Source organism: Nocardia amamiensis NBRC 102102, assembly GCF_001612745.1.
GTDB lineage: Bacteria > Actinomycetota > Actinomycetes > Mycobacteriales > Mycobacteriaceae > Nocardia > Nocardia amamiensis.
In genome coordinates this window covers 1-46,491 of record NZ_BDBA01000058.1, presented here as the reverse complement: position 1 = coordinate 46,491, position 46,491 = coordinate 1, and the positions used below count along the sequence as shown (strand labels likewise).

Sequence of the window (46,491 nt, the reverse complement as noted above, 5' to 3'; positions counted from 1 at the left end):
GCAGCAGCCGCAGCAGCCGCAGCAGTTCCCGCCACCGCAACCACCACGGCAGCGGCCGCCCGCGCCGGTCCGGCACGAGCCCGCCGAGCCGGATCGCCCCCGGACCAGGGAGTGGTCGGCCGTCGCTACCGCGGAGCCGCCGAAGGACGAGGAATCGACGCAGAGTTCGAGTTCCCGCCTGCTCAGTGATTCGGGATCGATCGCGTTCGCGACGCTGATCAGCCGCATCACCGGGTTCGGCAAGCAGCTGCTGCTGCTGACCGTGCTCGGCCCTGCCATCGCCAGCGCGTTCACCGTCGCCAGCCAGATCCCGAACATGATCGCGGAGTTGGTGCTCGGCGCGGTCCTCACCGCCATCGTGGTGCCGACGCTGGTGCGCGCGGAACAGGAGGACCCCGATCGCGGGGCCGCTTTCGTCCGGCGCTTGGTGACCGCGGCTTTCGTAGTCCTGGCCACCGCCGCCCTGCTGGCTACGGCGGCGGCGCCGGTGCTGACCACGCACGTCTTCCTGTCCGACGACGGCCAGGTCAACACCGCCCTCACAACGGCGCTGGCCTTCCTCCTGCTGCCCGCGATCCTGTTCTACGGCATGTCGGCACTGCTCACGGCGATCTTGAACACCAGGCAGATGTTCAAGCCCGGTGCGTGGGCGCCCGTGCTGAACAATCTGGTCGTGCTGGCCGTACTCGGCCTGTACGTGTTGATGCCAGGGGAGATCACTCTGGATCCGGTCCAGATGAGCGATCCCAAGCTGCTCGTGCTCGGCGTCGGCGTGCTGAGCGGCGTCGTGGTGCAGGCGGTCAGCTTGATTCCGGCGATCCGCAGGGCTGGCATCGACCTGCGTCCGCTCTGGGGGATCGACGACCGGCTCAAGCAGTTCGGCGGCATGGGCGCCGCCATCGTCCTGTACGTCCTGATCAGCCAGGCGGGCTTCGTTTTCGCCACGCGGATCTCCTCGCATGCCGACGCGGCCGGCCCGGCGATCTACAACAACGCATGGCTGTTGCTGCAACTGCCCTACGGCGTGCTCGGTGTCACGGTGCTCACGGCGATCATGCCGCGGCTGAGCCGCAACGCCGCGGCCGACGACACGCCCGCGGTGGTGGACGATCTCTCCGCAGCAACCCGGCTGACCATGATCGCCCTGGTTCCGGTGGTCACCTTCCTCACGCTGGCCGGCCCGCAGGTCGGTCAGGCGCTGTACGGCTACGGCAACTTCGGCTCCGACGCCGAGCGCCTCGGCCTCGCGGTCAGCTGGTCGGCGTTCGCACTGATCCCGTATTCCCTCGTGCTCATCCACCTGCGCGTGTTCTACGCCAGAGAACAGGCCTGGATTCCGACCTGGATCATTCTCGGCATCACCGCCGCGAAGATCGTCTTCTCGGCGCTGGCCCCGATGGTCACCGACGCCGAGCACGTGGTGATCGCGCTCGGCGTCGCGAACGGCCTCGGCTTCGCGGTCGGCGCCGTGGTCGGCGGCTTCCTGCTGCACCGCAGCCTGGGCGATCTCCGGATGAGCAACGTCGGCCGCACGGTGACACGGGTGGTGCTGGCGTCACTGGCCGGCGGCGCGGTGACGTGGATTGTGGACCGGGTACTCGGGCTGGACCGGCTGACCGCGACCTTCGACGGTCCCGGCTCGCTGATCCGGGTGGCGATCACCGCGGTCGTCATGTTCGCGGTGGCCTTCGGCCTGATGCGGCTCGCAGGGATCCCGGAGATCGTCGCCATCACGGTGGCCATCTCGCGGCGCCTCGGCTGGACCCCGCCCGCACCGGAGCTCGATCTGGAAAGCCCGGTCGAAGATCCCTACGTCACGCAGGTGCTCCGTAGGCCGGACCCGTATCTTGCCTACCCGCGCTTCGACCCGTACATGGATGCTCAGACCATGGTGCTGCCCGTGATCAGACCGGAAGCTGTTGACCGCACCGGCGTGGGTGAGTTCCCGTACCCTGTTCGGCAGAGAAGCACAAGTGGCGAATTCGCCGGAACCTCGACATATCAGGGCGAAGGAGGACCGAGGGTGAGCGACGACGCGGTGGGCGGCGTCCCAGCCGCCGATTCTTCTGCGACCACGGCCGGCGGACTGTCCACCGATGTACCGCCGACCGCGGGGGAGCCGATGGATCCCGCGTACGCGAACAAGGAGCCGGGCTCGGCTGCGCCGGATCCGGGCGCGGCGAGACCGCAGGAGAATCAGCTGCCGCCGCGCGATCCGATGTACGACACCGGGATGATCCCCATCGGTTCGCCGGAGATGCCACCGATGGGTGGGGAGAACCTCGGCGTTCGGCGCATTCCGCGCGGTCCGAAGCTGATCCCGGGCGCGTCGGTGGCCGGTGGCCGCTACCGGCTGCTGGCGAGCCACGGCGGTGCGCGCGGCCTGAAGTTCTGGCAGGCGCTGGACATCAAGCTGGACCGCGAGGTCGCGTTGACCTTCGTCGATGCCGACCAGAAGGCGACCGACAACTCCGGCCACGACGGCCCGCAGGCGATCCTGTCCCGCACGCTGCGTCTCGGCCGGATCAATTCGCCCGGCCTCGCCCGTGTTCTGGACGTGGTGCGTGGCAGCTCCGGCGGCATTGTGGTCGCGGAGTGGACGCCGGGCCGCTCCCTGCGCGAGATGGCCGAGACGGTGCCCTCGCCGATCGGTGCGGCGCGCGCCATCCGTGCGCTCGCGTCGGCGGCCGAGTTGGCCCACCGCGGCGGTGGGTCGCTGTCCATCGATCATCCGGACCGGGTCCGCATCAGCGCGTCCGGTGACGCGGTACTCGCCTTCCCTGGCACGCTGTCCGATTCGGACGCGCAGTCCGACGTGCGCGGGCTCGGCGCGATGCTCTATGCGCTGATCACCGCTCGCTGGCCGATCCGCTCCGGCGGCGTCACCGGCGCCGCCGCCACGGTCGGCGGCTTGCGGCTGGCCGACTTCGGACCGGACGGCACCCCCATCGAGCCGCGACAGATCCGTCCCGAAGTGCCGTTCGAAATCTCCGCGGTCGCCGTGCGCTCACTGGAGTCGAACAAGGGCGTTCGCACCGCCGCCACGGTCCAACATGTGCTCGAGCAGGCGTCGGTGGTCGACCAGAAGACCGATTTCATCCCGGTACTCCGACTCGGTCAGCGCGCGCCCGCGAACATCGACGACTCGCTCGCCGATCCGGAACTGCTCGCGGCGGAACGGGAACGCTCGCAGCGCATGATGTGGATCATGGTCGGGCTCGGCATCCTCGCCGCGCTCGTGGTCGGCATCGTCATCTGGTGGATGGTCAGTGTGTTCGCACCTGGCGCCTCGGAGGCACCGCTGAACGAACAACGCAATATCGGGCTGACCACCAACAGCCAGCCTGCGCCGACTCCCGCGGCGGCCGGCCCCAACCTCACATCGACCGGCGTGCCGGTCCCCGTCACCGGTGTGACGGTGTTCTCTCCGGAGGGCACCCCCGACGGCGTCGCCAACGTCCAAGCGGTGCTGGACAACGACCCGGACACCCAGTGGCGCACAGATCAGTACTTCCAGCAGTTCCCGGCGCTCAAGAAGGGTGTCGGGCTGCTTGCGACGCTGCCCACGCCCGCCAAGCTCACGAACGTCTCGATCAATTCACCCAGCGCGGGCACGTCGGTGGAGATTCGCACGTCGCCCACCGGCTCGCCGACCCTCGATCAGACACAGCTGATCGGTACCGCCCGGCTGGATGACGGCGTCACCGACATCCCGGTGCGGGCCGACCAAGCCGCCCGCTATGTGCTCGTCTGGATCACCGGACTGGGGAACTCCGGCGGTCAGTTCCAAAGCGCGATCGCCGACATTCGTTTCGACGCAGCGCCTTAGCCCCGCATCCACGCGGACTTCCGCGGCACGTGCTCGCTGATGCGGCCATCCGCACGCGCACGCTGGAAACCTCACGCGTTCCACGATTTCCGCCGATCCTCTCGGTTGCTGCCAAATCGTGCCGGGCGATATGATCTTCGAGCGCTCTCAGCAGGGGAGCTTCCCGGGTTCTGGTGCTTTCGATCCCGGATGCTGCGAAATTCTCGGCGATGGTCAACCATGTCCGTTGCCGCCGTGAGCGCTGTCCAAGGGGTTGGCATTGTCGTCCGAATTGAACGAGGGGTTTGGCAGGGGGACGCCGCGTCCGGTGGCGTACCGCGAGCGCTCGTTCATCCCCGACGAGTACACCGATGTCGAACTGCTGCGGGCGCACGTCCGTGGCCAGCGGCACGCGTTCGCCGAGCTGCTGCGCAGGCATAACGATCATCTCTGGCAGACCGCGTTGCGCACCTCGTACACCCGCGAGGACGCGGCGGATTCGCTGCAGGACGCGTTGTTGTCGGCGCATCGCACCGCCGGGTCGTTCCGCGGTGAGGCCGAGGTCCGCAGCTGGTTGCACGCGATCGTGGTGAACGCGTGCCTGGATCGGATCCGGCGCAACAAGACCAGGCGCGCGTTCTCGTTCACAGCGGAGACCTTGCCCGAACCGAAGGACGATCGTGATGCGATGGCCGAGCTGGAGATGTCGATGGTGATCGATCGGGCCCTGTTCTCGCTGCCGCCGGAGCAGCGCACCGCGTTGGTGGCGGTGGACGTGGAGGGGTATAGCGTGGCTGAGGCGGCCGCGTTGCTGGGTGTGGCGGAGGGGACGATCAAGAGCCGTTGTGCCCGGGCTCGGCAGCGGTTGCAGCAGCGGTTGGAATTTCTGCGTGATCCGGGGAACCGGAGGTAGCCGGGATGCGTCATTAACAGTGACGAACCGCGAAGCGATGTAGGGGCAGCCCCCATCGGCGAGGGGATTGCCGCGATGGCAGAGGCGAACGACGGAGGTGTGATGGCGACCGGGGTGCCGCGGCCTGCATTCACGGCCGAGTTGCTCGCTGACCTGCACGCCGACAACGTGGCGCCGAAGCAGCGTGAGCAGTTGTTGCCCGCGGTCGCGCGCGACCCACAGGCGCTGCGCTACCTGCGGTCACTCGACGAGGTCAGCGCCGAGCTCTGTGCCCTGGGCCGGGACGAGCGCATCATCCACACCATGCCCGCCGACGTCGCCGCCCGGCTCACCCAGTTCGTCGACGAGTTGGACTCGCCCGAGGGCCCGACTGCGCGGGACGCCGAGATCCATTCGCTACGGTCTGTGCGGACAGATGAATCCGACGGGGAACCAACGGTTTCGGAATCCACACAACCGATGGCGCCGGCCGAGCACCGCCGCGGCCTGGTGCGCTGGTTGGCCGCGGCAGCCGCGGCGATCCTCGCCGTCGCCGGTGTGGGCGGCGTCGTCTCGACCCTGCGCGGCGGTGACGGCACTGCACCATCCACCGCTCAACCCAGCGCTGGAAACAACGACGTCGGCGAAGAACTCACAGCCGCCGTCGCACTCACCGCCCTCGGCCGCCACACCGTCACCGGCTCCCTCGCCAACCCGGCCGCCCTGGACCGCTGCGTCCGAGCCAACGGACTCGATCGAACCGTCCTCGGCTCCACCGACATCACTTTCCGGGGTCACAACGCGGTCCTCATCCTGCTCAGCGGTCTGCGTCCACCCACCATCACCGCCCTGGTCGTCGGGACCGGCTGCGGGACAGGCGATCCGCAACGCAGGGCAGTGCAGGACATCGGCTGACACAGCGAAATCGGGCACACGTACGGTGTGACCCGGACAACACGGGAACAACAGCCATTACCCTGTTGTTGACCGACACGTCCCTGTCGTCGACCGACACGTCCACTGAAACTCCCCGGAAGGGCCCCATGAGCGTTCGCGACCTGATCATCATCGGCTCCGGACCTGCCGGCTATACGGCCGCTGTGTACGCGGGCCGGGCCGAGCTCGAGCCGCTGCTGTTCGAGGGGACCCAGTTCGGCGGTGCGCTGATGACCACCACCGAGGTGGAGAACTTCCCCGGCTTCCGCGACGGCATCATGGGCCCGGATCTCATGGAGGAGATGCGCGAGCAGGCCAAGCGGTTCGGCGCGGAAATCCGCACCGAGGACGTCGACGCGCTGGACCTCACCGGTCCGATCAAGAAGGTCACCGTCGGCGAGGAGGTCTACGAGGCCTACGCTGTGATCCTCGCCATGGGTTCGGCCGCGCGGTATCTGAACGTCCCGGGTGAACAGCGGTTACTCGGACGCGGTGTCAGCGCCTGCGCCACCTGCGACGGCTTCTTCTTCAAGGGCCAGGACATCGTCGTGGTCGGCGGCGGCGACTCGGCGATGGAGGAGGCCACCTTCCTGACCAAGTTCGCCTCCAGCGTCACCATCGTGCACCGCCGCGAGGAGTTCCGCGCCTCCCGCATCATGCTGGAGCGTGCGAAGGCGAACGAAAAGATCAAGTTCGTGCTCAACGCCGAGGTGATCGAGGTGCACGGTGAGAACAGCGTCACCCACCTGACGCTGCGCGACACCCGCACCGGCGAGACCTCCGAACTGCAAGCTACCGGCCTGTTCGTCGCGATCGGCCACGACCCGCGCAGCGAGCTGATCAAGGGCCAGGTCGCGCTGGACGACGAGGGATACGTGCTGGTGCAGGACCCCACCACCGCCACCGACATCACGGGCGTCTTCGCCGCGGGCGATCTCGTCGATCACACCTACCGCCAGGCGATCACCGCCGCGGGCACCGGCTGCCGAGCGGCCATCGACGCCGAACGCTGGCTGGCCGAGCAGGGCGATATCACCGCGAACACCCTCGAGCACGCGGGCGAGTCGGTCACCGTCCCCGCCAACTGATCTTCCGTCTCGCCGTAATTTCAAGGAGAAATTCATGTCCAAGTCCGCCAACACGGTCACCGTCACCGACGCGTCCTTCGCCGACGACGTGCTGCTCAGTGAGAAGCCCGTCCTCGTCGATTTCTGGGCCGACTGGTGCGGGCCGTGCAAAATGGTCGCCCCCGTCCTGGAGGAGATCGCCGGCACACACGCGGACGCGCTGACCATCGCGAAGCTGGACGTGGACGCCAACCCGAACACCGCCCGCGATTATCAGATCCTCTCGCTGCCCACTATGATGCTGTTCCGCGGCGGTAAGCCGGTCAAGCAGATCGTCGGAGCGAAGGGCAAAGCGGCTCTTTTGCGCGAACTCGAAGACGTCATCTGACGACGCGAAACGATAACGCGCCGTAGGATGCCTGGACCCGGGAATGTCGCAACCCGGTCCGGGTCTGAGACAATCGACCGACGCTTCGGTCGTGCGAAGGTGTATCCCAACGCATGAGTGGGTACCCGCGGGTTGACGGAAGGAAAGGGCTCTCACGCATGCACCGACTTCGTCACGGCGATTCCGGTCCAGCCGTAGCAGAGGTTCGGAGCACCCTGGCAAGTCTCGGGTTCCTACATGCGCACGTCGGTACCTCGGACGCGCGCGAGTACTGGAAGGACGCCGACGTCTCCTTCGATCATCATCTCGACTCCGCGGTCCGTGCCTTCCAGCAGTACCGCGGGCTGCTTGTCGACGGTGTGGTCGGACCGGCGACCTATCGGGCGCTGAAGGAGGCGTCTTACCGGCTCGGCGCGCGCACGTTGATCTACCAGCTGTCGGCACCGCTCTACGGCGACGACGTGGCCACGCTCCAGCGCAGGCTGCAGGACCTCGGTTTCTACGTGCACCGCGTCGACGGCTATTTCGGGCCGCACACGCATGACGCGCTGACGGCCTTCCAGCGTGAGATCGGGTTGTCAGCGGACGGGATCTGCGGTCCCGACACACTTCGCTCGCTGGATCTGCTCGGCGCGAGGGTAACCGGAGGCAACCCGCATCGCATCGCCGAGGAAGAAGTGGTGCACCGGGCGGGCCCGCAGCTGACCGGCAAACGGATCGTCATCGATCCGGGTCTCGGCGGTCCGGACAAGGGCTGCGCGGTGCCCACCGAGTACGGCGATGTCTACGAGTCGGAGATCCTGTGGGACCTGGCGAGTCGCCTGGAGGGCCGGATGGCCGCCACCGGCATGGAGACCTTCCTGTCGCGTCCGTGGGGGGCCAACCCTACCGACGCCCAGCGCGCCGATACCTCCAACGCCTTCGACGCCGATCTGATGATCTCGCTGCGCTGCGCCACCAACCCGAGTCCGCTCGCGAACGGCGTCGCCGGGTTCTACTTCGGCAACTCGCACGGCTCGGTGTCGATGATCGGCCAGGTGCTCGCCGGTTTCATCCAGCGGGAAGTCGTCGCGCGAACGTCGTTGCAGGACTGCCGGACCCATGCACGAACCTGGGATCTCTTGCGTCTCACCAAAATGCCGACCGTACAGGTCGACATCGGTTATCTGACAAACGAATACGATGCCTCGGTACTCACCAACCCGCGCATGCGGGACGTGATCGCCGAAGCGATCCTGATCTCGGTGAAGCGGCTGTACCTGCTCGGTCAGGACGATCAGCCCACCGGCACTTACACTTTCGCCGAATTGCTGGCCGAGGAACTTGCCGCGGCGGACCGGATGTAGCCCGCTCGCCCTGAAACCAGAAGCGCCCCCTGTTCTTTCGGACCGACAGGGGGCGCTTCGATTTTCCGGCTCAGCGCGCCCCGATGCGGGTCGGTACGGTCATCGAAGCCGCCGCGAGCAGCTGGTCCAGCGCCCGTTCGACGTCTTCCTTCCAGCCGTGATCCGAGTCCAGCTCCAACCGCAACCGAGGAAACCGGTGGTGCGGGGCGACGACCTCGAAACCGACTTCCTCCAGGAAGTCGGCCTCGATCATGCAGGTCTCCGGCGAGCATTCGGTGGTCGCACCAGACGCTCTCCCACCGTTGATCGGTGCGACGATCCGCTCCATCAGCGTCATCGAGCCGAAGCGCTCCGCCAGCGCCTGCGTGGACGGATCGGTGCGAATGCCGAACGCCTCCAGCGCGCGCACGCCGCGGCGCACCAGATCCGATACCACCGCCTGAATCAATTGATGGGCGATATCGGCATCGTGATACGGAAATTCGGCCCGCAGCGTGGTCAGCAGGATCGCGTCCGGGCTCACCGGAGACGTGGGGAACAGGCTGGCCCGCGGTACCGCGCTCGGCGGGGCGTACAGAGCGCAGCCGGCGATGTTGCCGTCGACGTTCGCCACCTGTCCGCAGGAACCCCACTCCAGCATGACTGTGGACAGCCAGGCCTCCTTCTCGAAGACCGGATCGCTGAAATTGCGCGAGTCCTCGGCCACCGCGGGATCGATCTCCCAGAAAACACAGCGCCGCGCATGCGCGGGAAGCTTTTCCAGTCCGCCGAGGGTAAGTGCTGTGACGCTGGTCGACACCGCTCTGCTCAGCCTCCAGCTGTCCGATTCATCCACGCTCACGCCTCCACCTCGGTGGCGCTCGCCTCCGGCGTGCGCGTTGCACGCTGTGACATGGCTCGCTCGCTGCGCTCACTCACGTCGCATCAATATTTGCTCGCCAGCAAGAATAAGCGATCAAAGGGAACCCGCCTCATTCCATGTCGCTGTGCTGTTGGTCAGAAGAACCTGTGCCGCTCTGCCGCGGAGCAGCACAAGCTCCGAAGCCGCGCGGAGCCATGCCGTCACAGTGACGTTTCGGCCGGATGCCCGCACCCATGGAAATCACAAGTTAAATTTCGTCACTTCTGTCACTGAGTAGCGATCGCCCCGTCATCAGGTGTGTTCTGCTCCATCAGGGCGACGATCCGCTCGAGGTCTTCGATCGACCCGAACTCGACGACGATCTTGCCTTTGCGCTTGCCCAGACTCACGGTGACCCGGGTGTCGAACGAGCCGGACAGCCGATCGGCCACGTCCTGCAGACCCGGCATGTGGATCGGCTTCCGCCGGGCAACCGGGGAAGGCGCCGCGGCGTCCGGATCTCGGTTCGCCAGCGTGACGGCTTCTTCGGTAGCCCGGACCGAGAGCCCCTCGGCAACGATCCGGGCGGCGAGCACCTCTTGGGCGTCCGCACCCGCTTCGAGACCGAGCAGTGCTCGCGCGTGTCCGGCGGACAGTACGCCTGCCGCGACCCGGCGCTGCACCGGGATCGGCAACTTCAGTAGACGGATCATATTCGTCACGACAGGGCGGGAGCGGCCGATTCGGGCGGCCAATTCCTCGTGGGTGACGTCGAACTCCTCCAGCAGCTGCTGATAGGCCGCAGCCTCTTCGAGCGGATTCAGCTGTACCCGGTGGATGTTCTCCAAGAGCGCGTCACGCAGCATTGCCCCGTCCGCTGTTTCGCGGACGATCGCGGGAATGGCGGCCAGGCCGGCCTCCTGGCATGCCCGCCAACGTCGCTCGCCCATGACGAGCTGATAGCGGTCCACGCCTGGCTCCGGTCGGCGCACCACGATCGGTTGCATCAGGCCGAACTCGCGGATCGAATGCACCAACTCGGCCAGCGCGTCTTCTTCGAAGACGGTGCGCGGCTGCTTCGGGTTCCGCTCGATCTGATCCGGCGGGATCTCCCGGTAGATCGCGCCGCCGACCGCAAGATCTGCAGTGTCGTCGGTGGGGTCGGGGACCCGGTGCAGGTAGGTCGCGGTCGGCTGCGGCCCGACCGGATCGAGACCGATGACGCTCGCAGCGGAGCCGTTGACCCCCGGCGTGCCCGCCGGTGCCGTGGGGATCAGCGCGGCGAGACCGCGCCCGAGTCCACCCTTCTTCGCCTGACTCATCGGTCTACCGACCCCTTCCTCGTTCTGCCACCAACCGGACTTCGCCCGAGCATCGACTCGGCCGGCCGAGTCACTCCGCCGACTTCGTCGCGGCAGCGCGCGGCGCCATCGCGCGTGCTGCCATCTCGCGTCCGGCATCCAGGTAGCTCATCGCACCCCGGGAGCCTGGATCATAATCGAGCACCGTCATGCCGTAGCCCGGTGCCTCCGACACCTTCACACTGCGCGGAATCACCGAGCGCAGTACGACATCGCCGAAGTGACCCCGGACCTCCTCGGCGACCTGGTCGGCCAGCTTCGTGCGGCCGTCGTACATGGTGAGAATCACGGTCGAGACATGCAGTTCCGGATTCAGATGCGCCTGCACCAGCCCGATATTACGGAGTAGCTGCCCGACACCTTCCAGCGCGTAGTACTCGCACTGAATAGGGATCAGCACCTCCTTCGCGGCGACCAGCGCGTTGACCGTGAGCAGGCCCAGGGAAGGCGGGCAGTCGATCATCACATAATCGATGTCGTACCCCGCGATATTCGCCTCCTGGATGGCGGATTTCAGCCGACCTTCCCTGGCCACCATCGAGACAAGTTCGATCTCAGCGCCCGCCAGGTCGATGGTCGCCGGGACACAGAGCAAACGTTCACTGTGCGGACTGGTTTGGATAGCGTCCTTGACCGACACCTCGCCGATCAGCAATTCGTAGGTGGACGGGACGCCGGAATGATGCTCGATCCCCAGGGCGGTACTGGCATTGCCCTGCGGATCCAGATCGATCACGAGAACGGTCATCCCCTGATGCGCCAGGGCCGCCGCGAGATTCACCGCGGTAGTCGTCTTACCGACGCCGCCTTTCTGATTGGCGATCGTGATGATGCGTTGCTCATGCGGTTTCGGCACAGTCGCCTTTCCTGGATGGAGGACTTGACTTGCGCGTTGGGCTTCGGCGGCGATCGGGGTCTCGCTCGGCGAGATGTGCCCGAACGGTGTGCTTCCGAACGCCTCCGCATCAAAGTTGCTGGAGTCCAGCATCCCCGGCACGCGCGACGTCGTTTCCCGTGAAACATTCGCCGGACCGCTCGACATAGACAGCTCCTAACCCGAGAAACTTCAGAACACGTGCGCGCGACGCACAGGTCGACGTCGTGTTGCAACAGCCTTTTGTCGGATCGAACACGATGCACAACCGGGTTCGCGGCGCCCGATCGACCGAGCGGAGCTCTCGCCGCTGTGACAACCAGATCCTCCGTGGCACCTACGCTCACGCCCGACGCACACTAGCTTGCCAGCACTCAGCGCGATAGGAAAGCTGAATCGCGGCGAGGCGCAGAGCGACACGCAAATCTGCACGGTTTCACGCCGCCGCGCCCGTTGTTTCACATGAAACATCGCCCCGCGTCCAACCTTTCCCGAGTAGGTAGCGAGCGCAGGCACATCGTCACGGACCGCGCCGCTCAGCGCATCGCTCGCGCGTGCCACGATCGAAGTCGGTTCAGGTCGGTCGGTTCCGACCCAGCGGGTTCTCGCGAAGCCATGTTTCACGTGAATCATCCGGAGCTCGTGAGCCACGCGAACCCGGCCACGGCGCGAGAATCCTTGGCGCTACAGCTGTCTACGCGCGACACACGACTCCGTCACTATCGGCGGTTGATTCGAGCCCATCGGCGAAGTACCGATCCGATCTAACCCGTCCGCCTTCGCCTCCCGCACCAATCTCGATGACACCGACACCGGCCAGATCCCCGGACGTGTGCTGCCGCCGTCATCCGCGAATCGACTTGGATTCACGTGAAACATTGCCAGGCCCCAACCTATTGAATTCGTGAACCGACACATCGGCGAGAACGACTACGAAGGAGGTGGTCGCCTGAACGGGGCGCCGCACTTCGGAAATCCGTCTCCACTCACTCAGGGAAGCAGCCGATTGACAGTAATCAGCTCAGTTCCGTCAGAGTGACGAAATAGCCCAGCCCCTGGGATTCGAATCCTCAAACCCGCGATCGAGCGCGCTGGATCGCGGGGCTTAAGGTGTGGGACCGACCGCACGCGGCCAGCTCTCGCGACGACGAGCTCTTACTCGGCTTTTCGAGCCGCACGCTTGGCACGGCCACGCTCCACTGCACCGCCACGAACCGCCTTAGCGCCCGCACGTTCGGCCCGTCGCCGGGATGTGCGCTCGGCGCGGGGGAGCCGTTCGGCGCTGATCACCATCGTCGGAGTGGACACCAATCCGGCACCGCACGCAAGCACGACCGCATTGCCAGCACCGGCCCGTGTCAACGCTTCGCCGTCACGTTCGAGTTCCTCCGCCGCGCTGGCTCCCTTCAGCGCGAGCATGTGCCCGTGGTCGCGGAGGAGGGGAAGCGACCACTGGGCCAGTTTGCCGAGCGGAGCAACCGCGCGGGACGTGACGACGTCCGCGCCTCCGGCTTCCTTCATCACGCCCGACTGTTCCGCACGCCCCCGGACCACGGTCACGTCCAATCCGACCGATTCGATGAACTCGCTCAGGAAGATGGTGCGGCGCAGTAGCGGTTCGACCAACGTGATCCGGAGGTCCGGCCGCGCGATCGCCAGCGGAATCCCCGGGAGTCCGGCACCGCTGCCGATGTCGACTACGGACGCGCCCTCGGCGATCAACTCACCAAGCACTGCACAGTTCAGGATGTGGCGATCCCAGAGCCGGGGCACCTCGCGCGGACCGATCAACCCGCGCTCCACGCCCACGGTCGCGAGCGCCGCGCAATATCGCTGCGCGAGATCGAGTCGGTCGCCGAAGACGGTCGCCGCCGACGCAGGTGGTTCCAGCTCCGCGGGTACCGCGGTGGATCCACCGAGATCTCGTTCCACGTGAAACATCCTTCCGAACTCGAGTCGGTCAACGAGCGAGCAGTCGGGCGCCGGACACGAATAAGGCCCCCGGTCCGAAGACCAGAGGCCCTATCCAACCACTACCCGTCCGGCCGCGGAACACGCGGCCGCCTCGCCTCAGGCCGGAACGACCACTACATGGCGGTTCGGCTCGACACCTTCGCTTTCGCTGCTGACACCCTCCACTGCGGCCACGGCGTCATGCACGATCTTGCGCTCGAACGGTGTCATGGGTGCCAGCGATTCCGGCGCACCCGACTCCAGCACCCGCTGCGCGGCGGCCGTACCGAGCTCGCTCAGCTCCGACCTCCGCTTGGCCCGCCAACCGGCCACGTCGAGCATCAGCCGGCTCCGCACACCCGTCGCCTGCTGAACAGCAAGGCGGGTCAATTCCTGCAAGGCGTCGAGCACTTCACCGTTGCGTCCGACGAGCTTCGTCAGATCGCGGCCGCCGTCGATGCTCACGACGGCGCGGTCGCCTTCCACGTCGAGATCGATGTCACCGTCGAAGTCGAGGACGTCGAGCAACTGTTCGAGATAATCGCCGGCGATCTCGCCTTCCTCGATGAGAGCTTCCTCGGCGTCGTTCTCGACCTCGCCGGCATCGGACCCGGCGTTCACCATCGTCGTCGCCACTGTGGCGTCCCCTCCGTCGGTCTCAACAGTCATTTGATTTCCTTCATCTGCTCATCGCGCGCGCCGGGCAATCGCCGCCGGGCGGTATTCGCGATCAAGGGGTTGCTCAGTGATAGAGATGGACCCATGGCCCACCGATTGCGGGATCAGCGCCTACGCTTCTGGTTCGGCCTGCCCCGGTTCGGTGACCGCTTCTGGCCGCCCGTCCGGCGCTGGCTCGGGGTCTGCTTCGCCGGTTTGGCGGCGCCGTTCGTCGACGCGGCCGCGGCGGGCTCGTCCGTCCCAGCGGCGTCAGCGGATGGCGTCGGCTTCTTCTTCACGCTGACCGGTTTGGCGCCCGGCTTCGGTGCGTTCTGCGCGCGCTGTTCCAGCTTCGCCTGCTTCTTGGCTTCCTCTTCCTTCTCCATGCGGCCGAAGACGAGGTGCTGCTGCCCGTAGGTCCAGATGTTGTTGGAGACCCAGTACAGCAGGATGGCGATCGGCAGGAAAGGACCACCGACGAGCACGCCGAGCGGGAACACCCACAGCGCCAGCTTGTTCATCATCGCCGCCTGCGGGTTGGCCGCGGCTTCCGGCGTCTGCCGCGCGACCGAGGCGCGCGCGTTGAAGTGGGTCGCGAGACCGGCGATGACCATCAAGGGGATCGCGACGAGCGCGATGCTCAAACGGCTCGGCACGCCGCCGTAGTCGGCGAATGCCTGCAACTCGTTGACCGGCGTGGTGATGAACGCCGAGATCGGCGCACCGAAGATGCGGGCGCTCAGGAACGACTGGACGTCGGTGGCGCTGAAGACGTAGTTCGCGGTGTTCGCGTTCTGCTCGGGCGTCAGGCCGAGTTGGCCGAAGCCGTGCCCGGTCCGGTTGAACGACCGCAGCACGTGGAACAACCCGAGGAAGACCGGCACCTGAGCGAGGACCGGCAGACAGCCCATCAGCGGGTTGAAGCCGTTGTCCTTCTGCAGCTTCTGCATCTCGAGCGCCATCTTCTGGCGGTCGTTCTTGTACTTCTTCTGCAGCTCCTTGATCTGGGGCTGCAGCTCCTGCATCTGCTTGGTGGTGCGCACCTGTTTGACGAACGGCTTGTAGAGCACCAAGCGCAAGGTGAACACCAGGAACACCACGGCCAGTGCCCAGGTGAGACCGTTGTCCGCGCCGAACGCGAACCCGAAGACCCGATGCCAGAACCAGAGGATCCAGGACACCGGGTAATAAATGAAGTCGAGCACGGCTCTATGCACTCCCGTCGTTCGTGTCGCCGATCACCGCGTGCGGTGATCCTTTACAAGCGTTCGGCTGCGACCGCGGCTCGGCAGGCACGCTCGATTCCTGCGACGCCACGTCGGCAGCTACCTCGTCCCCGGAGCCGGCACGAAGGGGGCTCCGCTTCCGCTCCGGGACGGGGTCCCACCCACCAGGGTGCCAGGGTGCGCATTTGGCCAAACGCACGACCGTCAGTACGAGCCCGGTGAACAGGCCACGGGTGCGCAGAGCGGTTACCGCATACTCGCTGCAGGTCGGGGTGAACCGGCACACCGGCATGCGGGTGGGGGAGACGTAGGTCCGATACAGCTCGATCAGAAAGATCAGCGCGTTCACGGGCAGTTTGGTGATCATTGCGGGCATCCTCATGCCGGACCGCCCGTCCGCGCTCCTGCCGCGGTGCCGGCGCCGAGCTTGCGCAGGGCGCCGCGCAGCTGGCGGAGCAGGTCTTCCGAGGACGCCGCGGCGGCACCGGGAAGTACCCGGATCACGATGTCGGTTCCCGGCGCGACCTCGGCGAGCACCTGGGCGCACATATGACGCAGGCGGCGGGCAACGCGATGTCGAATCACCGCGTTGCCCACCGCCTTGCTGACAATCAACCCGAAGCGCGGTCCACCCACGCGGACCAGCTTGTCGTCCGGGATCTGATCGTGCCGTTCATTCACGCCCACGACTCCGTCATACTCGCCTAGGAGCGCGTGCACGACCAGATCTCGCCTCCCGATTCGCTGGCCGCGGCGCACCGTCCGGGAGAAGTCGGCACGATGATGCAACCGATACGACTCAGGCAACACCCGAGCGTCCGAGAGCGAGGATCAGGCAGTAAGGGAAGCGCGGCCCTTGCGGCGACGCGCCGAGACGATGGCACGACCCGCACGGGTGCGCATCCGGAGGCGGAAGCCGTGCACCCGCGCCCGACGACGGTTGTTCGGCTGGAACGTCCGCTTGCCCTTGGCCACGGTCAACACTCCTCGAGTAGGCGGGCACCAGGTAGCGCCCGAAGCTTGTCGGTGATACGTGTAGTGCGCGAATGAATCGCAGGTCTGGTCATCATCGGCGCGCGTCGGTCCTGGCGCACAGTCGGTCGATCACGACCTAAACGCGGTCAGCACAAGACCGCCACCGCACCAAGGGGTGACTGTACGAGGGTACTGATCGGTTCGGGGCGGGTCAAACTCGCCCCACACCTACAGCCCGTGCCCCGCGACCAGGCAGAATCGGTCGCGACGAGTCAGACGCCCTGGCAATGACGGTGAGTTCGTCCACACCCCTAGCCCGCGACACGCTTCGGCCACTAGGGTACGTAGCCAGGTGATTGCTGCAGAACCGCAGGTCGCAGCGTTGTCAGCCTCGCGCGTGCGCGCGCTGCTCAGTTCCCCAAGGTTCTCCACATCTGTGGATAATTGTGTGGAAAGACCCCTGGAGTGGCATATTCGTAGGGCCGACGGTGCCACGCCGCTGCCCGGATGGGGGACCTGGACAGCGTCCGAACCGGTTACGGATGTACGCAGGATCACGGTGCCGACCTCAGCACGGTCGCACCTCATTCTCCCCGCGTACCCCGGCCGTCTGCTCCTATCGACCTACTTCCGGGGAGGAAACTGCATGGACGACGAGCAGAACGTGTTGGCCACGGTGTGGCCCGAGGTTGTCACCGAGCTGACCACCGGCTCACCGGATGGCGCCATCCCGCCGGTGACCAGAGCGCAGCAGGCCTGGCTGAAGCTGGTCAAACCGCTGACGGTCGCACAGGGGTTCGCCCTGCTCTCGGTGCCCTCGTCGCTGGCCCAGGAAGCCATCGAACGCGATCTGCGCGAGCCGATCCTCCGCTCGCTTGCCCGTCGGCTCGGTCCGCAAGTGGAAGGGCTCGGCGTCCGCATCGCGGCGCCGACCAGCCCGGCGGTCGACCGGCAGAGCAACACACCCCGGCATGCCCGGATGACGAGCAGGCCAGAGCGAACCCGGGACGTCGGGCGCGGTCCAGCCACATATCCGGGTTCCGACTTCCCAAGCCGGGACGCATACCCCGCGCCCCGCTACGCACAGTCCGCCGACTACGCGCCTGCGTCGCCTTACGACGATGACTCCGACTTCTCCCGACCCGAATACGGACAGGAATTCGCGCCAGGGGAGGACTACCGCCAGCCGGAGTACGCCCACGCCGATTACCCAACGCGCGGCGACTACTCCACCATGGCCGAACTGCCCGGGGTGTCCACGCCGGACGCCGCGCCGCGACGCGAGACCGGACTTCCGCCACGCCGCGAGTCGGCCATCCCGCCCGGCCAGGAGTCGCTGTTCAATCCCGAACCGGGACCAGCCCCGATGCGCGGCCCGATCCGTGCCCCGATGCGCGAAGCCGCCGAGACCGATACGGGGCTGGTACACGATCCGGTGCGCGAGCCGGTCGGTGACAACCCGCGCGGCGATCATGACGACGAGCCGGTGGTGAATGTCCGCAACTCCTGGCCGACCTACTTCACCAAGTCGCAGGAGTCGTCCGCTCCGTCGCCCTCCTCGGCCAGCCTGAACGCGAAGTACACCTTCGAGACCTTCGTCATCGGCGCGTCCAACCGTTTCGCACACGCCGCCGCCGTGGCCATCGCCGAGGCCCCTGCGCGCGCGTACAACCCGCTATTCGTCTGGGGTGCTTCGGGATTGGGCAAGACACACTTGCTGCACGCGGCGGGCCATTACGCGCAGCGCCTCTTTCCAGGCATGCGGGTCAAGTACGTCTCGACCGAGGAATTCACCAACGACTTCATCAACAGCTTGCGCGACGACCGGAAGGTGGCGTTCAAGCGTCGCTATCGCGAGACCGACATCCTGCTGGTCGACGACATCCAGTTCATCGAGGGCAAGGAAGGCATCCAGGAGGAGTTCTTCCACACCTTCAACACCCTGCACAACGCGAACAAGCAGATCGTCGTCTCCTCGGACCGCCCACCGAAGCAACTGGCCACCCTGGAGGAGCGGCTGCGCACACGGTTCGAGTGGGGATTGATCACCGACGTGCAGCCGCCGGAACTGGAGACGCGGATCGCGATCCTGCGCAAGAAGGCGCGGATGGATCGGCTCGATGTGCCGCACGACGTGCTGGAGCTGATCGCCAGCCGGGTCGAGCGCAATATCCGTGAGCTGGAGGGGGCGCTCATCCGGGTGACCGCGTTCGCCTCGTTGAACGGGCAGCCGCTGGATTTGCCGCTGGCCGAGGTGGTGCTGCGCGATCTCATGCCGGACACCGCGGCGCTGGAGATCAACGCGGCGACCATCATGGCCGTCACCGCGGAGTACTTCAACACGACCCTGGAAGAACTCACCGGTCCCGGCAAAGCTCGGCCGCTCGCCCAGGCCAGGCAGATCGCCATGTATCTGTGCCGCGAGCTGACCGATCTGTCGTTGCCGAAGATCGGCCAGGCGTTCGGTCGCGACCACACCACGGTGATGTACGCGGAGAAGAAGGTGCGCAAGGAGATGACCGAGCGGCGCCGCGTCTACGACCAGGTCCAAGAACTCACAGCCCGGATCAAGCAGCGCTCGCGCTGACATCCATACACAGCTGAGCACCGCCCCTGACCTGGGGCGGTGCTTTTTGTGGGTTGTGGATTCCTCGAGGAATCCCTGTGGAGTCCTCGAGGAATCCACCAGGTTGTCCACCGATTCACACACAGGCGAGGGCCGACGTCCCCGACTGTCGGCTCACAGGCCGAATTCAACAGTTTCCACAGCGGCGGTTGTGCACAACCGGTGACCAGCATCGTGTCCGGATCAGGCCTTGTGGAATCCTCGAGGAGTTCGTGTGGAGTCCTCGAGGATTCCTCGAGTTGTCCACGGTTTCGTGCACACGTGTGAACAACTGGGTGAATCCGGTGGAACAACTCGAGGAGCGCTCGAGGATGAATCTGGAACAACCGGTGAACCTCCACAGACGCCTCGTGTTCATCCTCGAGACACCCCGCGGTCATCCCCACGGCACCACGCCCGCTGACCAGTGGATTCGACCGCAGTCCACAGAATCCACAGCACCTACTACTACTTCAGTTCTTCTCATTAGAGATCTCTCTTCAAAACAGGGTGTGTGGAAAGTCGGTCGAGCGACGCGGCTTCGGTGTCACGACGTTTCCGGCATGGAGAACAGAGCCGGTCGATGTCCGTGCACCCGGTCCGGTCGGCTCATCACGATCCGGCCGATGCACGAGCGACGGATCCGACCCCGGACGACTCGATTGCTTCTGCTCGACCCACACCGGGGTGCCCACCCGGCACCGACCACGCGTACTGCCGGAGGGTCGGGCTAGGTGCTCGTCTCGCACGCGGGTACGGTTTGATGTCGGTCGCCTGTGCCAGACTGCGAAGGCGGCCGATTCGGCAGGACCCTTTCGAGAACCGACACTGACGAGCCGACAACAGATCACGGAACCGGGAGAGGACAGATCGGGCGATGGAGCTTGCAAGCATGAAGTTTCGGGTCGCCCGCGAGGATTTCGCCGACTCCGTCGCCTGGGTGGCGCGCAGTCTTCCGTCCCGGCCTCCGGTTCCGGTGCTCGGCGGTGTGCTGCTGGTTGCCGACGAGAATGGGCTGACCGTCTCCGGATTCGATTACGAAGTGTCTGCGCAGGTGCGCGTAGCGGCAGAGGTCGCGGGTCCGGGCCAAGTGCTCGTCTCCGGTCGACTGCTGGCCGACATCACCAAGGCGTTGTCCAACAAGCCGGTCGATGTCTCGGTGGACGGTACCCGGGTGCTGATCACCTGTGGCAGCGCCAAGTTCTCCCTGCCCACCATGCCGGTCGAGGACTATCCCCAACTGCCCGAGGTGCCGCAGCAGACCGGTGAATTGAGTGTCGAGGTCTTCGCCGAGGCCGTTGGTCAAGTCGCCGTCGCCGCCGGGCGCGACGACACCCTGCCCATGCTCACCGGAATCCGGGTGGAGATCGAAGGCTCGCAGGTCGTCCTCGCGGCGACCGACCGGTTCCGCCTTGCCGTCCGGCACATCGAATGGCAGCCCGCGCGCCCCGACATCGAGACTTCGGTGCTCATCCCGGCCAGGACGCTGTCGGAGGCCGCCAAGACGCTGGGCCCGTCCGACGCCCCGGTCCAGTTGTCGCTGGGCTCTGGCGCGGGATCCGACGGCCTGCTCGGCATCGTGAACGCGGGCCGCCGCACCACCACCCGTCTGCTCGACGCGGAATTCCCCAAGTTCCGCCAGTTGCTCCCCAGGGAACACACCTCGATCGCCACTTTGGCAGTCGCCGCGCTGACCGACGCCATCAAGCGCGTCGCGCTGGTCGCCGAGCGCGGTGCCCAGGTGCGGTTGGAGTTCTCCACCGACGGTCTGCTGCTGTCGGCGGGCGGCGACGACGCCGGACGGGCCGAGGAATGGTTGGAGGCCGACTTCCGCGGCGAGTCGCTGACCATCGCGTTCAACCCCGGCTATCTCATCGACGGCTTGTCCGCACTGCACGCCGACCGGGTCACCTTCGGCTTCACCACGCCCAGCAGGCCCGCCGTGCTACTGCCCGCTGCGGAGGAGGAGCCCGAGGTGCTCGACTCCGGAACGTTCGCGGCGCTGTCCAGCCCGTACATCTATCTGCTGATGCCGGTCCGGTTGCCGGGCTGATGGCCGGTGCATGATCGGGTACCGTGCGGATCCGCGCCCAGTGATCCGGTGCAGGTGAGCGACCTTTCCGCTGGGAGACCGTCGGCGACGTCGGAAAACCGGGTCACGCGGCTGGTGTCCGCACACTCTATCCACAGGTGTTCCACAGGGCTGTGGCAGGTGACAGGAGGATCGTCGGCCGTGCCGGCGTCGGACCGATCTGTGGGAACAACCGCTTCTGCGCAGGCAGGGGCGCGATAGCGAATGTTCATCCGGGCACTGTCACTGCGTGACTTCCGCTCGTGGGAGCACGTGGAACTCGAATTATCCCCAGGCCGCACGGTTTTCTTGGGATCGAACGGCAATGGCAAGACCAACCTGCTGGAGGCGATCGGCTACCTGGCCACGCTCGGCTCGCACCGCGTCGCCACGGAGGCGCCGTTGATCAGGATCGGCACCGAGCGTGCCCGGATCGGTGCCACTGTGGTCAACGCGGGCCGCGAGTTGCGCATCGATGTCGAACTGAACCAGGGCAGCGCCAACCGGGCGCAGATCAACCGGTCACCGGTCCGCCGGACCCGGGAAATCCTCGGCATCCTGCAGACGGTGCTGTTCGCACCGGAGGACCTGGCGCTGGTGCGGGGCGATCCCGGCGAGCGCCGGCGCTTCATGGACGAGTTGTGCACAGCACGCCTGCCCAGACTGGCCGCGGTGCGCAGCGATTACGACCGGGTACTGCGCCAGCGATCGGCGCTGCTGAAAACCGCTGGGCGCCAGGCCAGGTCGAGGGCAGACCTGAGCACCCTGGACGTATGGGACGGCCACTTGGCCGCGCACGCCTCGGTACTGCTCGCCCACCGGCTGCGCTTGGTGCACGACTTGGCTCCGCACGTCGCGCAGTCCTACGCCTCGATCGCTCCGGAGTCGCGGCCTGCTTCGATCGCCTATCGCAGCGCCGTGCTGCCGCCGGAATTCCTGGATCCAGCCCGATCGCCGCGTGCGGAGGACACCGAGGAGGTCGAGGCGATCCTGCTGCGCGAGCTCGCCGCGGCACGGCCGAAGGAACTCGAGCGCGGGGTATGCCTGGTCGGTCCGCATCGCGACGAGCTGGAGCTGATGCTCGGGGACTCGCCAGCGAAGGGGTTCGCCAGCCATGGCGAGTCGTGGTCGTTCGCGCTGGCCTTGCGCTTGGGGGCGTTCGATCTGTTGCGCGCCACCGGCGCCGAACCGGTGTTGCTGCTCGATGACGTCTTCGCCGAACTCGACCGCCGTCGCCGCGCCGCGCTCGCCGCGGTCGCCGCGGGGGCCGAGCAGGTGCTGATCACGGCAGCCGTACCAGAGGACGTACCCGGCGAACTCGCGGCCGTGCCCCTGTGTGTCGAGACGACCGGAAGCGCCGATGGGCGGGTCTCGCGCCTCGTCGCCGAAGAGACGGCCTGCGGTGGGAGCCACGGTTCCGGCGGCGAGCGGTGAATTCCGTGGACCCGGAAGCGCAGACGCGATCCGCGCCCGGGATGTTCAAGGCTTCGATCCACTACAGTGACCAGTCATCGGGACTGCCGCCCGGCTTCTCAACAGCTGAGGCCGATTCCCCAACACCTGTGGAAAACTCGGCAGGTCGACGTCGCCCAACCCAGCGAAAGTGGATTCAGCAACAGTTGAGCGATCGAACCAACTTGATGCGGAAACCCCTCGAATGGGCGATGAACAGGTCAATCGACCGGCTGCCTTCCTGTCGGACACATGCGTTCCCGAGTTGCTGGCAACATCCGGCAAAGCCTGGGGACAACGTGATCGAAACTGGGGACAAACGAATGCGTGCGAAGGGAGAGGGCCGATGAGCGATCAGCCCGCCGAGCCCGGATCCGCCGAATCCGCAGGCCGCGAACCCGAGCTACGCGGAATCGATCTGGCCAGGCGCGCGTTGGAGGAGGCGCGCGCCGCGGCGCGGGCCAGCGGCAAGTCCGTCGGCCAGGGTCGTGCCTCGCCGCAGCGCAGGCTGCGGACCGGCGCCCGCAGGCGCACCGGATGGTCCGGCGCCCGCCCGGACGATCGCGACCCCCAGCTGCTGTCCAAGCTGGCCGGTTCGATCGCCAAGAGCCGCGGTTGGTCGGGCAAGGTCGCCGAGGGCATGGTGTTCGGCCGGTGGGCAGGCGTCGTCGGTGAGGACATCGCCGCGCACGCCACACCGATCGCGCTGAAGGATGGCGTGCTGAGTATCGCGGCGGAGTCGACCGCGTGGGCCACGCAATTGCGGATGCTGCAGAGCCAGATCCTGGCGAAGATCAACACCGCTGTCGGCCAGGGTGTGGTGACCTCCTTGAAGATCTCCGGACCTGCCGCACCGAGCTGGCGTAAGGGCGAACGCCATATCAAGGGCCGGGGACCGCGCGATACGTACGGATAGTTGGGCAGTACCTGATACCCGGTGTTACGGTTACATCGACAGGCGTTTCACGTGGAACGCCTCGGCCCGATGTCGTGCCCGGAACCTGTCGCATCGGACCGAATTCGTCCGGGCGGAAGGTTTTTCGATGACGATCACCACCTCCGTTGGTCCGTTTCCCGCGACCGCGACCCGAACCGTGCGCCGCGGCGACGTCGAACTAGCGGTGTATGAATGCGGTAATCCCGACGGCATCCCGGTCCTGCTGATCCACGGCTGGCCCGACACACACGTGCTGTGGAGTCGGGTAGCCGCGCTGCTTGCGGGCCGTCATCGCGTGATCGCGTTCGACAATCGCGGTGCAGGCAACAGCTCGGCGCCCACGAACGTCGCGGCCTACCGGATCGGAGAGCTCGCGGCCGACGTGCGCGCGGTGATCGACGCGGTCGCACCGGGCGAACATGTCCACGTGCTGGGCCATGACTGGGGATCGGTGATCGGGTGGGAGCTGGTCGCCGCTCCGGACGCCGCGTCGGTGATCGGGTCGTTCACTTCGGTGTCCGGCCCGAATCTGGATTTCCTCGGCGCCTACCTGCGCGGCCCCCTCACCATGGCACGGCTCCGCGGCTCGCTCGCCCAAGCCATCGCCTCGGCCTATACCGTCGCTTTCCAGATTCCAGGACTGCCGAATCCGGTGCTGCGGGTGCTGCCCAACCATTGGCCGCGCTTTCTCGGGTTCTTCGATGGCCTGGATCCCGCCTTGGTGGAGACGGCCCCGACGCTGCGTACGGATATGATCAATAACCTGAAGCTCTACCGCGCGAACATCCGCACGCACTTGCGCCACCCGCGGCCCCGCCCCATCGAGGTCCCGGTGCAGCTGATCGTCGCCACCGGCGACCGGGCGGTGCGGCCGGTGGTCAATGCCGAGGCCGGTCAGTGGGTGCCGAACCTGACCCAGGCCGAGATCTCGGCTCGGCATTGGTCGCCGATCTCACATCCGGCGGAGCTGGCACGCCACACGGCCGCCTTCGTGGATCGGATCGGCGCCGCATGCTGATCGCGGGCAACTCGAAGTCCGCGGCGGCCGATGCATCTCTCAGCCCACGCCTGCTGGATGAAAACCGGCGGAAGGCGGACCCGACTCGGCGGAATCCGTTTTCTCGCATTCACGGAGCCGTCAGGGGTGTCGGAGGTGCGTTGTAAGTTGGGTGTACCAGTAGGATGGTGACGTAACTAGCGGCGATACCCTTCGGCGCGTTTCGCACAGTTCGCGCGTGGACCCTAATTTTCGAGCAGACACCACCAGGGCCCCACGTGTGCTGTCCGATCGATGTATGCCGGGATCAGCAAGTAAGGAGAGCTACCGACCAGTGGCTGCCAAAGACTCCACCGCATCGGGTTCGACCAAGGCAACCGGGAAGCAGGACTATGGTGCCTCCTCCATCACGGTTCTCGAGGGGCTCGAGGCGGTTCGCAAGCGTCCGGGCATGTACATCGGCTCCACCGGTGAACGCGGTCTGCACCACCTGATCTGGGAAGTCGTCGACAACTCCGTCGACGAGGCGATGGCTGGGTACGCGACGAAGGTCGAGGTCACCCTGCTGGCCGACGGCGGCGTCGAAGTGGTCGACGACGGCCGCGGCATCCCGGTCGCGTTGCACGCCCAAGGCGTGCCCACCATCGAGGTCGTCATGACCCAGCTGCACGCGGGCGGCAAGTTCGACTCGGATTCCTACGCGGTGTCCGGCGGTCTGCACGGCGTCGGTATCTCCGTGGTCAACGCGCTGTCGACCCGGCTGGAGGCGGACATCCTCCGCGACGGCTACCACTGGAGCCAGATCTACAAGGACGCCGCACCCGGCAAGCTGGTGCAGGGCGAGCCGACCAAGAAGACCGGCACCACCATCCGCTTCTGGGCGGACCCGGAGGTCTTCGAGACCACCACCTACAACTTCGAGACGGTGGCTCGCCGGCTCCAGGAGATGGCCTTCCTGAACAAGGGACTGACCATCAAGCTCACCGACGAGCGTGTCAGCGACTCCGAGGTGATCGACGAGGTGGTCAGCGAGACCGCCGAGGCGCCCAAGCACGCCGCCGAGAACGGCGGTGCGGCCGAGCACAAGGTCAAGACCAGGACCTACCACTACCCGGGCGGGCTGGAGGACTTCGTCCGCCACATCAACCGGACCAAGCAGCCGATCCACAATTCGGTCGTCGGGTTCACCGGCAAGGGCACCGGCCACGAGCTCGAGGTCGCGATGCAGTGGAACTCCGGTTACTCGGAGTCGGTGCACACCTTCGCCAACACCATCAACACCCATGAGGGCGGCACGCACGAGGAGGGCTTCCGCGCGGCGTTGACCACGGTGGTCAACAAGTACGCGAAGGACAAGAAGCTCATCAAGGAGAAGGACGGCAACCTCACCGGTGACGACATCCGGGAGGGCCTGGCCGCCATCGTGAGCGTGAAGGTCGGCGAGCCGCAGTTCGAGGGCCAGACCAAGACCAAACTCGGCAACACCGAGGTGAAGTCGTTCGTGCAGCGCACCTGTAACGAGCACCTCACCCACTGGTTCGAAGCCAACCCTGCCGACGCGAAGACCATCGTGAACAAGGCGGTGTCCTCGGCGCAGGCCCGGGTCGCCGCCCGCAAGGCGCGCGAGCTGGTGCGCCGCAAGTCGGCCACCGACCTGGGCGGTCTGCCGGGCAAGCTGGCCGACTGCCGGTCCAAGGACCCGCACAAGTCCGAGATCTACATCGTGGAGGGTGACTCCGCGGGCGGCTCGGCCAAGTCCGGTCGCGACTCGATGTACCAGGCGATCCTGCCCTTGCGCGGCAAGATCATCAATGTCGAGAAGGCGCGCATCGACAGGGTGCTCAAGAACAACGAGGTCCAGTCGATCATCACCGCGTTCGGCACCGGGATCCACGACGAGTTCGATATCGCCAAGCTGCGCTATCACAAGATCGTGCTGATGGCTGACGCCGACGTCGATGGCCAGCACATCTCGACGCTGTTGCTCACGTTGCTGTTCCGGTTCATGCGTCCGCTGGTCGAGCACGGCCACGTGTACCTGGCGCAGCCGCCGTTGTACAAGCTCAAGTGGCAGCGAAGTGACCCGGAGTTCGCCTACTCCGACCGCGAGCGCGACGGTCTGCTCGAAGCCGGTCTCGCCGCCGGTAAAAAGATCAACAAGGACGACGGCGTGCAGCGGTACAAGGGTCTGGGCGAGATGAACGCGAAGGAGCTGTGGGAGACCACCATGGACCCCGCGGTGCGGGTGCTTCGTCAAGTGACGCTCGACGACGCGGCTGCCGCCGATGAGCTGTTCTCTGTTCTGATGGGCGAGGACGTCGAGGCGCGTCGCAGCTTTATCACCCGGAATGCCAAGGACGTTCGCTTCCTCGACGTGTAGCCGGCGTGAATTCCGCTGCTGTACAGCCCCTTCACGCCCGGCCCTGTAAGGAGACCAGATGACTGAGACCACGCTGCCCCCGATCGGCGGTGGAGGCGACCGGATCGAACCGGTCGACATCCAGAACGAAATGCAGAGCAGTTATATCGATTACGCGATGAGCGTGATCGTGGGTCGCGCGCTGCCGGATGTGCGTGACGGCCTCAAGCCGGTACACCGACGCGTGCTCTACGCGATGTACGACAACGGCTACCGCCCGGACCGCGGCTATGTGAAGTCGGCACGTCCGGTCGCCGAGACCATGGGTAACTACCACCCGCACGGTGACGCGTCGATCTACGACACCCTGGTCCGGATGGCCCAGCCGTGGTCGCTGCGCTACCCGCTCGTCGACGGTCAGGGCAACTTCGGTTCGCGCGGCAACGACGGCGCCGCAGCCATGCGGTACACCGAGTGCCGCCTCACTCCGCTCGCGATGGAGTTGCTGCGAGAGATCGACCACGAGACGGTCGATTTCACACCGAACTACGATGGTCGTTCGCAAGAGCCCACGGTGCTCCCGAGCCGGGTGCCGAACCTACTGATGAACGGCAGCAATGGCATCGCGGTCGGCATGGCGACCAACATCCCGCCGCACAACTTGAACGAGCTCGCCGAGGCGATCTACTGGGCGCTGGACAATCACGACGCCGACGAGGAAGCCACGCTGGCGGCGTGCATGCAGCGCGTCAAAGGTCCGGACTTCCCCACCCACGGACTGATCGTCGGCAGTCAGGGTATCCACGACGCTTACACCACAGGGCGCGGCTCGATCCGGATGCGTGGTGTCGTAGAGATCGAGGAGGACAACCGGGGCCGCACGACCATCGTCATCACCGAGCTTCCGTACCAGGTCAACACCGACAACTTCATCAACTCGATCGCCGAGCAGGTGAAGGACGGCAAGATCGCCGGTATCTCCGACATCCACGACGAATCCTCGGATCGCGCAGGTATGCGGATCGTGGTGACGGTCAAGCGTGACGCTGTCGCCAAGGTGGTCCTGAACAACCTGTACAAGCACACCCAGCTGCAGACCAGCTTCGGCGCGAACATGCTCTCGATCGTCGATGGTGTGCCGCGGACGCTGCGCTTGGATCAGATGATCCGCCTCTACGTCGAGCACCAGTTGAACGTCATCGTGCGGCGTACCCGCTATCTGCTGCGCAAGGCAGAGGAGCGGGCCCACATCCTGCGTGGCCTGGTCAAGGCGCTCGACGCGCTCGACGCGGTCATCGCCCTGATCCGGCGCTCGGCCAACACCGACACCGCGCGGGTCGGCCTCATGGAGCTGCTGGATATCGATGAGATCCAGGCGACCGCCATCCTCGACATGCAGCTGCGTCGCCTCTCCGCCCTGGAGCGGCAGAAGATCATCGACGAATTGGCCAGGATCGAGGCCGAGATCGCCGACCTGAAGGACATCCTCGAGAAGCCGGAGCGCCAGCGCGCGATCGTGCGCGACGAGTTGGCCGAGATCACCGACAAGTACGGCGACGAGCGGCGCACCAAGATCATCGCGGCCGACGGCGACGTGGCCGACGAGGATCTCATCGCCCGCGAAGACGTGGTCGTCACGATCACCGAGACCGGCTACGCCAAGCGCACCAAGACCGATCTCTATCGCAGCCAGAAGCGCGGCGGCAAGGGTGTGCAGGGCGCCGGTCTCAAGCAGGACGACATCGTCAAGCACTTCTTCATCACCTCGACGCACGACTGGCTGCTGTTCTTCACGAACAAGGGCCGCGTGTACCGCGCCAAGGCATACGAGCTGCCCGAGGCCAACCGCACCGCGCGCGGACAGCACGTGGCGAACCTGCTGGCCTTCCAGCCGGACGAGAAGATCGCTCAGATCATCCAGATCAAGTCCTACAACGATGCCCCGTACCTGGTGCTGGCCACCAGGAACGGCTTGGTGAAGAAGTCGAAGCTGACCGACTTCGACTCCAACCGCAGCGGTGGCATCGTCGCGGTGAACCTGCGCGACGAGGACGAATTGGTCGGTGCCGTGCTGTGCTCGGCCGACGAGGACCTGCTGCTGGTATCGGCGCTCGGCCAGTCGATTCGCTTCTCGGCCACCGACGAGGCGCTGCGTCCGATGGGCCGCGCCACCTCGGGTGTGCAGGGCATGCGGTTCAACGACAGCGATGAGCTGTTGTCTCTCAATGTGGTTCGCGATGGCACGTATCTGCTGGTCGCGACGTCCGGCGGCTATGCCAAGCGGACCGCGATCGAGGAGTACACCGCGCAGGGACGTGGCGGTAAAGGCGTATTGACCATCCAGTTCGACGCGAAACGTGGCACCCTGGTCGGGGCGCTCATCGTCGACGACGAGGATGAGTTGTACGCGATCACCTCCGGGGGCGGCGTCATCCGGACGGCGGCGAAGCAAGTTCGTAAGGCTGGACGGCAGACCAAGGGCGTGCGATTGATGAACCTCGCGGAGGGCGATACCTTGCTTGCGATCGCACGCAATGCCGACGAGCCCGATCCCGATCAGGTCGCCGGCGGCGGTGACACCGGTTCTTCTGAGCAGTAATCCAATAGCGGCGGCAACGAACGGATCTAAGGATTCCCATTGACCACTCCGAATCAGCCGAATGACGAGCGGCACCAGACGAACGGTGTGACCGAGCGGATCGCACCGTCACCGATCCCGCCGCGGCCGATCCCACGGCCGGTCGCCTCGGCCGAGAACGGTCAGCCCGGTGGCGGCCAGCAAGGAGGCGGCCATCCCGGTGGTGGACAGCCGGGTGGTCACCAGAGCCAACCGGGGCCTCAGCCGGTCGGGCAGCCCGGCAATCAGCCGAGGCCCGGCGTCAACCAGCCGAATGCCCAGCCGCAGGAGCTGCGCGACAAGCAGGGGACGCCGGACAAGGCGCCTGGCGGCGACGGCCAGGAGCACTTCGATCAGAAGACGGCGCGGATGAACACCACGGCCGAGCAGCCCGCGCCCGATGGCGGGGAAAAGCAGGCCGGGGGCGCCGCAGGCAACGGCGGACAGCAGTCGCAGTATCAGGACGGCTGGTCGCAGCTTCCGCAGCGGGAACCGCAGTCCAACCTGTACCGCCCTGGTCAGGCGCCGGTCACCGGCCGCCCGAACTCCGGCGGGGCGGTCGGGCTCGGCAACAACGCGTCCAACGCGCGCACCACCGCCGACCTGGCGGCCAAGGCGGCACGCAAGGAAGCGGCGATGGTGAAGTCCGTCGGCATCGACGGACCCACCCGCAGCATCGCGCGGCCGGAGCTGATCAAGGACATGCCCGACCTGTCCGAGATCCGCCACCCGCTGCCGCCGACCGAAGCCACCGGTCCGCAGTCCGCGCCGGTCTCGCCCGCGGTTCCGGTCGCGGTCGCCGCGGTCGCTTCCGGTCAGCCGCTGCGGGCCACAGTGCAGATCCGTCGCATCGATCCCTGGTCGACGTTGAAGATATCCCTCGTGATCAGCGTGGCGATGTTCTTCGTGTGGATGCTGGCGGTCGGCCTGCTGTACATCGTGCTCGAGGGCATGGGTGTGTGGGAGCGGCTGAACAACACGTTCACCGACATGGTGTCTCAGGACAGCGGCTCGGTGGGGTTGATCGACGCGGGCACCGTCTTCGGCTACGCGGGCGTGATCGGCCTGATCAACGTCGTCTTGTTCACCGCGCTCGGCACGGTCGGCACCTTCATCTACAACCAGTGCTGCGACCTCGTCGGCGGCATCCAGGTAACCCTGGCCGACCCCGACTAGCCGGTTCTTCCGAACGGCCGGTATCCGCCTCTGCGGGGGCTGGTACCGGCCGTTTTGGTTTACCGACAGCGGTCTCCGGCACGGATACTCCGACCGTGCCGCAGGCCGCCTACCAGCCGTTTTGGTTCATGGACGTCATGTCCGGTAGTCTTTGCTCTCGGCTCGGGCGATCCGAGTCGAACAACACGGGCCTATAGCTCAGGCGGTTAGAGCGCTTCGCTGATAACGAAGAGGTCGGAGGTTCAAGTCCTCCTAGGCCCACATTCGAGTAATGCCTCGATCGGTGCAACCGGTCGAGGCTTTTTTCTCTCGGGTTGTCCAGACACGACGTGGCTGATTCGCGGGTAGGTTGGGCTCAGCTGCTCGTCGCGGCGATGCACGCTGTGGCTACCAGGCACAGCATCGCGGCGAGTAGCCAGCCAATGGCCAGATTCGCGTATCTGAACTTGCGGCGGGCGACGGCGGAGTTCTCCCAGATCTGCTGTGCGATCTGTTCGACCACCGCATCAGTGTCGCGTGTCAAGTCGGCCAACTGTCGCACATACGTTTCCTTGGTGAATCCGTAGCGCGGCGCCGCGTGCGTGAAGTAAAGCAGGTTCGGCTCGACATCACGGTTGCCGAGTCTCGGCCAGAGCGAGTACGCCGCACAGATTCCCGCTCCGGCGATACATGCAGCACTCGAGCCCGCGCTGATCCATACCGAGGCTCCACCGCCGAGCGCTTCCGCGCGGAGCACGACGAACAGTACCTGGCCGAGCACCCCTGCGGTCGCCAGTGCGGCAATGGATTTGGTCTCCGCGTGTTTGATCATTCCGATGACCAATTCCAGGGTCCGCCAGGCATCGTGTGCGCGTTGATCGTCTCTGCCGATCAACCGACGGAGGTTGGGTCGGCGGCGAGGCGGTGCTGTCATCCCGTCATGCCTTTCCTCCGCAAACGACTCGCCAGCGAGGCGATTTGGTCGCGTCGGTGAATCTCCCGTTCGGCGCGGTCGCTTCGATCGGCTTCATCGATCTTCTCGAGTTGGACTTGCAGCCATCGCTCGGTGCCGCGCATTTCGACATCGATGACCGCGCCGTCCTTGGCTTCGCGCAAGCCGAGGTATCGCTCGTGCAGATTCTTCCCGGCCTCGGTCTGGCGATAGACCCGCTGATCATAGGCGGTGACACCGCTCAGCATCTTGGCGAGAACGGGCAGGCAGTCGATTGCCAGCAACAACAAGCGCACCAGCCACTGTGCGAAGAGGACCGAGGTGTTCTCGTCGGAAAGCGCGCTGAGTCCGCGCTCTTCGTCGAGCAGGCCGATGGAGCCTTGGTCTCGCTTTCGCTGCTGCACCCGTTCATCGATAGCGGCGGCGACCTGTCTGCCGTATGTGCCCTCCGCGAGCGCGACATCCACTGTCGCTTTCTCGACTTTGGCGTTCAGGTCATCGAGGTTGCTCTGTTGCTGGTCGATCTTGCGGTCGGCACGGAACTGATCGGCCTTCTCACGATTGCGCTGACATTCCGGGCCGTTGCCCGCCACTCCGGTCAGACCGACGCCCGCGGTTCCGGCGCATTCATTGATGGCGTGGGTCTCCAAGTCCTTCCACTCGCGACTGTCGGTATCGAATTTGCTCGCGGCCCGGTCGCGCTCGCCGGTGAGACGGACGAGTTCGTCCTGTGCGGCGTGCGGTGGATTCGGCACGCTGACCAGAAAATCCTGGCAACCCGGATCGGCGACGGGCCGACCGGACGCCGGGTTGCAGAATGTCAAACGTCCGGTGTAGATGGAGATCTCATCGCCGCGGGTCTCCAGCACCTCCTTATGAATCGCCGGTTTGAACACCCACAAGAGCAGTGGCTCTGCGATGATGAAACCGATCAGCACCGCGATGAACAGCCGGGGGAGGAATATCAGCATTCGACCGGTACTGAGCAACCCGTGCGTACCCGCGATCAGCCAACTGTCGAGACTGACCACCAGGTACACCCAGAACGCGGCGACCGGGAGCAACAGCAGCCAGAACACGTCCGAAATGCTCTGCAACGCTACGAGAAACGAGAGACCGGCCATCAGGCCGGTATTCAGCACGATCGCGCCGAGACGCGTATATTTCGCGCGTTCCTCGGGAATCCAGTCGAGTATCTCTTCGCGGATACCGATCAGCCCGCGGAGCCGGACCCCGACACCGTGTTGCGAGGCGACCGGGCGGAAGCCGGCACCGGGCGTGTCGAGGGCGGGCTGGGTCGTGCCCCCCGCGGTGTTCGAATAGCTATTCTGCATCGGACTTCTCGACTTCGCCCGCGCTGATGGCCTCATGCTTCGGTGTCGCCGTGACAGCTTCGGTCGGTTCCGTCGTTTTGGCGACCAGTTCGCCGACCGTCTCGACGAGTCGCTCGAGCGCCTTCTCCACCTTCTCGGGGTGAATATTCGCTTCCTGGAGGTCGGCGGACAGCAGGTCGCGAATTATCTCGCTGGGGATCTTGCGGATTGCTTGCCGCTCGGCGTACTTGCGCTGGATCTCGACCTCGGCCTGTTCTCGCAGGATGTTGGCGACCTCCCTGGAGTCCATACCTCCAGTGGCCAGCGCGAGGTACATGGCGGACAGCGGATTCGATCCGACGCGTTCGCTGATCGTCTGCATCTGATCGAGGTCGGCCTGGTTGCGTTCGGCACGCATATCGAGTTCGTGTCTTTGTTCTTTGCCGTCGTAAACATGCTGATGGGATTGGCGGGCGCCTCTGCGCGCCGCGTCGTTGTCCTCTCGCTGTCGGGTCAGCGAGTCTTCGTACATCTGGTCTCTGCGACGCTTCTCGAATTCCGCGAGTTCGTCGGGGGTCAGCACCTGCGCACCGACCATCGTGATCCGCATGCCGAACTGCTTGGGCGGATCGTTGATCACGTAGGAGGTCAGCCAGGTGATCAGCTCATTACGCATTTCCTTGACTTGATCGATACGGTACTTCTGCCCGATATCGGCAAGGTCCGGCATACTGCGCAGGTAGGTGCCGAGGAAGGTGCGCGCATCCACTTTGCCGTTGCGCACGACCGTCAACGCGTCGGTGACAGTGCATTCGAAGGTGACATGCAATGTGAATTCGGCCGCGCTGTCGGCAGGGATCGTCAGTTCTACGAGCACGGGCGCACCGACAGTCATATCGACCAGGCTCACACTCGTCGCGTCGACGACTTGGCCGTCGGTGACCCGACGTGCCCCGCTGTCGACTATGAGCTGGTCGCCTACCTGGTACACGAGTACTTGATGTGCGGTGGGTTTCAGCATCTCGTCGAGCGGTCGCGAACGCTTGCGCAACCAGCGCCTGCGCACGATGTCGAGCGTCTTCTGTTCGATGATCGGATATGTGCGGGTTACTGGGATCTTGTTCAATTCAGTTCACTTCGGTCAGGAGTTCTGGCTGTGAGGGATGCCTCGATGACGCGGAGGAGGCGCTCCAGTTCGGCGTCGCGTTCGATGATCGATATCGGCAGACTCAGATCTCTGCCGGTTCTGCGGGCTTTTCGGTCCTGCTGTTCTCTTTGGCGCTTCCGATATGCTCGGCGAACGTCGAGATCGTGTACGACGATCGAGGCTTCGCGCGTGGTCAGCGCTGCGGCCAATGCGGTACCGAATGTCCTGGCGGTCTCATCGGGTACCTCCGCGATCGTCGTCAGATCGTTCAGTCCGTCGAGCAGCTCATCGAGGATCGGTATGCGAATCGAGCGTTCCCGGAGGACGTACGCCCACATCTGTGCGATGAGATCGACCTGTTCGGGCTGCTGAACCAGATAGTTGAGCATTGCCGACTTGCCCGACCGGTATTCGCGCGCCGCCAGGACTTCCGCCATCGTGCCGACCACGCGGCTGTGCAGATAGGGATTCGACTCGTCGTATTGGTCGTTCAGGCGCCGCAATACTATTTCGGCGTTCTCCGGGGCATCGGAGACAAGTGTGGCGAAGAGTGCGGCCAGTGCCAGTGCGTGTTCGGTATCGTTCTGGCTCGACTGTGCGATGAGTTGCCACAGCCGTTCGGTGGCTTCCTCGGGATAGCGGATTCCCAGCGGCCCGCTGAACGCTAGGGCGGCGGTGAGGCGTTGATCGGAGTCGCCGTGGGTCGCCCAACGCACGGCAGTGCGCAATGCGATCGGCGCGAGTGGCTCGGACGTACACATGATCCACAACGCGTAGACCGCGGCGCTCTGCCCGCTCCATCCGCATTCGGCTCGCGACCACGGTTGCAGGAACAGTTCGTCTGCTTCAGTGAATTCAACCATGCCGAGGACTACGGCTCCCGTGGCGATGGCATTGAGTCGTTCGAAATCATGTGAATCGGTCGTGATGATGACCGTTCTGAGCCAGTCGCGAATACCGTCCCAGAACGAAACATCCAGACGGGCCCACAGTTCGGCGACGGCATATTGGTGGTACGCGGGCGACCTGAATTCGAGAAGCTGCCGTTGCACATCGCCGACGCTCGTGGTCACGAGTTGAATGAGCCCCTCATCGGTGGCCGTCGGCAACCGGGTTTCGGGCAGGTGATCGTCGTTGTCGTCCGCAGGATTCGGGGTGCGGTCCGGCACCGGTATCAAGGACGCGACCTCGTCGGTGAGTCTCTTCAGTTCGGACTCGAAAGACCTTCGTCCGCTCGGGCCGAGGAAACACAGCGTCGCGACCTCGAGCACTTGTCTGCGACCGCGTTTGCCATCGAACCAGCGCTGCACATGGTTTCGCGCCGACTCGTCCAGCACATCGTGCGCCGCTGCGATGTCGTCACCCGCGAGAACCCGATCCACGACGGCGATGAGATCGTGCATGCTGCAGTCGGGAGGCAGGGTGGTCTCGATCGCTTCGATCATGGCGCTGACGGAGACCTCGGGCGAACCGTCGACCACCAGGCGAGCGGCCACAACCCGCTTGGTCTCGGGCTTGCGCCACGCGATCCGCCTGACCACCTCCGACCCTGCCGCGGGCAGCGCGTGTGCGGTCAGGACCAGCCACGCTCCTGCTTCCCTGACCTGATCGCGTACCGCGTGCCAATCGAATTCGGTGCCCTGCGAACCATCGATGCCGCTGTATTCCGCGACCAGATACCCGTGACCTGCTTCATACGGCCGCTTTGCGAGATCCTGAAGTGCGGTCGTCGGTGACAGTACGCGGAGCGGACCCCCGGTGATCTCCCGCAGCAGCGAGATCGCGCCTGACCGTTTCCCGAGACCACGTCTGCCGGTGATGAGCACCACATGGTCGGATGCCAGAATCGTCAGCGCCTCCGCGTAGCCATCCGGCTGCACGTAGCACTTTCTGGCGACGAGAATATCCTTCTCACTGAGCTTTCCGGTCAGCGGCGCCGAATCGGGCGTCGCACCCGCGATGCCGAAGTGACCGCCGCTCGACATGACCGACCCGTAGAAGTTCTGGTTGAAGTTGACCAGCTTCGACCGGTTGGAGGGGCTGTTCGAGTCGTTCAGCGACGCTGTGGCGTTGTTCTCGGATTTGCTGTTTCGTGGGTCGTCGTTGTCCGATGTCGAAGGGTTGGACTGCTTGTTCGTTGATTCCATCAGGGTTCGAAAATTCCGTTGGGCGCGCTGATTCCGAAGACGGCGTGCGGCGCTGTGATGTTGCCGTGGAATGTCAGGTTCGCTGTAGCTGGCGCGCCAGGGGTGTCGGCCTGCCGCTGTGTCCGCGTCGGTTTCTCGTCGCGCGTGTGCTCGGGTTCCGTCAAGGCGGACGCGACACCGGTGTCGGTCAAGGACAGCGCGTGGACATCATGTCCTGGCACGAGGAGATACGCGGGTTCCGCGAACTCCTTGTTGCGCACGGTTATCTCGCGAAATGCGAAGGGGGAGAGCGGAGTGTGACCTTGTGCGACCACATCGGTGAACACTCGCTGGGACAACACCACCGCGAGATGAGCGGCGGGAGCCTCGCGAAGGGCCGCCTTCGCGGGCGAGCTGTCGACCAATCGACTCACCGCGACGACACCTTGACCCGCGTAGCCGTTGTCCGCCGGATTCGCGACGCCGTAGTGGATCGCCAGTCGCAATCGCAGTCGCGCGATGTCGAGCAGGTCTCGATTGTGCACGGCCAGTGCGTAGTTCAGCTCGCGGACGAAGTCGTTGACCACGGTCGGTTCGCGATCGGATTGATCGGCGGGCAGGATCGCCAGCTCACCGTCACCACCGGGCTGCGTGATCCAGGCACTGCGATCGAGACCGGCTTCGGTAGCGGCACGGTCCAGTACCGCGCGGATTGCGGTCTGCATAGTTCGCTGTCGCTGATCGTCGGCGGCGCCGTAGCCTGCCGCGTCAACCGAAAGCAACAGTCTGCGAGCGAATATCTCACCCATTGCTGAGTCCAGCGTCCTTCCATTCGACCGGTGGCCGATTGCTACCAGGGTCGCGGTGCAGCGTGTCACGATTGGCGCGCCAGAATTCCGCAAAAATCAGTGATGTAGATTTTCGGCGTCAATCCGCGAAGACACGCAAGCGATCAATGTCGACGAGGGTCACTCTGCGATAGGCCGGAGCGACCAAGTTCTCGTCTCGTAGCCGGCGCATCGCCAGGCTGATCGCGTCCTCTTTGGCGCCGATCAGCATGCCCATCTCGGTCTGAGAGAGGCGGACGCCGATTTCGTACCCGGAGTCGGACTCGTGGCCGTGTCGCTCTGCCAACTCGAGTAGTACGCGAGCCAATCGCTGTGACACGTCGTACCCAGCGAAATCCAGTCGCCGCCGATTGGCCCAGTCGAGCCGCCCCGCGATCATTCGACACAGGGCTTCCCAGCCCTCGTTGTGGCTGTTCAGGAAGTCAAGGAATCGACCGTGCGGAATGTTGTGCACAATGGTCGTGGAACACGTTGTGACAGTGGCGGATCGTTGAACATTCCGTAGTGCCGCGAGTTCACCGACCACGTCTCCGCCTACTCGGATACCGAGCAGGGATTCGTTGCCGTTGCGCGAGGTCGCGGTGATCTTCACGCAAGCCGACGCCCCCACGTCCTGTGAGCGCAGCAAGCAGACATGTTTGCGGACTTCGCCCTGCTGGATCAGTATTTTTCCGGCGTTGACGGAGACCGGGCGGGACAATGCCAACAGATCTCGCTGGGACGATTCGCTGAGCTGATCCATGAACGTACCGGGGGGCCAGTTGCGTTCACCCGTTCGGAACGACACTGAACGAGCCAACTGTCCTCCCGATGCATCCGGTCATCACCGCTGGCGCGACACCGGTGACCTCTTGTCCTGCATGATTCCTGGAGCCTTCACGGCTACGAGCATCGCCGACGGTCGGGGTGAAAATCTGCTGCGCAAATCGGATGCGGCTCGAGATTGCAGTATCTCGCATCGTCGGAAGATTCGCCACGGTGATTGTGTGGGCGCGTTCACCGGTCGATCGCCGATCCAGACATATGTCCAGGACAGGATCGCTTCGGAGGAGAGTATCCATACCGGCAGAGTATTCGCTTGGGTCCCCGTCTTGAAGTCGGTCATTCGATGTATTGATCTGGAACTGAACGTTTGTGGGTCCGGTCGTGTTCGTGTAGATCTGCGGGATCGGGTGATGACCTTCGGGTGGACATGCGCAGGCTTTCGCCCGGTGCCCGCGTGGCCGGTAGGCGATCCGAGGGGTGACGCTGCGGGCACAGAGAGGCCGAGCGGCCTGATCGACCACTCGGCCGTTTCGACCACCTCGATTCGATTCCTCGTGGAGATTGATCAGATCGGGAAGAAGAAGAAGCCGATCCATGCACCGATGGCAGCGCCGATCGCGCAGCCGATCACGGCGCCCACCAGGAAGAACCAGATTCCGATGAGAACGCCGATCGCGCAGCCGATTGCCGCGCCCACGAAGAGTCCGACAAACAGGGCGTCCTGCAGCAGGCTCTCCACCTCAGGTGGCGTGTTGACCGCAGCGGGTGACGGCGCGCCACTCGCCGGTGTCATCGTCAAAATCCTGCCCGTGCTGTCGAGCGACGGTGTGACGGTGAAGGTTTGACCCGTCTCCATGCGCAGTGTCGTCGGGATCGAGCCGACGAGTGCACCGTTGTCCGCGATCACGTTGATCCCGTCGGGAACCGGGACGAACTTCCCGGACGCGAGGTTGATCGTGGCGCTCGAGTGATCAGCCGCCAACGTCGTTGTATAGGCGATGGGGCCATCCGCCAGAGTGGCAGTGAGATCCTGTCCCGCTACTCGGCCCTGACCCTGAGCCGTCACGGTCGCGATCCCCGTGGATGCGATGGCTATGAGTGCGGCCACCACCAACTTTCTGATTATCATTGGACTTCCAATCATCCTGCCGATTCAAGGTTCCGTTTTCCCCGAACAAACGGCATCATGGATATCCTCCCTCTCAGGAGATTTTAAGTCTATAGGTATTATGCCTTCCCATTTTTGATTCAAACGGTCGGTTTTCACTATGGCGTATGCATGTTGTACCGGACGTGTTCGGAAGTTATTTCGGCCGCTGCGCCATTTCATTGCGGCAATCCGGAGGATGTCGGCATCGATGATGCGATCTATGAAAGACCATGCACCGCAAGCTAATCGGATTACTTGAACGTCTTGATCACGCAGATATTCGAGATAGCCTGACCTGCTCACCGACGCCGAGTAGAGAACAGTCGGTGCCTTGGCGGAAAGGACCATTCCTGCCCAATCGCATTTCTTGTATTCAGCGCCCCAGCGCGGGGGTGCGCTGCCCATGCTTCTCTCGCCGCACCAGCGCTGGCAATGGCCGCGTAGCTGGTGTCGAGACCCTCGGCGTCAGGTGCTTCCACTCGGATCGCCGGGAAGCGCGGGGGAATCGCGCCCGGGCTCCCACTCCCGCCCCGCTATGGACACCTGAATGCGGTCAGCAGCCTGTTCGGTCGGGCCCTACACTCGACGCACACGCACGCTCTCGACGGAGGTGATCGGCGGTTGAATCCCATGGATCCGCGCGACCAGCACACCGCACGTTACGAAGCCGGTTATCAGCCGGGGAACTACCGTGATCCCGGGTACCGGGGAGATCCCGGATACAGCCAGGGTTCCGGGTACGGCCAAGACCACGGATACACCGCATATCAGCAGTCCGAATATCCGGACCGGGAGTCTCGGTCACAGCAGGAACCGGACGTCAACATCGGCATGTTCGCCGGCGGTGTGTTCGCGGCGGCGGTGGTGACCGCGCTCGCGGCCTGGCTGTGCGCCTGGATCATCGAAATCATCGCCACCCGGGTGACCGAGAGCGGCAACTTCGGGGTATGGAACCCGATGGCTCAGGACTCGTACTGGTTCGCGGTGGTGGCCTTCATCTGCACATTGCTTGCCGGGGTGCTCTGGTATCTGCTGCGCCTGGGCACCCCGTCACCGGAATTGTTCTTCGGCTGGATCGTGGGAATCCTCACCGCCGCGGCGGTCGTCATTCCACTGGCACTGTCCAACGATCTGTGGGTGGGTATCACCACTGGTGTCGAACATTTGGTGATCGGACTCCCGATCCTCAGCATGGTGCGCATGGTGGGCGCCAAGAGCATCGTGCACCAGTGAGGAAGGGCAGGGCGGAAGGCCGGAACACGGTGGAGCGACTGCTCGCACGGTGACTGGCGGCTTTCCGCCGTGCCCCGACGCAACCACAAGCCTGGGGGCCGGAGGCAAAGCCTGCCGGGCGGGGCGTGCGGGTCGCACCCCACAAATACGCGGAACCAAGAGGGCGAGCGCTCTCCCCGAGCACCCGCCGCCGTCGGTGGTCATTGCGCGAACTGACTCGCACCATGACTCACACAACGCAACCAAGCAAACGCGGGGTCCGGGGGCGCAGCCCGCCGGGCGGGGCGTGGGGGTTGCACCCCCACAAAACACGCGGAACGCAAAAGGCTCATGCTCTCGATGAGCATGAGCCTCCGATGCGTGGAGCCTAGGGGAATCGAACCCCTAACCCCTGCCTTGCAAAGGCAGTGCTCTGCCAATTGAGCTAAGGCCCCAATCACCGTTCATCACGGTTGGCGCGCATATACGCCTGGAAAACGGTACCTTCTCGCCATTGACGCGGTCAAAACGGCAGGGTAACTGGTGCGCGGAGCCGGGTCGTCGCAGCTGTTCGCCGTGTGATGCGCCGCGGGGATCGGTGTCCGCAGCGTAGAGCAATGGCCGAGGCGATGGCGGTGATGGCGCCGAGGCGATCGGATCAGCACGCGAGGTCGGTCGGCAACGTCGGTGCGGGGGATCGCCGTCGGCTCCAGGTCGGGGCCGGGATTCGAGCGTTGTGGCGGTACCGCCCGGCGGGGGCATTTATCGTGGTCGCAGATCCGGTTCGTCGATGTGTCGCTGGTTGCTCGATGAGAGGACCCGCATGTCTCGGTATCTGTTCGCTCTCGGTCGCCTGGTCGCCCTTCGACGCTGGTGGGTGCTGGCGGTGTGGCTGGTTCTGCTCGCGTGTGCGATCGGATTCGCCGCGTTGAGCGGTGGCAAGACCACCGACGACTTCACCATTCCGAAGACCGAGTCACAGGACGCTGTTTCCTTGTTGAAGCAGCGGATGCCCGCGTACAGCGGAGCTCAGATGCAGGTCGTGTTCGCCACCCCAGGTCTGTCGAAGGTCACCGACCAGCAGCCGAGCGCCCAGATCGAGCAGGTCATGGCCGGCTTGCGTGGGCTGCCGCAGGTTGCGACGGTGGTCGACCCGTTCGAGGCCAAGGCGGTGGCACCAGATCAGCGGGTCGCGTTGGGCAGCGTGCAATTCTCGGTGCCGACCGGAGAGGTCACCGAGGAGACGCTGGACGACGTGGACCACATCGCCGCCCCGGCGCGGGACGCAGGACTGGACGTGGAGTTCTCCGGAGCGGTGTACCCGGGCTTCACCGCCGAAGTACCCGAAACGCCGGAGGTCTTCGGTATCGCCGCGGCCTTCGTCATCCTGCTGGTCACGTTCGGGGCGGTTGTCGCCGCAGGCCTGCCGATCATCACGGCGTTGGTTGGCGTGGCCATCGGTCTGACCGGAATCCTGGGTGTGGCCGCTTTCGTCGACGTGCCCGCGGCGGCGACGTCGCTGGCGTTGATGCTGGGGTTGTCGTGCGGGATCGACTACGCGCTGTTCATCTTGTCCCGGCACCGGCACAACATCGTGCTCGGGCTGCCGGCGGAGCAGTCGATACCGCTGGCCGTCGGCACGGCGGGAAGCTCGGTCGTATTCGCTGCGGTGACCGTGATCATCGCGCTGTGCGGGCTTTCGGTCGCCGGCATTCCGTTCCTGACGGTCATGGGGCTCACAGCGGCCTGCGCTGTGCTGGTGGCGATGCTGGTCGCACTGACGCTGCTGCCCGCACTGCTCGGATTCGCCGGTGATACTGTCGCTCGCTTCATTTCGCCTCCGTTGCATCCAGGACGACCGGAGGAGGTGGCGCGGATCGCGGCGTACGAACCCGAGCAAACGATGGGGCATGCCTGGGGCCGATTCGTCACGCGCTTCCGGGTGCCGCTGCTCGTGACCGGAATCGCCGCGCTGGTCGTGCTGGCGATGCCGGTCACTCGGATGGATCTCGGGCTGCCCAGTGGCGCGTCGCAACCGGAATCGAGCACTGCCCACAAGGCCTATGACCTGGTCAGCCGCTCATTCGGTCCCGGTTTCAACGGCCCGCTGCTGATGGTGACCGACCTGTCCAACGCTACCGGACCGGAGGTAGGGCAGACGTTGACGCAACGGTTGCAGGCCGAACCCGACGTCGCCGCGGTCCAGCCGGCAGGCAGCGGCGACCGCCTGCTGCTCCTGCAGGTCGTGCCGAAAACCGGTCCGGACGATCAGGCCACCTCGGATCTGGTCACCCGGCTGCGGGACAACCGCGACCGCATCGAAGCGAACACCGGAGCCGCCTTCCTGATCGGCGGCACCACCGCCGCGAACATCGACACCTCCAACCGGCTGGCCGACGCGCTGCCGATCTTCCTCTTGGTTGTGGTCGGCTTGGCGCTGGTGCTGTTGACGATCGCCTTCCGCACCGTGCTGGTGCCGTTGTCGTCGATCGCCGGATTCATCCTCTCGGTCTTCGCGGCGCTCGGCATTCAGGTCGCGGTGTTCCAATGGGGTTGGGGAGCAGGCCTTTTCCAGGTGACCAAGGCGCAGACGCTGAGCTTCCTGCCCATCGTCATCCTCGCGATCATCTTCGGGCTCTCCAGTGATTACCAGATCTTCGTGGTGTCCCGGATCAAAGAGGAATTCAGCCGTACCGGGGATGCGGTGGGGGCGGTGCAGAACGGGGTGGCGCATTCGGCCCGGGTGGTGAGCGCCGCGGCGCTGATCATGTGCGCCGTCTTCGTGGCCTTCACCTGGGTCGACAATCCGATCGTCAAGCCACTGGCGTTCACGCTGGCGGTCGGGGTGGTGCTCGATGCCTTCGTCGTCCGGCTCACACTCGTGCCAGCTGTGATGGCCCTGGTCGGCACCCGCATGTGGTACCACCCACGCTGGTTCGGACGTTACGTGCCGGATCTCGACATCGAGGGCGCGGAACTGGAGCACGAATTCACTCGCGACTTCGCGCGCAGCGTGAGTTGACGCCGTCGATCAGGTCATGCGGCGCTGTCGCCGCGCGGCAGCGAGTCGAGCGAAGGCAGCGGGAGCCGGCAGATCTCGCCTGCCTCGTCGGCCGGGATGCCGAACATACGCAGCAGGTTCTCGGTGACCTGGTCGGACGCGGCGCCGTCGTCTCGGTCGGGCTGATCGTGTAGTAGCTGGCCCAAGCACAGGGCGGCGCCGGCCACGATCGTCATGGCCAGTTCTGCGTCGCTGATGTGGAACCGGCCCGCGTGGGCGGCTGCCTCGATATCCCGGCGAGCGCGTGGCGCCAACCCTTTCTCGGAGGCGGTCACGGCGAGTCCGCTGTTGAGCAGTACCTTGCTGAGGGTGGGGTTTCGCCGATGCAAGCGGCCGGTCAACCGGAAACTCTGCGCGAAGATCTGGGCCGGGTCATCCAACCCCGCCATCAATGTGTCGAGCACGGCGCCGTGCTGGTCCAGCGCCTCTTCGACCGCGGCTTGGAACAGGTCCTCCCGGCTGTGGAAGTGGTTGTAGAACGACCCCATGCCGACATCGGCGGCCTGCGTGATCTCCAGGATCGGCGCGTTCAGCTTCCCGGTCGCGATGAAGGACTGGGCCGCGCTCACCAGGGCGGCGCGCGTGCGTGCCTTGCGCCGCTCCAGCCGGTTCGGTTCCGCGTCGGTCTGTTCGCTCATACCTGCTCACCTCTCCCTGGTCGTCCTCGCACATGGTAGCTCCCACTTCAGTTGTGACGAATTATTCAATGCCCTTGACTGAACATTACGTCGTATATGACGATATCGTCAGTCATATGGAGGGAGTGGTCGATGATCGACCATCACGACCCGCACACCGGCCTGCACAGCGAGCACGGCGCTTTGGCGGGTGAACATCCAGGGCGAACGCACGACCCGATCGTGAAGGTGCACGATCTGGCGTGGCTGGAGTTCGAGAAACCGGACCTCGAGCGCGCGGCGGCCTTCGCACACGCCTTCGGCTTCGCGACGTCGCTGCGCACGCCGGATGAACTGCACCTGCGGGGAACCGGCGCCGACGCGCCATGCGTGCTGATCCGGCGCGGACCGCGATCGAGATTCGTCGGCCCGGCCTTTCGAGCGGCGGACACCGCCGATCTGCTCCGGTTGGCGGAGGCCGGGGGAAACAAGGTGGTGAACCTGCCCGACAGCCTGGGCGGATCGACCGTCGAGCTGACTGATCCGAGCGGGTTGCGGGTGCGAGTCGTCGCGGATGTGCACACGTTGACCGCCTTGCCCGCACAGGCTCCGCACACACTCAACCTCGGGCACGAGGTTGACCGGATAAACCGCACGCAACGCCCGCCCCGCGAACCGGCGCTGGTCCAACGTCTGGGGCATGTGGTGGTGCAGACCACCAAGTACAGGGAGACGCTCGACTGGTATCTACGGCATTTGGGCCTGATCGTCAGCGACTTTCTCTATTACCCAGGGCAGCGTGAGCGTGGGCCGGTGATGAGCTTCATCCGCTGCGACCGCGGCCGGACGCCCGCCGACCACCACACATTGGCGTTGGTGCTCGGCCCGGCCAACCGGTACGTGCACTCGGCCTATCAAGTCGCCGACCTGGACGCGCTGGCCGCGGGCGGCGAGTATCTGCGCGACCACGGTTACTACCGGTCCTGGGGGATCGGCAGGCACATCCAGGGCAGCCAGATCTTCGATTACTGGCGCGACCCGGACGGGTTCCTGGTCGAGCATTTCAGCGACGGCGACATGTTCGACAGCACGCTGGAACCCGGCTGGGCGCCGTTCACCGCCTCCGGACTGGCCCAGTGGGGGCCGCGGGCCAGCAAAGACTTCCTCGGCCTGAAGCCGGGCCGGGAATCGCTTCACGAGCTGCGCGCGATGGTCGGCGCGCTGCGCGAAGACAACGAATTCGATCTCCGTCGCCTACGCGGCCTGTTGAAAGTAGCCAATTCATGAGCATTTCCGTTCTCCGAACCAACGATGCCTGGTGGGTGGTGACACCCGCGGGCGCCGCGAAGGTCGATACCGCCGCGACCACGACAGCTCAGCTGCTCGCCGATCGCCAGGCGGTCCTCGCGGCTGCCGCGAGCGGCGAGGTCGTGCCGGTCCAGGGGCTTTCGCTGGCCTCTCCCGTGACCGCGCCCTGCCGAGTGGTCGCGCAAATGACGAATTTCGCCTCGCACGTGAAGGATTCGGGCATGGATCCGGAAACGATTCCGCTGACGTTCTTTCGAAAGGCGTCGGGGTCGATCAGCGGTCCGCACGACGACGTTATCCGGCCCGCCCATGTCCGGTTGCTGGACTACGAAGTGGAGATCGGCCTGGTGTTCGGCCGGGAGATGCCGGTGGGATCGGAGATCACCCCGGACAGCCTCGGCGACTACATCGCCGGTCTCGTTGTCACCAACGACGTCTCCGCGCGTGATGTGCAGTTGCCGAAAACGCAGTTCTACGAGGCGAAATCGTATCCGACGTTCACGCCGGTCGGGCCCGCGCTGGTGCTGCTGGAGCTCGATGAGCTGAAGCGGTTCACCGAGCTGCGGCTGCGATTGTGGGTCAACGGCGAGGTTCGCCAGGACATGACGGTCGCGGACATGATCTACCGGCCGCTGCAGACTCTGCAGGCGTTGACCCGATTCCAGCGCATGGACGCCGGTGACCTGCTGCTCACCGGAACCCCGATCGGCACCGCGTTGAGCGCTCCGCCGAAACCGGTCCAGTTCATCGCGAATCTGCTTCCGGCGACGGTGAAGTGGAACCTCTTCTTCAAAGGTCAGGCCAAGAACCCGAAGTATCTGCACGACGGCGACGTCATCGAGGCCACGATCGCCACCGACGACGGCGCCATCGATTTGGGCCGCCAGCGCACCACGGTGAGGTACCGGTGACCGACAACCTGACCATCAGCACCCCGTCCGAGGAGCTGCTGTGGCCCCGCTATGCGCAGCCGAGCGATCTCGCCGAGATCGAATCGACGCCGCTGGCGCAGCGTGGCCTGCCGAAATCGACCTATGACCTGCTGGTGCGGGCAGCGCGGTCGTGGCAGGAGCGCACCGCCGTCACGGTCTTGCCGGAGGCGGCACGGTGGCGAGAACCGTTGCAGCGCAGCTTTACTCAACTGCTATCACAGGTACACCGGTACGCGAACCTGCTGCACGAGCTCGGTGTGCGACGCGGTGACGCGGTAGCGTTGATCGCACCCAACTGCGCCGAGCTGATCGCGGCGACCCTTGCCGCCCAGCTGGCGGGGATCGCCGCCCCGATCAACGGCGGCCTGTCCCCGCGGCACATCGCCGAACTGCTACAACGCACCGGAGCGCGCGTCCTCATCACGGCTGGGCCGGAATTGGCTGAGCCCGTGTGGGATTCCGCGCGTGTCCTGTCCGCCGACGGCCTGCTGGACGCGGTGCTGGCACTGCGCCCGACCACGGCGGGCGAACCTCAGCCGCTCG

At 65.4% G+C, this 46,491-nt stretch carries 37 protein-coding genes and 2 tRNA genes; 20 read left to right on the top strand and 19 right to left on the bottom strand.

The annotated features are described in order from the left end of the window. The 6 genes from NA4_RS13715 to NA4_RS13690 all read left to right on the top strand — a co-directional run. A partial coding sequence (locus NA4_RS13715; RefSeq protein ID WP_245671339.1) for a murein biosynthesis integral membrane protein MurJ occupies nt 1-3,829 on the top strand: 3,829 nt, incomplete at its 5' end. A gap of 307 nt (nt 3,830-4,136) precedes the next feature. After that, a complete protein-coding gene (sigM, locus tag NA4_RS13710) occupies nt 4,137-4,721 on the top strand; it encodes an RNA polymerase sigma factor SigM (protein ID WP_067469640.1) in 585 nt (194 codons plus the stop codon). A gap of 75 nt (nt 4,722-4,796) precedes the next feature. Continuing rightward, entirely contained in the window at nt 4,797-5,615 is an 819-nt protein-coding gene (locus tag NA4_RS13705; protein WP_067469637.1) for an RsmA family anti-sigma factor, read from the top strand. A 128-nt stretch (nt 5,616-5,743) separates the two neighbouring features. Then, complete coding sequence (gene trxB, locus NA4_RS13700; protein WP_067469634.1) at nt 5,744-6,724, top strand: thioredoxin-disulfide reductase; 981 nt, start codon at nt 5,744-5,746, stop codon at nt 6,722-6,724. Between the two features lie 34 nt (nt 6,725-6,758). Beyond that, the gene (gene trxA, locus NA4_RS13695) at nt 6,759-7,091 is read left to right on the top strand and encodes a thioredoxin (RefSeq protein WP_067469627.1); all 333 of its coding nucleotides are present in this window, start codon (nt 6,759-6,761) and stop codon (nt 7,089-7,091) included. A gap of 158 nt (nt 7,092-7,249) precedes the next feature. Next, a complete protein-coding gene (locus NA4_RS13690) occupies nt 7,250-8,437 on the top strand; it encodes an N-acetylmuramoyl-L-alanine amidase (RefSeq protein WP_067469624.1) in 1,188 nt (395 codons plus the stop codon). Nucleotides 8,438-8,507: 70 nt separating this feature from the next. On the opposite strand, the gene NA4_RS13685 is transcribed toward NA4_RS13690, so the two are convergent. From NA4_RS13685 to rpmH, 9 genes are all read right to left on the bottom strand, one after another. Next, nucleotides 8,508-9,236: a hypothetical protein gene (locus NA4_RS13685; RefSeq protein ID WP_067469621.1), complete on the bottom strand. Its 729-nt coding sequence runs from the start codon at nt 9,234-9,236 to the stop codon at nt 8,508-8,510. Nucleotides 9,237-9,565: 329 nt separating this feature from the next. Continuing rightward, nucleotides 9,566-10,600 carry a ParB/RepB/Spo0J family partition protein gene (locus NA4_RS13680; RefSeq protein WP_067469618.1) on the bottom strand — a complete coding sequence of 345 codons (1,035 nt, stop codon included), beginning with the start codon at nt 10,598-10,600 and terminating at the stop codon, nt 9,566-9,568. 70 nt (nt 10,601-10,670) lie between these two features. After that, nucleotides 10,671-11,627 (bottom strand): ParA family protein, encoded by a 957-nt coding sequence (locus tag NA4_RS13675; protein ID WP_245671340.1) that lies wholly within the window; start codon nt 11,625-11,627, stop codon nt 10,671-10,673. 1,041 nt (nt 11,628-12,668) lie between these two features. Beyond that, nucleotides 12,669-13,454: a 16S rRNA (guanine(527)-N(7))-methyltransferase RsmG gene (gene rsmG, locus NA4_RS13670; RefSeq protein WP_084497061.1), complete on the bottom strand. Its 786-nt coding sequence runs from the start codon at nt 13,452-13,454 to the stop codon at nt 12,669-12,671. 129 nt (nt 13,455-13,583) lie between these two features. Then, nucleotides 13,584-14,090, bottom strand: a complete 507-nt coding sequence (locus NA4_RS13665; protein WP_067469609.1) for a Jag family protein — start codon at nt 14,088-14,090, stop codon at nt 13,584-13,586. 158 nt (nt 14,091-14,248) lie between these two features. Continuing rightward, nucleotides 14,249-15,328, bottom strand: coding sequence for a membrane protein insertase YidC (gene yidC / locus NA4_RS13660; RefSeq protein WP_067469606.1), 1,080 nt, complete (start codon nt 15,326-15,328; stop codon nt 14,249-14,251). Nucleotides 15,329-15,332: 4 nt separating this feature from the next. Then, nucleotides 15,333-15,731 (bottom strand): membrane protein insertion efficiency factor YidD, encoded by a 399-nt coding sequence (gene yidD, locus NA4_RS13655; protein ID WP_067469603.1) that lies wholly within the window; start codon nt 15,729-15,731, stop codon nt 15,333-15,335. After that, the gene (gene rnpA / locus NA4_RS13650) at nt 15,728-16,159 is read right to left on the bottom strand and encodes a ribonuclease P protein component (protein ID WP_067469600.1); all 432 of its coding nucleotides are present in this window, start codon (nt 16,157-16,159) and stop codon (nt 15,728-15,730) included. The genes yidD and rnpA overlap by 4 nt, the downstream gene beginning before the upstream one ends. Nucleotides 16,160-16,180: 21 nt before the next feature. Further along, complete coding sequence (rpmH, locus tag NA4_RS39080) at nt 16,181-16,324, bottom strand: 50S ribosomal protein L34 (protein ID WP_006550910.1); 144 nt, start codon at nt 16,322-16,324, stop codon at nt 16,181-16,183. Nucleotides 16,325-16,970: 646 nt separating this feature from the next. Between rpmH and dnaA the strand changes: the two genes are divergently transcribed. The 9 genes from dnaA to NA4_RS13605 all read left to right on the top strand — a co-directional run bounded on the left by dnaA (nt 16,971) and on the right by NA4_RS13605 (nt 30,799). Further along, complete coding sequence (dnaA, locus tag NA4_RS13645; RefSeq protein WP_067469597.1) at nt 16,971-18,911, top strand: chromosomal replication initiator protein DnaA; 1,941 nt, start codon at nt 16,971-16,973, stop codon at nt 18,909-18,911. An 895-nt stretch (nt 18,912-19,806) separates the two neighbouring features. Next, the gene (dnaN, locus tag NA4_RS13640; protein ID WP_067469594.1) at nt 19,807-20,982 is read left to right on the top strand and encodes a DNA polymerase III subunit beta; all 1,176 of its coding nucleotides are present in this window, start codon (nt 19,807-19,809) and stop codon (nt 20,980-20,982) included. A 243-nt stretch (nt 20,983-21,225) separates the two neighbouring features. After that, entirely contained in the window at nt 21,226-22,434 is a 1,209-nt protein-coding gene (recF, locus tag NA4_RS13635; protein WP_067469591.1) for a DNA replication/repair protein RecF, read from the top strand. 364 nt (nt 22,435-22,798) lie between these two features. Beyond that, a complete protein-coding gene (locus NA4_RS13630; RefSeq protein ID WP_067469588.1) occupies nt 22,799-23,368 on the top strand; it encodes a DUF721 family protein in 570 nt (189 codons plus the stop codon). Nucleotides 23,369-23,495: 127 nt separating this feature from the next. After that, nucleotides 23,496-24,407, top strand: coding sequence for an alpha/beta fold hydrolase (locus NA4_RS13625; protein WP_067469585.1), 912 nt, complete (start codon nt 23,496-23,498; stop codon nt 24,405-24,407). A gap of 277 nt (nt 24,408-24,684) precedes the next feature. Then, nucleotides 24,685-26,766, top strand: a complete 2,082-nt coding sequence (gene gyrB, locus NA4_RS13620) for a DNA topoisomerase (ATP-hydrolyzing) subunit B (protein WP_373862787.1) — start codon at nt 24,685-24,687, stop codon at nt 26,764-26,766. A 58-nt stretch (nt 26,767-26,824) separates the two neighbouring features. Beyond that, nucleotides 26,825-29,344 (top strand): DNA gyrase subunit A, encoded by a 2,520-nt coding sequence (gene gyrA, locus NA4_RS13615; protein WP_067469579.1) that lies wholly within the window; start codon nt 26,825-26,827, stop codon nt 29,342-29,344. A gap of 39 nt (nt 29,345-29,383) precedes the next feature. Continuing rightward, nucleotides 29,384-30,538: a DUF3566 domain-containing protein gene (locus NA4_RS13610; RefSeq protein ID WP_067469576.1), complete on the top strand. Its 1,155-nt coding sequence runs from the start codon at nt 29,384-29,386 to the stop codon at nt 30,536-30,538. A gap of 187 nt (nt 30,539-30,725) precedes the next feature. Further along, nucleotides 30,726-30,799: transfer RNA gene (locus tag NA4_RS13605), tRNA-Ile, on the top strand. Nucleotides 30,800-30,893: 94 nt separating this feature from the next. On the opposite strand, the gene NA4_RS13600 is transcribed toward NA4_RS13605, so the two are convergent. The 8 genes from NA4_RS13600 to NA4_RS40310 form a co-directional block, all read right to left on the bottom strand. Then, complete coding sequence (locus NA4_RS13600) at nt 30,894-31,451, bottom strand: Pycsar system effector family protein (RefSeq protein WP_157128985.1); 558 nt, start codon at nt 31,449-31,451, stop codon at nt 30,894-30,896. After that, nucleotides 31,448-32,803: a DUF4407 domain-containing protein gene (locus NA4_RS13595; protein WP_084497060.1), complete on the bottom strand. Its 1,356-nt coding sequence runs from the start codon at nt 32,801-32,803 to the stop codon at nt 31,448-31,450. Before NA4_RS13595 ends, NA4_RS13600 begins: the two co-directional genes overlap by 4 nt. Continuing rightward, nucleotides 32,793-33,908 (bottom strand): hypothetical protein, encoded by a 1,116-nt coding sequence (locus NA4_RS13590; RefSeq protein WP_067469568.1) that lies wholly within the window; start codon nt 33,906-33,908, stop codon nt 32,793-32,795. Before NA4_RS13590 ends, NA4_RS13595 begins: the two co-directional genes overlap by 11 nt. Then, nucleotides 33,905-36,076: a hypothetical protein gene (locus NA4_RS13585; RefSeq protein WP_067469567.1), complete on the bottom strand. Its 2,172-nt coding sequence runs from the start codon at nt 36,074-36,076 to the stop codon at nt 33,905-33,907. Before NA4_RS13585 ends, NA4_RS13590 begins: the two co-directional genes overlap by 4 nt. After that, on the bottom strand, nt 36,076-36,864 hold the full coding sequence (locus NA4_RS13580; protein WP_067469564.1) for a hypothetical protein: 789 nt from the start codon (nt 36,862-36,864) through the stop codon (nt 36,076-36,078). The genes NA4_RS13585 and NA4_RS13580 overlap by 1 nt, the downstream gene beginning before the upstream one ends. A 118-nt stretch (nt 36,865-36,982) precedes the next feature. Next, complete coding sequence (locus NA4_RS13575; protein WP_067469561.1) at nt 36,983-37,645, bottom strand: Crp/Fnr family transcriptional regulator; 663 nt, start codon at nt 37,643-37,645, stop codon at nt 36,983-36,985. Between the two features lie 588 nt (nt 37,646-38,233). Beyond that, nucleotides 38,234-38,779 (bottom strand): DUF8020 domain-containing protein, encoded by a 546-nt coding sequence (locus tag NA4_RS13570; RefSeq protein WP_157128987.1) that lies wholly within the window; start codon nt 38,777-38,779, stop codon nt 38,234-38,236. Between the two features lie 42 nt (nt 38,780-38,821). Beyond that, a complete protein-coding gene (locus NA4_RS40310) occupies nt 38,822-39,223 on the bottom strand; it encodes a hypothetical protein (protein WP_157128984.1) in 402 nt (133 codons plus the stop codon). A 225-nt stretch (nt 39,224-39,448) separates the two neighbouring features. On the opposite strand from NA4_RS40310, the gene NA4_RS13565 reads away from it, so the two are divergent. After that, a complete protein-coding gene (locus tag NA4_RS13565; RefSeq protein WP_067469555.1) occupies nt 39,449-40,051 on the top strand; it encodes a DUF6069 family protein in 603 nt (200 codons plus the stop codon). Between the two features lie 361 nt (nt 40,052-40,412). Here the strand turns inward: NA4_RS13565 and NA4_RS13560 are convergent. After that, nucleotides 40,413-40,485: transfer RNA gene (locus NA4_RS13560), tRNA-Ala, on the bottom strand. Between the two features lie 368 nt (nt 40,486-40,853). Here NA4_RS13560 and NA4_RS13555 point away from each other — a divergent pair. Next, nucleotides 40,854-43,052 (top strand): MMPL family transporter, encoded by a 2,199-nt coding sequence (locus NA4_RS13555; protein WP_067469552.1) that lies wholly within the window; start codon nt 40,854-40,856, stop codon nt 43,050-43,052. Nucleotides 43,053-43,066: 14 nt separating this feature from the next. On the opposite strand, the gene NA4_RS13550 is transcribed toward NA4_RS13555, so the two are convergent. After that, nucleotides 43,067-43,729, bottom strand: a complete 663-nt coding sequence (locus NA4_RS13550) for a TetR/AcrR family transcriptional regulator (protein ID WP_067469548.1) — start codon at nt 43,727-43,729, stop codon at nt 43,067-43,069. A gap of 132 nt (nt 43,730-43,861) precedes the next feature. On the opposite strand from NA4_RS13550, the gene NA4_RS13545 reads away from it, so the two are divergent. From NA4_RS13545 to NA4_RS13535, 3 genes are all read left to right on the top strand, one after another. After that, nucleotides 43,862-44,995, top strand: coding sequence for a VOC family protein (locus tag NA4_RS13545; RefSeq protein WP_067469545.1), 1,134 nt, complete (start codon nt 43,862-43,864; stop codon nt 44,993-44,995). Beyond that, the gene (locus NA4_RS13540; protein WP_067469541.1) at nt 44,992-45,927 is read left to right on the top strand and encodes a fumarylacetoacetate hydrolase family protein; all 936 of its coding nucleotides are present in this window, start codon (nt 44,992-44,994) and stop codon (nt 45,925-45,927) included. The genes NA4_RS13545 and NA4_RS13540 overlap by 4 nt, the downstream gene beginning before the upstream one ends. Beyond that, on the top strand, nt 45,924-46,491 hold a 568-nt coding region (locus NA4_RS13535; protein ID WP_245671338.1), incomplete at its 3' end, for an AMP-binding protein. The genes NA4_RS13540 and NA4_RS13535, both read left to right, overlap by 4 nt.

Excerpts from the sequence above, each read along its gene's own strand:
- rsmG (WP_084497061.1), bottom strand. The coding sequence starts at position 13,454 with ATGTTTCACGTGGAACGAGATCTCGGTGGATCCACCGCGGTACCCGCG.
- NA4_RS13550 (WP_067469548.1), bottom strand. The coding sequence starts at position 43,729 with ATGAGCGAACAGACCGACGCGGAACCGAACCGGCTGGAGCGGCGCAAG.
- trxA (WP_067469627.1), top strand. The coding sequence starts at position 6,759 with ATGTCCAAGTCCGCCAACACGGTCACCGTCACCGACGCGTCCTTCGCC.
- yidD (WP_067469603.1), bottom strand. The coding sequence starts at position 15,731 with ATGAGGATGCCCGCAATGATCACCAAACTGCCCGTGAACGCGCTGATC.
- NA4_RS13565 (WP_067469555.1), top strand. The coding sequence starts at position 39,449 with ATGGATCCGCGCGACCAGCACACCGCACGTTACGAAGCCGGTTATCAG.
- dnaA (WP_067469597.1), top strand. The coding sequence starts at position 16,971 with ATGGACGACGAGCAGAACGTGTTGGCCACGGTGTGGCCCGAGGTTGTC.
- NA4_RS13580 (WP_067469564.1), bottom strand. The coding sequence starts at position 36,864 with ATGGGTGAGATATTCGCTCGCAGACTGTTGCTTTCGGTTGACGCGGCA.
- NA4_RS13545 (WP_067469545.1), top strand. The coding sequence starts at position 43,862 with ATGATCGACCATCACGACCCGCACACCGGCCTGCACAGCGAGCACGGC.
- NA4_RS13595 (WP_084497060.1), bottom strand. The coding sequence starts at position 32,803 with ATGCAGAATAGCTATTCGAACACCGCGGGGGGCACGACCCAGCCCGCC.
- NA4_RS13690 (WP_067469624.1), top strand. The coding sequence starts at position 7,250 with ATGCACCGACTTCGTCACGGCGATTCCGGTCCAGCCGTAGCAGAGGTT.
- NA4_RS13540 (WP_067469541.1), top strand. The coding sequence starts at position 44,992 with ATGAGCATTTCCGTTCTCCGAACCAACGATGCCTGGTGGGTGGTGACA.
- NA4_RS13630 (WP_067469588.1), top strand. The coding sequence starts at position 22,799 with ATGAGCGATCAGCCCGCCGAGCCCGGATCCGCCGAATCCGCAGGCCGC.
- NA4_RS40310 (WP_157128984.1), bottom strand. The coding sequence starts at position 39,223 with ATGGGCAGCGCACCCCCGCGCTGGGGCGCTGAATACAAGAAATGCGAT.
- trxB (WP_067469634.1), top strand. The coding sequence starts at position 5,744 with ATGAGCGTTCGCGACCTGATCATCATCGGCTCCGGACCTGCCGGCTAT.
- NA4_RS13680 (WP_067469618.1), bottom strand. The coding sequence starts at position 10,600 with ATGAGTCAGGCGAAGAAGGGTGGACTCGGGCGCGGTCTCGCCGCGCTG.
- NA4_RS13555 (WP_067469552.1), top strand. The coding sequence starts at position 40,854 with ATGTCTCGGTATCTGTTCGCTCTCGGTCGCCTGGTCGCCCTTCGACGC.
- NA4_RS13705 (WP_067469637.1), top strand. The coding sequence starts at position 4,797 with ATGGCAGAGGCGAACGACGGAGGTGTGATGGCGACCGGGGTGCCGCGG.
- NA4_RS13665 (WP_067469609.1), bottom strand. The coding sequence starts at position 14,090 with ATGGTGAACGCCGGGTCCGATGCCGGCGAGGTCGAGAACGACGCCGAG.
- gyrA (WP_067469579.1), top strand. The coding sequence starts at position 26,825 with ATGACTGAGACCACGCTGCCCCCGATCGGCGGTGGAGGCGACCGGATC.
- NA4_RS13575 (WP_067469561.1), bottom strand. The coding sequence starts at position 37,645 with ATGGATCAGCTCAGCGAATCGTCCCAGCGAGATCTGTTGGCATTGTCC.
- dnaN (WP_067469594.1), top strand. The coding sequence starts at position 19,807 with ATGGAGCTTGCAAGCATGAAGTTTCGGGTCGCCCGCGAGGATTTCGCC.
- gyrB (WP_373862787.1), top strand. The coding sequence starts at position 24,685 with ATGCCGGGATCAGCAAGTAAGGAGAGCTACCGACCAGTGGCTGCCAAA.
- NA4_RS13625 (WP_067469585.1), top strand. The coding sequence starts at position 23,496 with ATGACGATCACCACCTCCGTTGGTCCGTTTCCCGCGACCGCGACCCGA.
- NA4_RS13585 (WP_067469567.1), bottom strand. The coding sequence starts at position 36,076 with ATGGAATCAACGAACAAGCAGTCCAACCCTTCGACATCGGACAACGAC.
- NA4_RS13600 (WP_157128985.1), bottom strand. The coding sequence starts at position 31,451 with ATGACAGCACCGCCTCGCCGCCGACCCAACCTCCGTCGGTTGATCGGC.
- recF (WP_067469591.1), top strand. The coding sequence starts at position 21,226 with ATGTTCATCCGGGCACTGTCACTGCGTGACTTCCGCTCGTGGGAGCAC.
- NA4_RS13675 (WP_245671340.1), bottom strand. The coding sequence starts at position 11,627 with ATGCTGGACTCCAGCAACTTTGATGCGGAGGCGTTCGGAAGCACACCG.